The 57,671-nt window shown below is 51.2% G+C and carries 49 protein-coding genes and 3 pseudogenes (2 of these 52 only partly in view); 35 read left to right on the top strand and 17 right to left on the bottom strand.

Translation table 11 applies throughout. The features are described 5' to 3' along the window. Positions 1–254 carry the 5' portion of a Ni(II)/Co(II)-binding transcriptional repressor RcnR gene (gene rcnR, locus K7R23_RS11970; protein ID WP_012907043.1) on the bottom strand. Its footprint begins 19 nt before the window's first position, so 254 of the gene's 273 nt are visible here — the first part of the coding sequence; the start codon lies at positions 252–254; its stop codon lies off the left edge, out of view. A gap of 120 nt (positions 255–374) precedes the next feature. Here rcnR and K7R23_RS11965 point away from each other — a divergent pair, with 120 nt between their 5' ends. After that, entirely contained in the window at positions 375–1,229 is an 855-nt protein-coding gene (locus tag K7R23_RS11965; protein WP_012907044.1) for a nickel/cobalt efflux protein RcnA, read from the top strand. 43 nt (positions 1,230–1,272) lie between these two features. Here K7R23_RS11965 and K7R23_RS11960 read toward each other — a convergent pair whose 3' ends face one another. Together K7R23_RS11960 and yjdI are read right to left on the bottom strand one after the other, a co-directional pair. Continuing rightward, positions 1,273–1,545 (bottom strand): GNAT family N-acetyltransferase, encoded by a 273-nt coding sequence (locus tag K7R23_RS11960; protein WP_012907045.1) that lies wholly within the window; start codon positions 1,543–1,545, stop codon positions 1,273–1,275. A gap of 11 nt (positions 1,546–1,556) precedes the next feature. After that, positions 1,557–1,787, bottom strand: coding sequence for a 4Fe-4S mono-cluster protein YjdI (gene yjdI, locus K7R23_RS11955; protein WP_012907046.1), 231 nt, complete (start codon positions 1,785–1,787; stop codon positions 1,557–1,559). 587 nt (positions 1,788–2,374) lie between these two features. Between yjdI and K7R23_RS11950 the strand changes: the two genes are divergently transcribed. After that, positions 2,375–3,217, top strand: coding sequence for a winged helix-turn-helix domain-containing protein (locus K7R23_RS11950; RefSeq protein WP_024132832.1), 843 nt, complete (start codon positions 2,375–2,377; stop codon positions 3,215–3,217). After that, a complete protein-coding gene (locus tag K7R23_RS11945) occupies positions 3,210–3,692 on the top strand; it encodes a membrane protein (protein ID WP_012907048.1) in 483 nt (160 codons plus the stop codon). The genes K7R23_RS11950 and K7R23_RS11945 overlap by 8 nt, the downstream gene beginning before the upstream one ends. 37 nt (positions 3,693–3,729) lie before the next feature. Here the strand turns inward: K7R23_RS11945 and K7R23_RS11940 are convergent, their stop codons facing one another. Beyond that, positions 3,730–4,179 (bottom strand): hypothetical protein, encoded by a 450-nt coding sequence (locus K7R23_RS11940; protein WP_232796121.1) that lies wholly within the window; start codon positions 4,177–4,179, stop codon positions 3,730–3,732. 384 nt (positions 4,180–4,563) lie between these two features. On the opposite strand from K7R23_RS11940, the gene K7R23_RS11935 reads away from it, so the two are divergent. Then, positions 4,564–5,187: an ECs1377 family protein gene (locus tag K7R23_RS11935; RefSeq protein ID WP_012907050.1), complete on the top strand. Its 624-nt coding sequence runs from the start codon at positions 4,564–4,566 to the stop codon at positions 5,185–5,187. A gap of 165 nt (positions 5,188–5,352) precedes the next feature. Here K7R23_RS11935 and K7R23_RS11930 read toward each other — a convergent pair whose 3' ends face one another. Continuing rightward, positions 5,353–5,685, bottom strand: a complete 333-nt coding sequence (locus tag K7R23_RS11930; protein WP_024132834.1) for a hypothetical protein — start codon at positions 5,683–5,685, stop codon at positions 5,353–5,355. Positions 5,686–6,134: 449 nt separating this feature from the next. Between K7R23_RS11930 and K7R23_RS11925 the strand changes: the two genes are divergently transcribed. From K7R23_RS11925 to K7R23_RS11850, 16 genes are all read left to right on the top strand, one after another. Continuing rightward, positions 6,135–6,740, top strand: coding sequence for a tyrosine-type DNA invertase (locus K7R23_RS11925; protein ID WP_012907052.1), 606 nt, complete (start codon positions 6,135–6,137; stop codon positions 6,738–6,740). A 466-nt stretch (positions 6,741–7,206) separates the two neighbouring features. Beyond that, on the top strand, positions 7,207–7,803 hold the full coding sequence (locus K7R23_RS11920; protein ID WP_012907053.1) for a tyrosine-type DNA invertase: 597 nt from the start codon (positions 7,207–7,209) through the stop codon (positions 7,801–7,803). A 494-nt stretch (positions 7,804–8,297) separates the two neighbouring features. Beyond that, on the top strand, positions 8,298–8,846 hold the full coding sequence (fimA, locus tag K7R23_RS11915; RefSeq protein ID WP_012907054.1) for a type 1 fimbrial major subunit FimA: 549 nt from the start codon (positions 8,298–8,300) through the stop codon (positions 8,844–8,846). A gap of 68 nt (positions 8,847–8,914) precedes the next feature. Beyond that, positions 8,915–9,454 carry a type 1 fimbrial minor subunit FimI gene (fimI, locus tag K7R23_RS11910; protein WP_012907055.1) on the top strand — a complete coding sequence of 180 codons (540 nt, stop codon included), beginning with the start codon at positions 8,915–8,917 and terminating at the stop codon, positions 9,452–9,454. 56 nt (positions 9,455–9,510) lie between these two features. After that, on the top strand, positions 9,511–10,215 hold the full coding sequence (locus K7R23_RS11905; RefSeq protein WP_042622873.1) for a fimbria/pilus periplasmic chaperone: 705 nt from the start codon (positions 9,511–9,513) through the stop codon (positions 10,213–10,215). Positions 10,216–10,288: 73 nt separating this feature from the next. Next, positions 10,289–12,925 (top strand): fimbrial biogenesis usher protein, encoded by a 2,637-nt coding sequence (locus K7R23_RS11900; protein ID WP_012907057.1) that lies wholly within the window; start codon positions 10,289–10,291, stop codon positions 12,923–12,925. Positions 12,926–12,935: 10 nt separating this feature from the next. Then, positions 12,936–13,463: a type 1 fimbrial adaptor subunit FimF gene (fimF, locus tag K7R23_RS11895; protein WP_012907058.1), complete on the top strand. Its 528-nt coding sequence runs from the start codon at positions 12,936–12,938 to the stop codon at positions 13,461–13,463. Between the two features lie 12 nt (positions 13,464–13,475). Further along, entirely contained in the window at positions 13,476–13,976 is a 501-nt protein-coding gene (gene fimG, locus K7R23_RS11890; RefSeq protein WP_012907059.1) for a type 1 fimbrial minor subunit FimG, read from the top strand. Between the two features lie 16 nt (positions 13,977–13,992). Further along, positions 13,993–14,892, top strand: a complete 900-nt coding sequence (locus K7R23_RS11885; RefSeq protein WP_024132836.1) for a fimbrial protein — start codon at positions 13,993–13,995, stop codon at positions 14,890–14,892. A gap of 181 nt (positions 14,893–15,073) precedes the next feature. Continuing rightward, the gene (locus tag K7R23_RS11880; protein WP_012907061.1) at positions 15,074–16,333 is read left to right on the top strand and encodes an EAL domain-containing protein; all 1,260 of its coding nucleotides are present in this window, start codon (positions 15,074–15,076) and stop codon (positions 16,331–16,333) included. 504 nt (positions 16,334–16,837) lie between these two features. Then, complete coding sequence (ecpA, locus tag K7R23_RS11875; RefSeq protein WP_012907062.1) at positions 16,838–17,431, top strand: common pilus major fimbrillin subunit EcpA; 594 nt, start codon at positions 16,838–16,840, stop codon at positions 17,429–17,431. Between the two features lie 55 nt (positions 17,432–17,486). Next, positions 17,487–18,164 carry an EcpB family pilus assembly chaperone gene (locus K7R23_RS11870; protein WP_012907063.1) on the top strand — a complete coding sequence of 226 codons (678 nt, stop codon included), beginning with the start codon at positions 17,487–17,489 and terminating at the stop codon, positions 18,162–18,164. A gap of 63 nt (positions 18,165–18,227) precedes the next feature. Beyond that, positions 18,228–20,714, top strand: a complete 2,487-nt coding sequence (locus tag K7R23_RS11865; RefSeq protein WP_012907064.1) for a CS1-pili formation C-terminal domain-containing protein — start codon at positions 18,228–18,230, stop codon at positions 20,712–20,714. A gap of 3 nt (positions 20,715–20,717) precedes the next feature. After that, positions 20,718–22,334 (top strand): hypothetical protein, encoded by a 1,617-nt coding sequence (locus K7R23_RS11860; RefSeq protein WP_012907065.1) that lies wholly within the window; start codon positions 20,718–20,720, stop codon positions 22,332–22,334. Beyond that, the gene (locus tag K7R23_RS11855; protein ID WP_012907066.1) at positions 22,331–23,032 is read left to right on the top strand and encodes a fimbrial biogenesis chaperone; all 702 of its coding nucleotides are present in this window, start codon (positions 22,331–22,333) and stop codon (positions 23,030–23,032) included. Before K7R23_RS11860 ends, K7R23_RS11855 begins: the two co-directional genes overlap by 4 nt. 376 nt (positions 23,033–23,408) lie before the next feature. Beyond that, positions 23,409–24,839 (top strand): EAL domain-containing protein, encoded by a 1,431-nt coding sequence (locus K7R23_RS11850; protein WP_024132838.1) that lies wholly within the window; start codon positions 23,409–23,411, stop codon positions 24,837–24,839. Between the two features lie 66 nt (positions 24,840–24,905). Here K7R23_RS11850 and K7R23_RS11845 read toward each other — a convergent pair whose 3' ends face one another. Continuing rightward, positions 24,906–25,541: a LuxR C-terminal-related transcriptional regulator gene (locus K7R23_RS11845; protein WP_012907068.1), complete on the bottom strand. Its 636-nt coding sequence runs from the start codon at positions 25,539–25,541 to the stop codon at positions 24,906–24,908. Between the two features lie 95 nt (positions 25,542–25,636). Then, the gene (locus K7R23_RS11840) at positions 25,637–25,993 is read right to left on the bottom strand and encodes a DUF4156 domain-containing protein (protein ID WP_012907069.1); all 357 of its coding nucleotides are present in this window, start codon (positions 25,991–25,993) and stop codon (positions 25,637–25,639) included. Positions 25,994–26,034: 41 nt separating this feature from the next. Here K7R23_RS11840 and K7R23_RS11835 point away from each other — a divergent pair, with 41 nt between their 5' ends. Then, positions 26,035–27,003, top strand: a complete 969-nt coding sequence (locus K7R23_RS11835) for an IS5 family transposase (protein WP_012904651.1) — start codon at positions 26,035–26,037, stop codon at positions 27,001–27,003. 87 nt (positions 27,004–27,090) lie between these two features. On the opposite strand, the gene K7R23_RS11830 is transcribed toward K7R23_RS11835, so the two are convergent. From K7R23_RS11830 to K7R23_RS11805, 6 genes are all read right to left on the bottom strand, one after another. Beyond that, positions 27,091–27,630 carry an Ail/Lom family outer membrane beta-barrel protein gene (locus tag K7R23_RS11830; protein WP_012907070.1) on the bottom strand — a complete coding sequence of 180 codons (540 nt, stop codon included), beginning with the start codon at positions 27,628–27,630 and terminating at the stop codon, positions 27,091–27,093. A 236-nt stretch (positions 27,631–27,866) separates the two neighbouring features. Then, positions 27,867–28,355 (bottom strand): hypothetical protein, encoded by a 489-nt coding sequence (locus K7R23_RS11825; protein ID WP_012907071.1) that lies wholly within the window; start codon positions 28,353–28,355, stop codon positions 27,867–27,869. After that, positions 28,328–29,068 (bottom strand): winged helix-turn-helix domain-containing protein, encoded by a 741-nt coding sequence (locus K7R23_RS11820; protein ID WP_012907072.1) that lies wholly within the window; start codon positions 29,066–29,068, stop codon positions 28,328–28,330. Before K7R23_RS11820 ends, K7R23_RS11825 begins: the two co-directional genes overlap by 28 nt. A 15-nt stretch (positions 29,069–29,083) precedes the next feature. Then, positions 29,084–30,625 (bottom strand): EAL domain-containing protein, encoded by a 1,542-nt coding sequence (locus K7R23_RS11815; RefSeq protein WP_012907073.1) that lies wholly within the window; start codon positions 30,623–30,625, stop codon positions 29,084–29,086. A 180-nt stretch (positions 30,626–30,805) separates the two neighbouring features. Beyond that, entirely contained in the window at positions 30,806–31,312 is a 507-nt protein-coding gene (locus K7R23_RS11810) for a hypothetical protein (RefSeq protein ID WP_012907074.1), read from the bottom strand. Next, positions 31,285–32,034 (bottom strand): winged helix-turn-helix domain-containing protein, encoded by a 750-nt coding sequence (locus K7R23_RS11805; RefSeq protein WP_012907075.1) that lies wholly within the window; start codon positions 32,032–32,034, stop codon positions 31,285–31,287. Before K7R23_RS11805 ends, K7R23_RS11810 begins: the two co-directional genes overlap by 28 nt. A 469-nt stretch (positions 32,035–32,503) precedes the next feature. Between K7R23_RS11805 and K7R23_RS11800 the strand changes: the two are divergent. From K7R23_RS11800 to stbD, 4 genes and pseudogenes are all read left to right on the top strand, one after another. Continuing rightward, positions 32,504–33,040: pseudogene (locus tag K7R23_RS11800) on the top strand (fimbrial protein). Positions 33,041–33,097: 57 nt separating this feature from the next. Further along, the gene (locus K7R23_RS11795) at positions 33,098–33,859 is read left to right on the top strand and encodes a fimbria/pilus periplasmic chaperone (RefSeq protein ID WP_012907076.1); all 762 of its coding nucleotides are present in this window, start codon (positions 33,098–33,100) and stop codon (positions 33,857–33,859) included. Then, positions 33,840–36,398, top strand: a complete 2,559-nt coding sequence (locus tag K7R23_RS11790) for a fimbrial outer membrane usher protein (RefSeq protein WP_012907077.1) — start codon at positions 33,840–33,842, stop codon at positions 36,396–36,398. The genes K7R23_RS11795 and K7R23_RS11790 overlap by 20 nt, the downstream gene beginning before the upstream one ends. 3 nt (positions 36,399–36,401) lie before the next feature. After that, complete coding sequence (gene stbD / locus K7R23_RS11785) at positions 36,402–47,918, top strand: fimbrial usher protein StbD (protein ID WP_012907078.1); 11,517 nt, start codon at positions 36,402–36,404, stop codon at positions 47,916–47,918. A 250-nt stretch (positions 47,919–48,168) separates the two neighbouring features. Here stbD and K7R23_RS11780 read toward each other — a convergent pair whose 3' ends face one another. Further along, a complete protein-coding gene (locus K7R23_RS11780) occupies positions 48,169–48,387 on the bottom strand; it encodes a SymE family type I addiction module toxin (RefSeq protein WP_321029321.1) in 219 nt (72 codons plus the stop codon). A gap of 90 nt (positions 48,388–48,477) precedes the next feature. Here K7R23_RS11780 and K7R23_RS11775 point away from each other — a divergent pair. The 3 genes and pseudogenes from K7R23_RS11775 to K7R23_RS11765 all read left to right on the top strand — a co-directional run. Then, positions 48,478–48,773, top strand: a pseudogene (locus K7R23_RS11775) (site-specific tyrosine recombinase XerC); the annotation flags it as partial. 724 nt (positions 48,774–49,497) lie between these two features. Further along, positions 49,498–49,896: pseudogene (locus K7R23_RS26045) on the top strand (hypothetical protein); the annotation flags it as partial. Positions 49,897–49,900: 4 nt separating this feature from the next. After that, entirely contained in the window at positions 49,901–50,275 is a 375-nt protein-coding gene (locus K7R23_RS11765; RefSeq protein ID WP_012907083.1) for a CDI toxin immunity protein, read from the top strand. Positions 50,276–50,320: 45 nt separating this feature from the next. On the opposite strand, the gene K7R23_RS11760 is transcribed toward K7R23_RS11765, so the two are convergent. Further along, positions 50,321–50,407, bottom strand: a complete 87-nt coding sequence (locus K7R23_RS11760; RefSeq protein ID WP_071820592.1) for a SymE family type I addiction module toxin — start codon at positions 50,405–50,407, stop codon at positions 50,321–50,323. A 177-nt stretch (positions 50,408–50,584) separates the two neighbouring features. Between K7R23_RS11760 and K7R23_RS11755 the strand changes: the two genes are divergently transcribed. From K7R23_RS11755 to K7R23_RS11735, 5 genes are all read left to right on the top strand, one after another. Then, the gene (locus K7R23_RS11755) at positions 50,585–51,046 is read left to right on the top strand and encodes a hypothetical protein (protein WP_024132841.1); all 462 of its coding nucleotides are present in this window, start codon (positions 50,585–50,587) and stop codon (positions 51,044–51,046) included. Positions 51,047–51,067: 21 nt separating this feature from the next. Beyond that, on the top strand, positions 51,068–52,036 hold the full coding sequence (locus K7R23_RS11750) for an IS5 family transposase (protein WP_012904651.1): 969 nt from the start codon (positions 51,068–51,070) through the stop codon (positions 52,034–52,036). 378 nt (positions 52,037–52,414) lie between these two features. Further along, positions 52,415–52,672: a hypothetical protein gene (locus K7R23_RS11745; RefSeq protein ID WP_043013344.1), complete on the top strand. Its 258-nt coding sequence runs from the start codon at positions 52,415–52,417 to the stop codon at positions 52,670–52,672. Between the two features lie 438 nt (positions 52,673–53,110). Next, complete coding sequence (locus K7R23_RS11740) at positions 53,111–53,311, top strand: hypothetical protein (RefSeq protein ID WP_012907087.1); 201 nt, start codon at positions 53,111–53,113, stop codon at positions 53,309–53,311. 249 nt (positions 53,312–53,560) lie between these two features. Further along, entirely contained in the window at positions 53,561–54,331 is a 771-nt protein-coding gene (locus K7R23_RS11735; RefSeq protein WP_232796120.1) for a LuxR C-terminal-related transcriptional regulator, read from the top strand. 15 nt (positions 54,332–54,346) lie between these two features. Here the strand turns inward: K7R23_RS11735 and K7R23_RS11730 are convergent, their stop codons facing one another. Together K7R23_RS11730 and K7R23_RS11725 are read right to left on the bottom strand one after the other, a co-directional pair. Further along, positions 54,347–54,982 carry an acyl-homoserine-lactone synthase gene (locus K7R23_RS11730; protein WP_012907089.1) on the bottom strand — a complete coding sequence of 212 codons (636 nt, stop codon included), beginning with the start codon at positions 54,980–54,982 and terminating at the stop codon, positions 54,347–54,349. 372 nt (positions 54,983–55,354) lie between these two features. After that, positions 55,355–55,636, bottom strand: a complete 282-nt coding sequence (locus tag K7R23_RS11725; protein ID WP_148222095.1) for a hypothetical protein — start codon at positions 55,634–55,636, stop codon at positions 55,355–55,357. Between the two features lie 86 nt (positions 55,637–55,722). On the opposite strand from K7R23_RS11725, the gene K7R23_RS11720 reads away from it, so the two are divergent. Together K7R23_RS11720 and K7R23_RS11715 are read left to right on the top strand one after the other, a co-directional pair. Continuing rightward, positions 55,723–56,493 (top strand): tyrosine-protein phosphatase, encoded by a 771-nt coding sequence (locus tag K7R23_RS11720; RefSeq protein WP_012907092.1) that lies wholly within the window; start codon positions 55,723–55,725, stop codon positions 56,491–56,493. 887 nt (positions 56,494–57,380) lie between these two features. Then, positions 57,381–57,671, top strand: the 5' portion of a protein-coding gene (locus K7R23_RS11715; protein WP_024132842.1) for a phage tail assembly chaperone. 168 nt of this gene lie beyond the right edge of the window; only the first 291 of its 459 coding nucleotides appear in the window; its start codon is at positions 57,381–57,383; the stop codon falls past the right edge of the window.

Genomic DNA, 57,671 nt, shown 5'->3' with positions numbered 1-57,671 from the left:
AGCACCTTCAGGATAACGTCCAGATCGTCCTCACGCTTCACCTCATCGCTCTGATGGACAATATGCTCAGTCAGATGCCCTTTGATCACTTCCCGCATCAAGCCGTTCACCGCGCCGCGAATCGCCGCGATCTGCTGTAAAACCGCTGCGCATTCATGCGGCTCATCAAGCATTTTTTTCAGCGCCACGACCTGTCCCTGAATCTTACTGGTGCGGGCTTTGAGCTTTTGTTTATCGCGGATTGTGTGCGACATGACAACACCTCTTTAACGTAAATCTTTAGGGATTATAGCATTACCACTCTACTGGGGGGTAGTATTCGGTACTGGGGGGGAGTAGAATCGGCGCCAGGTAAACCACTAAGAATGATTATCATGAATGAGTTCTCAACGCTTCTTCAGCAAGGCAATGCATGGTTTTTTATTCCCAGCGCCATACTGCTCGGCATTCTGCACGGGCTGGAACCGGGGCACTCCAAGACAATGATGGCGGCATTTATCATCGCCATTAAGGGGACGGTAAAACAGGCCGTCATGCTGGGTCTGGCGGCCACCCTTTCTCATACAGCCGTCGTCTGGCTGATCGCTCTGGGCGGGATGTACCTCAGCCGCGCTTTTACGGCGCAGTCGGTTGAACCCTGGCTACAGCTTATTTCCGCCGTCATTATTCTGGCGACGGCGGGCTGGATGTTCTGGCGGACATGGTCGGGAGAGCGCGGCTGGCTGGCGGAGATGCAGCATGGCGAAGACGAACATCACCACCACGATCATGATCATGAGCACCACCATCACGACCATCACCACGAACACTCTCTGCACGGACTCACAGAGGGCTCGCAGGAGTATCAGGACGCGCATCAGCGCGCGCATGCCAGCGACATTCAGCGCCGGTTTCAGGGCAGGGCGGTGACCAACGGGCAAATCGTACTCTTTGGCCTGAGCGGTGGATTAATTCCGTGCCCGGCGGCAATTACGGTGCTGCTGATTTGTATTCAGCTTAAAGCCTTGACCCTCGGCGCGACGCTGGTGCTCAGCTTCAGTCTCGGTCTGGCCTTAACGCTGGTAACGGTAGGCGTGGGGGCGGCAATTAGCGTCCAGCAGGTTGCCAGACGCTGGAGCGGATTTTCAACGCTGGCAGGCAAAGCGCCTTATTTGTCCAGCGCGCTGATCGCGCTGGTGGGTCTGTATATGGGGATCCACGGCTATCTTGGCATCGTTCAAGCCGCCTGAAGCCGCTTAGTACGCCGCCGGACGCGCGCGCCCGGCGGCGCCATCAGGCGCGGATATCATCATATTCGCGCGTTTTATCAAATTCGTGCTTTGCAAACGGGCAGAGCGGAATAATTTTACGCTTCTCGCCGCGCATCTTCTCCACCACTTTTGCGACCAGCAGCCTGCCGACGCCCTGCCCCTTCAGGCTGGCATCCACGTCGGTATGCTCAATAATGCTTAAATGTTCCCCGGTGGGCACAAAGACAATTTCGGCAACCTGATTACCCTGCGCATCATTCACATAAAATTTATTCTGACCTTCAAGGATTTCCACTTTAGCCTCGCTTATTTATGACGGTATTGCAGCGCGCCGCTCGGACAGCTGTCGATAACCTTTACCACCGTGGCAACCTCCACTTCATCCGGCATAATCCACGGCTTACGCTGCAGATTAAACAGCTGCGCGCTGCCACGCACACAATTACCGGAGTGCTGGCAGATAGCGGTATTAAAATAGACGTCGATATTATCGCCGGTATAGACGCGGTAGCCGGCTTGCTCAAGTTGCTTATCCATCACTCTGCCTCATCATGTATCGCCTGGCTAAGCATAGCGCTGAAGCAGGATTATTCGCCATTGCAACACAATTTTAATGCGTAAGTCCTCACGGCAAAAAGAATGTCAGCAGAAAAATCTAAATATAAGAGTCTTTAAGATGTTTTATTGGATAGTTAATGGCAAATAAGAAATTTTGCCCTGGCGCGATAAATGACGGCGCTCATTATGCCGGGATCGTTCAAAAAACTGGAGTCTGTGGATAAAGTTCAGTCAAAATAATTCACTAAAAAACGCCAGATTACGCCAGGCGATGACTGTCGGCTTTTAACTTATCTTAAATCGAGCGTCTGAAACAGAATTGCAATTTCACCAGTAAAACGCTGTTGATAATCTGTCAGGCAAAAGACGATCTATAAGTGAACGGATGCTGTCATTGTTAATAAAATGCTTTATTTAATAGAAACATATGTAAAACCGTGGGCGAAAACATTAGTTTCATAAATGATGTAGCCTACTGTATTCGCATATTTTATATGTAATACTATGTTCAGACTTATCTACACTTAAGTATCAATCGTTATAACCTTCCCTCACCGTGAACATATATGTACTGGATAATCAACGATAATATTGAATTCAGACCAGACAGTAAAAAGTTAATTTCAGTGACTAACCCTGAACTTAACGTGGTTTTGACAACCCCAGCCAGTCGTTGTCTGCTCCTGCTGCTTGAGGCTTCCCCGGACGTGGTAACTCAGCAGGAGTTCTTCAAAAAAGTGTGGGAAGATGAAGGAATGCTGGTACCGGCGAATACCCTGTACCAGAACATTTCTATTGTTCGTCGTGGCTTGCGCGCGGTTGGCGAAACGGATCGCATTCTGGTGGCGACGGTGCCGCGCAAAGGCTTCCAGATCGATAAAAGCGTCAAAATTACCCGCATCGCGGCAAATCAGATCCCGGAAACGGCGCCGGAAACGCTGGCTGGCGAAGATGAACTGGACGTTGAATATAAAGCGGATGCCAGCCCGGAATTTGCTCCGGCTTCCGAGCCCGATCCCGCGCTGAAAACGCCACAGGCCGCGAAACTTCCGCGTATGACGAGCATACTGATCATGGCGGCGGCTTTTCTTATTGGCGCAATGGCCGTCCATTTTTTCTGGCATCTTACCGATACAAAACCGTTTTTCAGGGACTATGACTTTGTAGAACAGGATCAGGGCTGCCGTTTTTATACCAAAGACGACAGTCATGACAACAACAGCAACTTTACGCGCTTTAAGACGCTGATCCTCAATTCAGGCCTCGACTGTAAAAAGTTTCCCTGGGTTTACTTTCCGGTGTCCAGGACCTCTCCCGGCCTGTCGGTTTTTGTCTGCCGTAAGGACTACGTCAAAAACCCGGTTGCGGGTTGTATCACCCTCTCTTTCAGAGGAGTAGAAAGTGAATAAAAAAACAATAATAACGATGAGCGCGGTATTTTTAGCTGCCGGAGCGCTTATTGGCGCTTTATATAACGTGTTTATGTACAAATACCACGATAAGCAGGAGTGTACCTCTTCATTTGTGGTATTTTATAAAAATGCCCGCGCCAATATCACCCTGAACTTTATGTACTCGCTGAGCAACAAAAATGGCATCGTGGCCGTGAGCGGGACTTACCTGGAAGATAACAAGCTCAAAGGCCGGATCCGCCGGGACGTGGCTTACGACTGGAACGAAAACCAGGATTCGTATCACCTGCATTCCACCAGAATCAACAAGATTGAAATTATCGAAACCCTGCCGGACGAACTGCTGGCCAATATTCTTCCGGATTTTTATGTCTATCCTGATGAAAACATAAGCTATTCGATTCTCAATCAGGGCGTGCATGGCTTCTTATTTACTATTGGTCAACGCCCGTTATTTTATTGCGCGCGCTAAAGCACACAGACTCAGCCCTGATCAACAGGGCTGTCTGTCAGGATAATGCATTCTCTTCAAATATATTCTCTTTGATTAATAACAGATCGTGAATTTTATTACCGCCCAGCTTTTTACAGGCGATATTACGATAGGTATAGACCCTTTTCGGCGGCAGCGATAATGATTTGGCGATCAGGTTAATATCTTTACCTTCCAGTGACTCACGGATAATGATCTTCTCAACCCGGTTAAGCAAATGATTTTTAACCGCTTTATTCTTCTTCATCTTTACCAGGCTGGTAATCGCCTGGATCACCGCCGATAGCGGTTCACGGGCATTGATGATCAGATCCGCATCACAAATTAAGGCGCTTTTCTGCGCGTTCTGGATGATCAGCAGCTTGCACTTCTTGTTAAGCCGTGGGATATCCCTGGCGCAGCACTTATTATTCAGATGGAGATGTAAAATAACCGTATCGTCAAACGTTAATTTTTCAATTGGCAAATGATGTATGGTCTCTATTATGATTTCCATGCCAGCATCTTTTGCTAATAAGACGATCCCTTCCTGCAAATAATTATCGTTGCTTATGATATATATAGCCATATTTTTATTGCCGTAGTAATAATTAGATTTCAAATACTATTTGCCTTGTTAAAATCACCTTTAGCGAGACACAGGGAAATTGTATGCGGCGGCTAATGAATGGCGTAATTAAATAGTCTTAACTGGCATGATATAACTAAGCAACTGAAAAACCACAACTTAATTAATAACCTTTAAGCTTTTTAAGCAAATTATCAGGCCCTTGCCTCTGTTTACTCATTCTTTTTCTGTGCTATGTTGTGCAGCGAGTGGACATGCGCAGCGGAAGGAAAGGAACGAGAGATGGCCTGGCGTATCGATTACCTGATTGAGAAATATCACTTCACCGAAATCAATGAGTCGCCACGCATCGCCAGCCAATGGAAGGATGTTCTGAACGAATGCCACCAGGAACGGGCGGGCGTTGAGGAGCGACTGCGTATTGCGCTACTCAATGTTGATTACGTCACCAGTTTTGAGCTGCCTTTTCGTTTACTTCTCACCCGCGCCCCGCAGCTTATCGATAAGCTGCGCAAAGAGTTTTCCCTCACCCAGAAAAATGTCGTCATCAATGAAAAGCGTCGCGGCCAGGTGTACAGCATTAGCGCCGATCTCAGTCATGTACCGGACGCTTTTCGCTATCGCTTATCTTCGCGCGTTCGCCGGATGGACGATCACACCCTCACCACCGCCCCGTATCAGCAGGTCGCCAGCCAGACAAAACTGCCCGAGGAGCGTCTGCGCCTGGCGCTGGAGAGTGGGTTAGCAGTGAATGCTCTCGACGGGCTTTTCTGGTTAGGGATCCAGCGCATCGCCGCCGATATTCAGCGACTGCGTGCCGGCGGCATGGCAATTCAGACTGCAGATGTTGAAGTGTTTGATACCCTGACGGGAACGCTGAGAACCATAACCGCCTATTATCTGTAGCCGCGCCGTTTACCCTGTTTTAAGGATGAATATCGCCGCTTAACATCACCGACTAACGCCGGTAGTTTCCCCTGTTATTATTAACACTCTCTCCGTTTAATTTGTTGCAAAACATTTCGAAGCCTCAGCAATCTAATTTCAGGTTCAAACGTCTTGGGTAAAAAATTATTCCCTCTTTACCTTCCCCGCCTGCCTTAAAGCACATTGATGAATCTTCTCTTGTTTCGTGCAATTTTTTGAACAAACCTTGCCTGGTACCGACATATGGCTTAGAAATCGCTTCCAAAGCAGCATCTCCCTTCCCTCACTGATGATGAAATATATCCTTATCGAAGCGATTTTTACCAGTGAAACGAGAATCTTCTTATGCGTCGCAAAATAGGTTTTTCGTCTGCATATACTGCCGACATACTTATTATCACTATTCTCCGTAAGCTTTTTGCAGTATGGTTTACTCATTGTTGCAGTTTTACCGGGAATGGCGGCCAGACCGTCCATATTGTTCCAGGCACCCGGCGAATATCTCCTGAGCAATATTCGCCAGGCGTTCGGACTGTTCATCCACATTCATTGCGCAACATACCGTTACCGATAATGGATTCGCACCCCAGCACCCTATCGGTTTGTTTATATCGCCCCAGGCGTTTTTGGTTCATCATCCGGAGGAGTACGAATGAGCAGGACATGGAAACCACCAGAAAAAATACATTATTTCAAAGACATACATGAATTGACTACCAGACTCGCCGCCAGCTACGGCCATACGTCATGATGCAAATAACGACTACCGTTTTTACTATCCGGTTCAGCCATGCAGGGGGAAACAGACCTTGCCTGCGTTAAACGCCCCTGTCGCGCTGATGATAAATAACCTATACAAACCGGATAAGCCATTGGATTGATGGTGAGCAGCAGAACACCTGCATGCCTGCAAAAAAGGGAACCTGATGAAAAACAGCGCCGATAACAAAAAAAGGAACTTCCTGACTCAAAATGAGATAGAGTCACTTCTTAAAGCCGCAAATACAGGACCACATGCCGCACGGAATTATTGTCTGACATTATTGTGTTTCATCCACGGATTTCGCGCCAGCGAAATTTGTCGTCTGCAAATTTCCGATATCGATCTCAAAGCAAAATGTATTTATATTCGTCGGCTGAAAAAAGGGTTTTCAACCACGCATCCTTTATTAGGTGAAGAAATTAAGACGCTACGAAACTGGCTGAATATTCGCATCAGCTGGCCCTGTTCCGACAGCGAATGGTTATTTTTATCGCGTAAAGGTAATCCTCTTTCACGCCAACAGTTTTATCAAATCATTTCTGCTGCCGGCGATCAGGCCGGGCTACCGCTGGAGATTCACCCACACATGCTGCGTCATTCATGTGGTTTCGCTTTGGCAAACAGGGGAGTCGATACCCGTCTGATTCAGGACTATCTCGGACACCGCAACATCCGTCACACCGTCTGGTATACCGCCAGCAATGCCGGGCGCTTTTACGGCATCTGGGATGACGTGAAGCGCAGACAGCCCGGCGCGGCTTCGCTGTAACATACGCAACGCCACGGATGGTGTTAAAAATAACGTTCCGCTTACGAAGCATTCATCAAAATTAACCTTGCGTTAATTAAGATTATTGTTCAGATATGCTCTTAAGAGTAAATAATTGCTTCCTCTAATTATATCCTTGTCGCCACTCTGGCTAACAGATTGTTATTTATCAAGCGGCTAAACCATTCAGCATGGCTGCCTCCGACATCCGCCTTCTGCCCGCATTTTCTTTTTACTTTCTTTATTTACTTAGCCGATATGCGCTATTGTGACAACCGGTAAAATCACCAAAAATAAGATTTATCATGTGGTAATTATTTAGCCATGTGTAAAAATAATGTAATCACAAACAGGTGATAAATCCCCGACTATTTTTGTGCCTTTCCTCCCTGCGGTTTATTCTTTAATCGCCACGCGGTTTATTGACGGCGCGGGAAGGTAAAACCTTATTTCAGGAGTAAGTATTGTGAATCGACGTCGTTATCTTACCGGTAAAGAAGTACAGGCTATGATGCTGGCCGCCCGGCATGGCCCCACCGGCGAGCGGGATTATTGTCTTATTCTGCTGGCCTTCCGTCACGGCATGCGCATCAGCGAGCTTCTCGATCTGCATTACCGGGATCTGGATCTTAACGAAGGACGGATCAATATCCGCCGCCTGAAAAATGGCTTTTCAACCATTCATCCGCTGCGCTTTGATGAGCGGGAAGCGGTTGAACGCTGGAGCCGCGAACGCGCAGCCTGGCGGGGCGCAAATCGTACCGATGCGGTATTTATTTCCCGTCGCGGCACGCCGCTTTCCCGTCAACAGGCTTACCGCATCATCCGCGCCGCCGGAATCGATGCCGGAACCGTCACCCATACGCACCCGCATATGCTACGCCACGCCTGCGGTTATGAGCTGGCGGAAAGAGGAACGGACACGCGGCTTATCCAGGATTATCTCGGCCACCGTAATATTCGTCACACCGTGCGCTACACCGCCAGCAACGCCGCCCGCTTTGCCGGATTATGGGAAAAAAACAGTCTGCTGGATGAGATTTTTCAGGAAAAGAAAAAATAGATTAATCTATTGATAATAAAGAGGAAATATAAATCTGAACAAGTCAATTGGGGCCAAACTGTTTATATCATAAAAAAATTTAGTAAAGCATTGCAACTAACAAGTTAAGATTTATCCACAAATACTCCCTATCTCATTGATTCATAGCTATTACTTCTCCACCTTTTTTCGCTTTCCAGCCTCAGTCCGCGCCAGTGCATCCCATTTGCTTTTGCCATTAAACGCAGCATCTGCCCCCTTGTCCAAAGAAAAATAATAGTTTTTTATTTTTCGATACAAGAAACAAAAAAGATAAAAACCCAAAACGGAAATAAAAACCCCTCACAGGAAGCCATTTATCCCAATGAGACAAAATGGCCCCAATTGTCTCATTAATTGGCTAAAAACTGCGCATAAACCGGCAGTCGCCCCAACAGTCGCAACGGGAAACACCCGCAAGGCGTCATGACTGCCATCTTCAGTTTGTGAATTGAATGTGTTTAAAGGAAAACAATATGAAAATTAAGGCGTTGGCAATTGTTGCTATGTCTGCCCTGTCCCTGACCTCCGCGGCGGCGTTCGCCGATACCACTACGGTAAACGGCGGCACAGTGCATTTTAAAGGGGAAGTTGTTAACGCAGCCTGCGCAGTCGATGCGGATTCAGCCGATCAAACCGTTCGTCTCGGCCAGGTTCGGGCGGCAAAACTGGCGACCGCGGGCAGCACCAGCTCCGCAGTCGGCTTCAATATTCAGCTGAATGATTGCGATACCAGCGTCTCTACAAAAGCCTCCGTCGCCTTCTCCGGCGCGGCGGTGGACGCCGACAACAGCACCGTTCTGGCGCTGCAGAGTTCTGCCGCAGGCGGCGCGACCAACGTTGGCGTACAGATCCTTGACCGTACCGGTACACCGCTGGCGCTGGATGGCGCAACGTTTAGCGCGGCAACCACCCTGAACGACGGCACTAGTTTCATTCCGCTCCAGGCGCGCTACTACGCCACCGGCGCGGCGACGGCCGGTATCGCCAACGCTGACGCCACCTTCAAAGTGCAATACCAGTAATTCATCAGACAGGGAGTGACTCAGGGCCAGGATAGCCCGTTATCCATAATGGGACTGAGGTGATAACGATGCAAAGGATGAAAGCATGTCTGCTGTTACTGCTGTCACCGGCCTGTGCGCTGGCCGGAAACAAATGGAACGTCACGCTGCCCGGAGGAAACATGCGTTTTCAGGGCGTTATTATTGCTGAATCCTGCCGCATCGAAGCGGGCGATCGCCAGATGACGGTACAGATGGGGCAAATCAGCAGTCAGCGATTTCATGCGCCGGGGGAAGACGCCAGCCCTGTTCCTTTCGATATCCATCTTCAGGAGTGCAGCACCGCGGTGAGTCAGCGCGTCGGAATCGCCTTTCACGGCGTGGCCGACGGGAAGAATCCCGACGTTCTCTCAGTGGGGGAAGGTCCGGGGATCGCCACAGGCGTTGGCATCGCGCTGTTTGATAAAGATGGCGATCTGCTGCCGCTGAATCATCCGCCGGTCAGCTGGACGCGGCTTTACGCCGGGCCGACCACGCTGCATTTCGTCGCCAAATACCGCGCTACCGGGCATCAGGTCACCGGCGGGCTGGCTAACGCCCAGGCCTGGTTCTCTTTGACCTATCAGTAACTAACCAGCAGAGATAGCGAATACAGGAAATGACGGTGAAAACATCAGGGGTAATCATGAAAAAAACACGGGCAATCACCAGCTGCCTGCTGACAGGCGTGCTGATGCTGGCCGCCAGCGGACTGATCTCGCAGGCAAAAGCGGGCGTGGCGCTGGGCGCAACCCGGGTGATTTACCCGGCTGGACAAAAACAGGTGCAACTGGCGGTGACAAATAATGATGACAACAGCACTTACCTGATCCAGTCATGGGTGGAAAACGCCGACGGCGTGAAAGATAACCGCTTTGTGGTGACCCCGCCGCTGTTCGCCATGCAGGGGAAAAAAGAGAACACCTTACGTATTCTCGACGCCACCAATAACCAGCTGCCGCAGGACCGGGAAAGCCTGTTCTGGATGAACGTCAAAGCGATCCCGTCGATGGATAAATCAAAGCTCAGCGAAAATACCCTGCAGCTGGCCATCATCAGCCGCATCAAGCTCTATTACCGTCCGGCCGGGCTGCCAATACCGCCAGATAGTGCGGCAGAAAAGCTTAAATTCCGCCGCAGCACGGACGCGCTGACGCTAATTAACCCCACGCCGTACTACCTGACGGTCACCGAACTCACCGCGGGCAACCGCTCTCTGGAAAATGCGCTGGTCCCTCCGCTGGGCGAAGCCCGGGTGAAATTACCGGCCGGCGCGAGCGGCGAGATTACCTATAAGACCATTAACGACTACGGCGCGCTGACTCCGCGTATGAAAGGCGCAATGGAATAACGAACGGGAAATACACGCTTTCCTGTAAATAAAAAAAGTACTGACAGCCGGGCGATTTCGAACCGGAGGGACTATGTCATATCTGAAATCAGGGCTCGACCGTTTGGGATCCCGGCGTATGCGGCACAACGCGCCATGTCCGGCTGGCGTACTTACGCAGCTCCCCTTTGCCCTTTTGCTTGCCGTACAGGCTTTTTCCACGCAGGCGGAACTCTACTTTAACCCGCGCTTTCTGGCGGACGATCCGGCCGCCGTTGCCGACCTTTCCGGTTTCGAAAAGGGACTGGAGTTGCCGCCGGGAACCTATCGCGTGGATATCTACCTCAATGACGGGTATATGACCACCCGCGATGTCACTTTTAGCGCCGGAGAAAATCACCACGGGCTGACGCCGTGCCTGACGCGCGGCGATCTCGCCGGTATGGGCGTGGATATTGCCGCCGTCAGCGGGATGAACGCCCTGGCGACTGACGCCTGCGTGCCGTTAACGCAGATGATCAAAGAGGCCACCCTCCGTTTAGACGTCAGCCAGCAGCGGCTGTATCTGACTATCCCCCAGGCGTTTATGGGGAATCAGGCGCGCGGCTATATTCCGCCTGAACTGTGGGATGACGGCATTAACGCCGGGCTGCTGAACTACAACTTCACCGGCAACAGCGCGCGCAACGATACCAGCGGCAACAGTCATTACGCCTATCTGAATCTGCAAAGCGGGCTGAATCTGGGCGCCTGGCGTCTGCGTGATAACACCACCTGGAGCTACAGCAGCAGTAGCGGCTCCTCGGGCAATGAAAATAAATGGCAACACGTTAACACCTGGCTGGAGCGGGATATTAAACCCTTACGCTCGCGGCTGACGCTCGGCGACAGCTACACCAACGGCGATATCTTCGATGGGATTAACTTCCGCGGCGCTCAGCTGGCCACGGACGATAATATGCTGCCGGACAGTCAGAAAGGCTTTGCGCCGGTTATTCACGGCATCGCCCGCGGCACGGCGCAGGTTTCCATCAAACAAAACGGCTATGAGATCTACCACAGCACGGTGCCGCCCGGCCCTTTCGCCATTAACGATCTCTACGCCGCCGGCAACGGCGGCGATCTGCAGGTGACCATTAAGGAGGCCGACGGCAGCAGCCAGAACTTTAGCGTCCCGTACGCCTCGGTGCCGGTACTGCAACGCGAAGGCCACACCCGCTATGCGCTTACCGCTGGCGAATACCGCAGCGGCAATGACCGGCAGGAGGAACCCGGCTTCTTCCAGAGCACGTTACTGCACGGGCTACCGGCTGGCTGGACGCTGTACGGCGGCGCGCAGCTGGCGGATCGCTATCGCGCCTTTAACCTGGGGATGGGGAAGAACATGGGCGAGTTCGGCGCCCTGTCGCTGGACGTGACGCAGGCCGATGCCACCCTGCCCGATGGCAGCAGCCATCAGGGTCAGTCGATACGTTTTCTCTATAACAAATCGCTTAACGAACTGGGCACCAACGTGCAGTTGGTCGGCTACCGCTACTCCACGCGCGGTTATTTCAGCTTTTCCGACACCACTTACAAACGCATGAGCGGCTACGACGTGGTCACCCAGGACGGAGTGATTCAGGTGAAGCCGAAATTCACCGACTATTACAACCTCGCCTACAGCAAACGCGGCAAGGTGCAGCTCAGCGTCACCCAGCAGGTCGGCCGCACCGCCACGCTCTATCTGAGCGGCAGCCATCAGACCTACTGGGGCGCCGACGGCGCTGACGAACAGCTACAGGCCGGACTGAATACCACCGTCAACGACATTAACTGGACGCTAAGCTACAGCCTGACCAAAAACGCCTGGCAGGGCTCACGCGATCGGATGCTGGCCGTCAACGTCAACATCCCCTTCAGCCACTGGCTGCGCTCCGACACGCAATCCGTCTGGCGGCACGCCAGCGCCAGCTACAGCCTCTCTGACGACCTGAACGGTCGGATGAGCAACCTGGCGGGGCTGTACGGCACCCTGCTGGAAGACAACAACCTCAGCTACAGCATGCAGACCGGCTACGCGGGCGGCGGCGAAGGCAGCAGCGGCAGTACCGGCTATGCGACGCTGAACTACCGCGGCGGCTACGGCAACGCCAACGTCGGCTACAGCCGCAGCGACGGGATTAAGCAGCTCTATTACGGCATGAGCGGCGGCGTGCTGGCCCACGCCAACGGCGTCACGCTGAGCCAGCCGCTGAATGATACGGTCGTGCTGATCAAAGCGCCGGGGGCGGAAGGCGTAAAAGTAGAGAATCAGACCGGCGTGCGCACCGACTGGCGCGGTTATGCCGTGCTGCCTTACGCCACCGAATACCGGGAAAACCGCGTGGCGCTCGACACCAACTCCCTCGCGGACAATGTCGATCTGGATGATGCCGTCGCCTCCGTCGTCCCTACCCACGGGGCGATTGTCCGCGCAGAGTTTAAAGCCCGCGTCGGGATAAAACTGCTGATGACGCTGACCCATAACGGCAGGCCGGTGCCGTTCGGCGCGATGGTCACCAGCGACAGCAACCAGAACGGCAGCATCGTCGCCGATAACGGCCAGGTTTATCTGAGCGGTATGCCGCTGGCGGGAAAAGTGCGGGTGAAATGGGGCGATGGCGTCGGCGCCAGCTGCGTCGCCGAGTACCGCCTGCCCGCGCAGAGCCAGCAGCAGATGCTGAGCCAGCTAACGGCCGTGTGCCGCTAAGGAGATAACGATGAGTAAAACCCTTTTTCTGCTGGGCGCGCTCCTGCCGCTGATCGCTGCTGACGCGTTTGCCGCCGACAGCACCATTACCATCAGCGGCTACGTCAGGGATAACGCCTGCGCCGTGGCGGGAGAATCGAAAGATTTTTCCGTCGATCTGCTCAACAACGCCGCAAAGCAGTTCAGCACCGTCGGCGCGACCTCACCCACCGTGCCGTTCCGGATTGTGCTGTCACCCTGCGGTAGCGCGGTCACAGCGGTAAAGGTCAGCTTCGTCGGCACCGCCGACAACGACAACAGCCATTTATTAAAACTCGACGGCGGCGCGTTGGCCGCCTCAGGAATGGGAGTTCAGATCCTCAACGATCGGCAGACGGCGCTGCCGCTCAATGCCGCCGCGTCCACCCTCCCGTGGACCACGCTGACGCCCGGCAAGGGCAACACGCTGAACTTTTACGCCCGTCTGATGGCCACGCGGGTGCCGGTCACGCCGGGACACGTTAACGCAACGGCGACATTCACCCTTGAATTTCAGTAAGCGGAGGCTCTGATGAAATGGTTTCAATCCGGATGGCTGCTGGCGACAATGCTGGCAGCCTCCCCAACGCTACAGGCCGCCGACGTGACGATCACCGTCAACGGCAAAGTCGTGGCGAAACCGTGTACGGTTTCCACCACTAACGCCACCGTCGATCTGGGCGATCTTTACACCTTCAGCCTGCTCACCGCCGGATCCTCTTCCCCGTGGCATTCGGTGACGCTCGATCTGAGCAACTGTCCGATCGGCACCTCGCGGGTCACCGCTGGCTTCAGCGGTACGGCAGACAGCACGGGCTATTACAAAAACCAGGGCACTGCCGGCAATATCCAGCTCGAACTTCAGGACAACCGCGGCAATACGCTCAACACCGGCGCAACGACATCCGTACAGGTAGATGAAGCCTCACAGTCCGCCCGTTTCCCTTTGCAGGTCAGAGCGCTGACGGTAAACGGCGGCGCAACCCAGGGAACGATTCAGGCAGTGATTAACGTGACCTATACCTACGCCTGAGGGGGAGAAAAAAGTGATAAAAAAAGTGATAACCCTGCTGACCACCCTGCTGCTGGGCTGGTCGATCAACGCCTGGTCCTTCTCTTGTACAACCACGGGTGGAGACATTGGTATTGGCGGCGGCGATGCTCATATCTATGTTGACCTTACACCGCAAGTGAACGTCGGGCAAAACCTGCTGATCGATCTCTCGACGCAGATTTTTTGTCATAACGACTACCCGGACAGTATGACTGACTTTGTGACGTTGACTGTCCAGTCGGTCTATGACGGAGTGCTGAAGAGTTTTACCGGTACTCTCAGATACGACGGCACCACTTATCCGTTTCCGCTCCAAAATGAAACCAGGGAAATAAGATACACCTCGAAAAAACCGACCCCCTGGCCCGTCGCGCTCTATCTGACGCCAGTGAGTACCGCTGGCGGCGTGGTGATCTCCGCCGGAACGCAGATTGCCACACTGGATCTTCGTCAGACCAACAACGTTAACAGCGACAACTTCACTTTCAAATTTTATATCCATGCCAGAAACGAGGTGGTGGTGCCTACCGGCGGCTGCGACGTCTCCGCCCGCGACGTGACGGTGACCCTGCCGGACTACCCCGGCTCCACGCCGATCCCGCTGACGGTCTACTGCGCGCAGAACCAGAATCTGGCCTATTACCTCTCGGGCACGACTGTTGACGCCGCGAATTCTATCTTCAGCAATACCGCATCGGCGTCTCCGGCAAAGGGCGTTGGCGTTCAGCTGACGCGCAACGGCGGCATTGTGCCCGCCAACAGCCCCGTCTCATTAGGCACGGTAGGCACTTCTCCCGTCAGCCTCGGCTTAACCGCTAACTATGCGCGCACCAGCGGGCAGGTGACGGCAGGCAACGTGCAGTCGATTATCGGGGTGACCTTTGTTTACCAGTAATCCCGGCGGGCGGAGAAAGGACTGTATTCTGTCGCCCTGCACCTGGGCTGCCCAGGGCATAGCGAGAATCGTGTCGCCAGACAGCCGGCAACTGACATTCCTGCACCCGCAGGCGCTGGATCTGCGGGCGCTGGCGTCGGCTCGTCGGCTGATCGTCTTTTTGCCCGACGACCCTCTCTGGCTGCTGGAAACCCTGCAACAGACGGCCCTTGTGCTGGAATCCGCCGCCATGCCGCTGCCCGTACTGATCCTCAGCCGTTGCCCTCACGGCTGGCTGTGGCACACCTTAACTCACCTGGTCACCAACCGCCGCCTGCTGACCGAAGTGCGGGCCGCCGCCGCAGACCTGCCAACCCGCAGTATCGCATCGCTGCTGCGCGGTCATGCGTTACAGGCGTATCCGCCGCTGTCACAGCTGGCTGAACAGGCGTGCTTCTTGTACGGTCCCCCCGGCGGCGGCCTGAGCAAACCGGAGCTGAACGCCATCCTCGATTTACTGCACGGATACAGCATCGCCGAGCGGGCGAAACACCGCGGCATTAGTCAGAAAACGCTTTATAATCAAAGAACAACAGGAATCAAAAAAATGGCGGAACAGTACCCGCAGCTCGCGGCCCATTTTCCCGGCCACCCGCCGACAACGAGTAAGAGAGCGGGCGCTGACGCGCTTACCGCTTTAGAGCGCGAATTTGTCCATGCCATCCATTGCCATCACATCTTTCCGCTCTTTCAGCCCATTATTGATACAAAGCACCGGCTGCGCGGCCTGGAAATTCTCGTCCGCTGGCGCCGCGACGGGCATATTCTGCAGCCCGGCGACTTTTTGCCCGCAATAAGCGCTGAGTACGCCTGGCTGGTACTGACCGCCTTTGTCCTGCAGGAAGCCGTCCGGCGCATCAATCAGTTTCCGGGAGAGGTCTATTTCTCCGTCAATATTCCCCCGGCTATCGCCGGTCATGCCCATCTTCTTCGCATGATGGAAACCGCGCGCCGCCAGCTGCATCATCCCCGGCGCGCGGGTCGGCTGGTACTGGAATTTGCTGAAACTATCGACTGCCACCGGAACAGTAAAATTGCTGACAACATTGCCGCACTACGTCAGCGCGGCTTTCGTGTTCTGCTGGATGATTGCTTCTCCCGGGGCAGCGTCATGTTTCCGGTCCGGCAGGTGCAGTTTAATGGCTATAAGCTCGATAAAAGCATTATCGATGATATGCAGCACGATCCCGGAGCGCTGGCGCTGATAAAAAGCCTGCACTATTACTGTAAGCTCACCAACAGTTGCTGCATCGCCGAAGGGGTCGACAGTGAAGAAAAACTGTCGATTCTGAAAGCGTTAGGTATCGATCGTTTTCAGGGATATCTCATCTCACCGCCGGAAGAGGCCGCGAAACTGGAGCAATTTTTTGGACAACAGGAGGCAGAGGCCAGCAATAAATGAGTTAAAACCGACGGATAGCGCGACATTTTATCGCGCGGAAAATTAAGAATATCCCTGAAATTAGCCTTTTATTATAGGATTATTCCCCAACAACATAAAATAAAACAAATTCACAACAAAAACAAAACATTTAAATATGTTAGCATTCTGGTTTAGTATCGTTATGTTTTGTAAGAATTTTCCACAAAAGTTGTGAGATTAATCTTAGAGTTTTTATCAAAAAGAAAAAAAACAGACAAAAGAACACGCCAGCATCCTTTTCCAGTCAAAAGCACCAAATCCACAATCACAACCAAACAAACATGCTGAATAATAGATTCATTCCTTTTTCGCTGACGGGCAAACGCCCGTTTTTTACTATTCCATACTTTTAACGAGAGTTGAGCGCTCCGATTTTTCAAAAGATAATTTTTACTGCGGCAATTATTGCTTGCAATAAAAAAGGATCTGCGCGCGACGTATATTAAACCGCCGCAGAGGATTTGTTCTCAGGAGAAGACAAAAGTGAAAAAAATATTACTGGCCGCATCTCTGGCTTCTGTTTTTGCGACAGCAAATGCGACCGCGGACGTCTCTATTGAATCAACCGCAACATGGGACGCAACGGCAATAAAAGACACCAGAAGCGAGCTGGTTATTACCCCGCTGAATTCCCTGTCATTCCAGTATGCCCAGGGTTTAAACGTATTTAATACCCAGAATGGCGCATTTGACATTACTATTCCGGGCAAAGAAGGGGCGACCGATTTTGAACTGACGGCAAAGCTCATTAGCAATACCCTGATCAACTCCAGCGGCGATGCCTCGACGCTGAATGTAGGCGTCATATGGAATGGCACTGCCCTCTCCAGCGCCAGCGAAACCGTACTGGTGAATAAAACAAAAACCTCCGGTCTGGAAAATCTGCTGGCGGAAGGTGCATATAACGGCACCGAGCGCGTCAGCGATCGATCTGATTTCACATTCTCCATCGCCTCTGCAACGACGGATGGCGCCACGCCAGTGACCGACTTCGCCTCCCTGCCGGATGGCTACTGGACAGGTGATGTCAAGGTTCAGTTTACCGCTACATGGACCACGCCGGCAGCAACGCCGTAAACGTGATGATAATGATTCGGGAGGCATTTCTCCCGAATTTTCAGGGAGAATTATCATGAAAAAAGGGTTAATAGCGCTCATTCTGGCGGAACTTTTTATCCCGCTATCCGGCCAGGCAATTAACGTCGGGGATATCACCTCGATAATGACTTCCGGTGAACGTACATTATCGAAAGAGGTCACCAATACGACCGATTCCGCGCGATTTGTCAGCGTGTCGGTAAAACAGCTGTCGTCACCGCTGGCGGATGGCGTCGAGATTAAATCGGCCAATAATGGCGAGTTACTCTCCACGCCAGCCAATCTCATTCTGCCGGGCCAGGCGACAGATGTGTTTCGCTTTTTTTATAACGGCCCGGAAGACGGCACCGAACGTTATTACCGTCTGCAATGGATTGACGAACCGATCGGTGAAAACGCGGCAACCAAAGCCAGCAAAATGGCGGTAGCGACGGCCTCTGCTGAGATAGGCACCCTTCTTGTCGTCGCGCCGCGCAAAGAACGTTTTGATTACAGCCACCAGAGAGAGGTCATCAGCAATACCGGCAATGTGTCATTCCGCGTCATCGCCTATGGCGCGTGTAAGGATAAAACGCAGGATAAGGGCAAAGGTTGCCGCGAACGTTATTACGTTATGCCGGGCACCAAAATAACGCTGCAGTTAACCGACGTGAACAGCAACCGCTCTCATATTGGCATCTGGCATGGTAAGCGATTTATCACGGTCAAATAATAATTATTAAACGTATTCGCACGGACAACGACCAAATACCGGGAAGAAAGGAAGCGGACGACAATGAAATATTTTGTCCAGGGAAGTATTACCCTTTTACTTGTGCTGGCTCCGATAGTTGTACATTCAGCACCGACAAAAGTGGGTAAATATATTATCCCAGGCGCTTTCTCTCGCTCCCTTGAGCAGGGGATGAGCGTTCCGGTTTATATTCGTTACCACGAAACTGACGAAAAAAGCCAGCAACGAATTGCCGATGCGATCGTTTCGCTCTCCGAAGGGCATATTACGGTGAAAGCGATCGCCATTGCAGAATTGCCTGGCAATGCGGTGTTATCCAGCAAAACCCGGCAAATGGTGGAGAACATTCGCGATGTAAAACTTCGCGATAATACCTTTATCGAACTCTCCGCGGATGCTCGCCTGAAGTTGAATATCGCCTCGTTCCATCTGGAACTGATTGTCAGTAAGGATGCGCTGACGGAAGCCATTGTTGCACGAAGCAGCCTGCTGGGGCCGTCCAGCGTGGACACGCTTTCAAACGTTCTGAACTATAACCTGGGCACGTATTACAACAGTTATCGTACCGGCAGCAGTTCACGCAGCTATGTGACCCTGGACAACACCATCTCGTTACGTGAGCACCATCTGAACATCAATGGCTCTTTCTATGGAATTGGCGACAGTAATAATACCAGCAAGCTCTATCGCGCGATGTATGAACGGGATTATGAAGGACACCGGCTGGCGTTGGGGATGCTCGATACCTGGAACGTGCAAACTATTGCCAGCCTCAATGCGCTGAACGGCGGAAAAATCTATGGCGTCAGCTATGGCAATAAAGGAAGTACCGTGATTGAAAAAAATTCGCTCACATTAACTCCGATAACCGTATTTCTACCGGCGACAGGTGAAGTCCACGTATTAAGAGACGGGCGTCTGCTTAGCGTGCAAAACTTTAATATGGGCAGTTATGAAATTGATACCAGCCGCTTTCCCTACGGCGTCTATGATGTCACCGTTAACGTTGTGATAAATGGCCGCACGGTGAACAGTCGGGTGAGCCGGGTGAATAAAATCTTTGCCCGCCAGCAGCCAGCGGGCATTCAGGGCCTGTACTGGCAACTGTTCGGCGGTTCACTGGACTACGATCGGGTAAGTTATAAACTTCATCACTACTCTGATGCAGGCAGCGAGCAAACGTGGATCGCCGGCGGCGCCGCATCGATAACGCTGGCGATATTGTCAGGGTTAAACGTGAAAACCACGTTATATGGTTTTGGCGATAACATGGTCAATGAAACGGACCTGAGGCTGAACGTCAACGAATATATTAGCCTGGGCAATCAGACGCTGGCGGCCAATGATTCCTCCTGGCGAAACGTCAGTAATATCAGTCTGAACGCGCCCGGTGGATATGGTTCACTCTGGGCCTCACGCGAAGACAGTCACATTGGCGACAGATTGCCCGTTCAGGAACGCGATAACTATTCTGTCGGCGGTACGATTAACCTCGGGAAATTTATTCCCCACGCCGGTTCCTTAACGCTAAGCCAGACGGAAAACCGCTATTCAGGCAATAAATACCGCAACCTGGATTACAGCACAACGCTGTACTCCGGCCGCTACGCCACCATCGGACTACGCGACGGGCTCCAGCGTTATTACCATAACAACCGCAATGATGACGGTCGCCAGGAGCGTTACGTCAGCCTGGACTTTTCTTTGCCTCTGGCATCCTGGCTGAGTATGGGCGTGTCCCGCGATCGTTACGGCAGTACGCAGGGTAACCTCAGCGCGCGTAAACAATTTAGCGAAGGCGCCATCAGGTCGGTTGGCGTGTCTGCCTCTACGCGCCTGAATGGCGAACAGCATTATGACAATAATTATTCGGTGAATGGCAATATCAATTACGCCACGAAGTATAACGCCGGAGTCGTCTCGGCTACGCGTTCGGCGGACAATTCGACCAATATGAACTTTACATCGCAGGGTTCCGTGGCGTGGAGCGGTAAAAACGTTGCTCTGAGTGAAGAACGACAGCGTGCGGGAATCATTGTGAACACCGGTTTAGTCGGCGAAGGAAAGCTGGCGGCAAAAATCAACGGCCGCAATTACCTGCTCGGCGGTAAATCAAACTTTATCGCCCTGCCGCCTTACGCGCAGTACCGAATGGAAATACTCAATGATAAAAATTCGGAAGACAGCTTCGATATCGTCTCGGGCCGTACCCATGAGCTGACGCTCTATCCCGGCAACGTCGGGGTAATCAATCCGGAAGTGAAAAGTATGGTCACCGTGTTTGGTCGCATCCGCTACCCGAACGGCCAGCTGGCGACCAATACCGAAATTCATAACCATATTGGGAAAACGCGCACCGATGCGAAAGGCGAATTCGCTATTGATATAGACAAGAAATATCCCGTCATCACCCTGATTTCCGCGAATGGCGGCCGGTGCGAAGCCGATCTCGACCTCGAAAAGGCCCGCGGCGCGGCATGGGTGGGCGAGGTGAAATGTAGGGCGCAAACCTCAATGGCACAAAGATAACGTATGAAAAATTTTAAAAATATTCTCCTGTCGGCACTGGTGCTGATAAACGGACTGCCTTTACCGGCGATGGCTTTAAATGCGCGTACATCCGGTTCTGTCAGCAATAACTTCTTATTTATTGAAAACGCCGTGGACAAGGAATACTTAATTACGCCATCATTACTTGATCCGCGATTCAGCGGTTCAAATACATGGGTAAAATACGGTACGACTCAGGTCAGTCTGGGGTATTTTGGTTATGTCGGCTGGCTTACACCCGCCAACTATTATCAGGATTTGTGGATCGATAACTCCCCTATCGACGGTCCGTTTCGGGGCAGCCGTTGTTACAAGGGAACGCAATGCCCTGAAAGCGGTTTTATCGCCGGGCAAGGCACTGATAAAAATGGTGTTTATCATGTTCAGGTCGCCCCCGTAGCCGGTGTGGTTGGCGGCGCTTACGGCTTCGCATCGTTAACTGACTCGGCCTATGAGTATTTTCGTAACATGCCAACGGGTAGCAGCGAAACTTACGTATTTAACCGCTGTTATACCTCGGTAAATTACGATTACTCTTCAGGCGAACGTTGTAAAGACCAGAATTCAGGATTATGGAATTATATTAATTATACCCTGACCAAGCGTGGTCATTTATCACTCGAATCAACCAATGCCTTTCAGGAGTTATGGGTAGCCAGCGATGGTACGCCTGGGATTGCCAAAGATTCAGGCTACTGCGAACTCGGCATTGTAGATAATAACGATGGCATTATTTGCAAGATGGTCAAATATAACCTGCAACAGTCGACTAACCTCACTGCATCACTGACGTTCAGAGCCTATATTGATACGGATATGCTGGGTTTTACCCCGACGGCCACATCGGTAAAATACTCTGGCGACGGTTCAACATGGTATAATTACAACGCATCAACGATTTATTATAATGTATTCAAGACCTCAGGCGAATATATCCATATTTTTCTGTCGAAAAATTTTCTGAAAAAACTTGTCGAGGCTGGCGTCAGCATTACCAATAGCCAACCCTTTACCTTTGGTTTTTATAATGGCTTAACGCCGGAATCCGGCCATTATCAGTTTACGCCATCGTTACAGCTTAACATTGTGCCAAAGGAATATGGCATCAGCATCCTCTCTTCTGATAACACAACCTCCGCAAGCGGCAGCGGTACGATTGGCGACAGCAATCCTATAGAGATGAGCTACAGAGTTACCGTTTCCGGACCGCGCCAGGCCGATACGATCACCGCGCAGGTCATCGGCGACAGCGCCACGGTAGATGGCGTGCCGTATTGTCTTTTTCAGTCCGCGCAGGATGGAATTTCCGTTCCGGTGCCAGCCTACCTGCAATATAACAGCCGGTCAGGTGGCGTAATACAAAAGCGTAACAGCTGTAGCGAAGCGGCAATAGAGATGGGCGATGCCCAGTGGCAACAAACGCCCTGGGATATGAATAATACCGATGATGGTAGCTATTTTATGACCGATCTGAAGCTCTTGTTTCCAATGAACGATCCGCGTTCATTATTTACCGTCACCGGGAACAACTGGGAGGGCGTCGTGAGCGCGACCGGCGAAATTAAAGTCACGGCCAACTGGATGGGTGTGACGCAATGAAATGTCAACCAGGCTGGTTAAAAGGCGTGTTTTTGATGGCGTCAATGGCGGTATTTTCGTCCCATGCGGTCTATCTGGAATCAACAATATTTGAGATACCTGTGGGTAAGTCGTTTATTAGCAAACGAATTTATAACGACAGTAAACAGCGCAACCTGTACAGCATGGCTGCGGTAAAAATTGATAAACCGGGGCCAGGAGGTGAGAAACGCAGCGCGATATCGGAAGGCGAACTGCTTTTTACACCGTTGAATTTCTCTCTCGCTCCGGGACAGGGTGAATACTTTAAGATTTTTTATCGTGGGCCTGCGGATGCCACCGAGCGATATTATCGGATACTGTTTCGTGAAATCCCCATCACCCTGTTTACCGATCGCAGGCACGGCAAGAAAGGAGAAGCAATGCCAGCCATCGCCATTGATACCATCCTGATCGTCAGACCGAGGAAAACCAACCTGAATTTTAACGTTGATGAACAAAAGGGGGTGCTGAAAAATACGGGCAACACCTTTTTTAAAGTTATTGTGCATAAGGGATGTCATTCATCGGACGATGAGGCGCAAATACGCTATCTCCTGCCCGGAGAAAGCTGGAGCAGTCCGGCGCTAAAAGCCAACAATAAGAAATTTATCGTCGCGTTACAAAAATACATTCCCGTCGGCAAGGGATGCCTGACGGACAGAGAAAGCGATCGCTAAGGATAACCTGTTAAAATGATTGATTCTATCGTTACGAGCATCCATAAGCGCAACGTTCCTGGCTCAGGAATAAACGCCATGTAGATTCATCCTATAGCCATCTTCATCTCCTGCACCATTGGTATGATCTTTTTCACCTCTGGTGAAGGTGTTAAAACGGACTAAAATTAAGAGGTTTTATTTCTTATACTCATTCAGATTTATATTCTTGTGTTATCTTATTTTTGGCATTATATGCTACAACCTCTGAATTTGGCTTTGTGCGAGCAAATTCACGCACTGTTTATATTTGCCTTAAAGACAAAATGTGCGCTACAACCGATTCATATTGCCGCCAGGGTTGGCGCGATACAATAAACTTACGCTGGGACTCGCTATGAATACGAAAAAAATCATCTTGTTAAGCTATGACGTCTATCTTTTTTCAGGGCTCAAAGCCTGGTTACCGGATTTGCTATTGGTTGATGCTCAGGCAGACATTACTCAAAGGCCACAATTACCCCCGCAGTACCCAGCCTGTCTGCTAATCATTGATAACCGGTTGCCCATTTTTTGGGTCAAAAAGTGGCTGGAACATAACAGTTCTTTATTTGTGAACATGAACAGCATTGTCATTCGCATGAACGACACGCCATGCCTCAATCGCGGCTATGAAACTTTTGTCTGCATCAATGCGAAACTGAGTGCCAAAAAAATCATAAAAGTTTTACGCCAAAAAGTGCTGAACGTTGAACAGAACAAAAGTCATCCCGAAAACAACTTTCTGGATGCCTTTTACTTAACCACCTTCGAAAAGGAACTGCTCAATGCCTCATTCACTAAAGAGAGTCTCCACCACTTTTGCCGTGCTAATGCTGTAGCGCTGAAAACCATTTATCGCTATCGGGAGAAAATTAACCATCGGTTTGGTTTTAACTCATTCAATGACTCGATTATCTTTTTGATCCGCAATGATTTATTGATCGATGCATCAGTATCGGACGATGCCTACTCTCCAGACTATGATGAGCTCAATGCCAGCAGGTTAAGCATGGCGATGCTTTGCCAAGAAATCGTTCCCTATTATCAGCCCATACTTAATGTCCAGGGAGAAGTCTGTGGTGTAGAGATCCTGGCTCGCTGGCCTCAGGGACATCATTATGCGATTTCTCAAAGAGAATTTATCCCTTTAGCAATAAACAGTGGCCTGATGTGCGAGCTGACCAATTATTTAATGACTCGCGTAGCGAAAGATTTCCAGTCAGTACAGTTCAATAGTAACGACGCGCTGTTCGTTTCCTTCAATATTGGTCCAGCCGGATTACGCAATCCGGTGATTTACTGGCAATGCCTGCACTTCATGGAGTTAACGCAGGAGCTACCCATTAAGCTAATGATTGAGATTACCGAAGACCAGGCGTTAAATTTTACCCCCGCGATAAAAGAATTGATCCGCTCTCTGCGTAATCGCGGTGTACTGTTTGCGCTTGATGATTTTGGCACTGGCTATGCCAATCTCAATTATCTGCACGAACTGGAGCTGGATATGATAAAAATTGATAAGACATTTATTAATGTCATTAAGGATAGTGAAACGCCAGTCCCTATGCTGGAATCGATTATTCATCTGGCTAACATTCTGGGTTTGCGTACCGTCGCAGAAGGCGTTGAACATGCCTGTCAACAGCAATGGTTAGTCAAAAATAATATCCATTTTCTCCAGGGCTATTACTTCTTACCGCCAGTTCCCTTTGCTGACTTTATGCACTATCAACATGTCCCTGACAGATTACCTTTACACGCTACCGGACTGGCTCAGGTTAAGTAAGGCTAATATCAACGGCATCGAAATCCCGCTTTCGATGTCGATGCAAACAGGTCAGAAAACGTTGCGTCAGCATCGGCTATGGAAGTGCTCAATAATGAGTTTTTCAAGCCGCGCGGGTGCACCAAGTTTTCGGCATAATGAGTACTGGCAGCTGTAGACGGTTTTTAATGAGCAGTTAAGAACTGCGGCAACACGTTGCGCCGACAGGCCCGTAATGCGCTTACGCAGAACCGAAATTTCATTGTTCGTTATTGCGGTAACGCCGTCCGGCATAATGCTTTGCCCGTTAAGGACGTTTTCCAGGTCGCGTAAAAACTGGCTTCCCCCGTCGCCGGTAACGGGAAGCAGAGTGAGAGCCGGATGTTTTTTATGCCAGTAGTGGGCTAACGCCTGCATAAAACGGTCAACGACCAGCACAATGCGCGCCCCTGTTTTTTTCCACCCTTCAAGCCAGTCATCATCAATAAAAAATGCAATATTATCGAGACAAAAATCAATCAGCAGAAGGTCTTCATGCAGCGCTGGCTTATCGTTTTCGGAGAGAATATAGAAAAGTGAGTCAGTGAATAAAGGGTTATCACCCGGCCAGATCGCCACTTTTATCGTCCCGCACGATGTTGTTTTTAACAGGGTATTAATCGCATGCGGGCAACGTAACTGACAATCTGCACACAGTGTATTCATCGGTAATGTAAAATTCATCAGCCGCCCCCTTTGCCGACTGTCTTTCAGGATTAACCGGTCTGAATTAAGGCAGGCACAAGCGTCTGCCTTAATTCGCCTTGCGGGTATTCAGGTTACGGACACCGGTAAACCGATCCGCTTAAGGTCACATTGGTTTGTTGGCTTGAGCCGCTCCCCTGATAAGCGCTGCCGGTCTGCCCCGCCCGCTGGGTCAACAGCACGACAAGGTTACCGCCCATTTCCCAGGCCTGATTTTTTAAATCGTTACGCGCCCCGGTTTCCAGATTACTGTTTGACGTCCAGCCGCCGGTAAAGAAATTCCCCTGGCTACCGGTAACGTCGCCTAACCATGAACAGGCTTTTCCCGGCTCATTATGCGTAATACGCACCTGTCCGGCGCCAGCCTTCAGTGAATTAGCGCTACAGGCGCTCAGAAGCAGCGCAGAGAACACCACGATAATAAATTTCATTATTCACCTGGCTTTGTTGAATAAATCGAACTTTTGCTGAGTTGAAGGATCAGATCACGCATCCTCCCGACAACACAGACCATTCCGTGGCAAAGCAAAAGTTCAGAATCACCAACTGGTCCACCTACAACAAAGCTCTCATCAACCGTGGCTCCCTCACTTTCTGGCTGGATGATGAGGCGATTCAGGCCTGGTATGAGTCGGCAACACCTTCATCACGAGGAAGGCCCCAGCGCTATTCTGATCTCGCCATCACCACCGTTCTGGTGATTAAACGCGTATTCCGGCTGACCCTGCGGGCTGCGCAGGGTTTTATTGATTCCATTTTTGCCCTGATGAACGTTCCGTTGCGCTGCCCGGATTACACCAGTGTCAGTAAGCGGGCAAAGTCGGTTAATGTCAGTTTCAAAACGTCCACCCGGGGTGAAATCGCACACCTGGTGATTGATTCCACCGGGCTGAAGGTCTTTGGTGAAGGCGAATGGAAAGTCAGAAAGCACGGCAAAGAGCGCCGTCGTATCTGGCGAAAGTTGCATCTTGCTGTTGACAGCAACACACATGAAGTTGTCTGTGCAGACCTGTCGCTGAATAACGTCACGGACTCAGAAGCCTTCCCGGGCCTTATCCGGCAGACTCACAGAAAAATCAGGGCAGCCGCGGCAGACGGGGCTTACGATACCCGGCTCTGTCACGATGAACTGCGCCGCAAAAAAATCAGCGCGCTTATTCCTCCCCGAAAAGGTGCGGGTTACTGGCCCGGTGAATATGCAGACCGTAACCGTGCAGTGGCTAATCAGCGAATGACCGGGAGTAATGCGCGGTGGAAATGGACAACAGATTACAACCGTCGCTCGATAGCGGAAACGGCGATGTACCGGGTAAAACAGCTGTTCGGGGGTTCACTGACGCTGCGTGACTACGATGGTCAGGTTGCGGAGGCTATGGCCCTGGTACGAGCGCTGAACAAAATGACGAAAGCAGGTATGCCTGAAAGCGTGCGTATTGCCTGAAAACACAACCCGCTACGGGGGAGACTTACCCGAAATCTGATTTATTCAACAAAGCCTATTCACCTTAAAGAAACATGAAAATGGTAATCAGAAGCGATAGCCGACGCTTACGCCAAACGTATCCGCATCAACGGAAAAAAACCGTGCCGCTTCCCATGACAGATCCAGCGTTAAGCTGGCTAACGGATTGAAAATGACGCCCGCGCCGTAGGCAAATGAATCATCGGTAGATGCGTTGGCATGATTATTTTTGATCTTCATTCTGCCCATGCCGACATTACCGTAAAGGCTCAGGTAGTCATTAAAACGATAAGCTGGACCAAACATTATTGATTCATAATCAACGGTATCTGAACCCGCCTTTTTCAATTTCGCGGACTGCCAGGTATAATGTTCCACTTCTTCCTGAGCGGCGGTAAATGCGCCAATAAATCCCCAGCGTTCATTTACTTCATAGCGATATTTAATGTTAAAGCCGTGGAGGTCTTTACTTTGCGAATTTTTCAGCGCGCTTAAATGCGTTTGCGCATAACCTAACGATATCGTATGACTACCTGCGGCAAAACTCTGATGCGTTGTAAAAAGCGTTAAACCAATAACGGCTGCGCCACAAACTCGCGATAACATTTAAAATACTCCCACTTATCCTGGATCAGAAAGAAAATAAACCAATGATATTAAGCTTATGCGCGTTTTCCATCGCGTCTGAAGCGGCGGTAATGTAGCGTACCAGGCATGGATAAGTATGGAATAATCTCTTACAAAACTTATAATTTCACATTCAGAAAAAATTCATACGTTGCGGCGACACTTTTCAGCATTGACCGTGACGCCAGAAGAATAACAGTAGTTTTTTCAGCGACTTAGCTGGCGATACAGACGTTATAAATCTGTCGGTTAAGCGAAAAAAGGTAGGTTTTCTCACCGATGGGCTGGATACGCAATTCGTTTTTGGCATCCGGATGGAGTAAGCGGAAATAAGAAAACAGATTGCCAGCATTATCATTAGGGAACGTTGTCACTGAAGCGACGGCAAAGGTAAAGAGGTCGTCTCCGACGCGACGCAGATCTTTTAAATAAATGTCGCGATAGAACATAGTATGTTTATTGCTTTGCTGACGAACATCATATTGCAGAGTAATACGCTGCATTTTAAAATCAATCACAATATCGCCAGTGACCGTTATCCCCTTCGGTACGATGTTGCTAATGGTTTTCGTTGTACACAAAAAATCGCCCACGTCAGGCTGGTAATCAGCATATTTCTTTAGCGCCTGTAGCCAGAACAGAGCGGAAACGAGTAGCAAGAATACGGTTAATATTCTTAATAACGTTCTTTGAGAGTAATACATTTAGGCTCCGCGGCGTTTAATTGATTAAGACATTGTACGAAGATATGAACGTCAGGGACTCTGATGTAATAGATATGACGGCCATTTTGCTTATAAACCGGCGTGGTCAACTCGGCGTATGCTTCAATAACATCATCATAGGAGGTTTTATCATCGCGAAGGGTATAAAAACGGTAGCCATCATGGGTAATCGGCTCTGCAAAATAGCGCTGGCGTTCCTGCCGGGATGCTAGTATCGCAGCCACCAAAAGTAACCCGGCCATGGCGAAAAAAAACCAGTCTTTAACACCCGCCTTCAACGGCGCGTTTGATGACGCCGCTGGCTGAGTTGCGTCAGGCGTTACCGGCTGACTTTCCGCCGCCAGGTCGTCTGTTTTTTGGCCACTATCAGGTTCAATCAGCGTGATGGGAACCACCAGCTCAACGCCGACCTTAGGGCGAGTAACCAGCGAGGAAGATTCTAAGCCGATTCTGGTGAATGAGTTGCGTAGCTGATTAAGCAATTTATAGTAACTGGCATCTGACACCACGACGCCCTTGCGCCCCCAGACCCAGGCAATCAGCTCATCTTTTTTGAATAATCCCTGATAAAAAGCCAGCAGCAAATTTCTTTCGGCTTCTGAAAGCGTCACCGTTTCTTCCGACCGCGACAGGGTCATACGCTCGCAATCAAAAATCACGCGATCATCGATAAGATACTTTTTTCCGCTCATAAATGATTGTGCCGTTTACTCACTGACGATCCTGTTCTGTTGCTGAACATCTTTATCAAGCCATACCATAAAATCGGCTGAACTCATCGGCCTGGCATACAGATATCCCTGAATATAATTCACCCCCTGATCCAGGATATAGCGCAGCTGGTGTTTCGAACTGACTCCTTCAGCAACAACCTGTAGCCCCAGATTTTGACTCAACGTGATAATGGTATCGAGGATCGGAACATCGCTGCCGCTGGTATCAATGGTGTTAATAAACGTGCGGTCGATTTTAAGGTAATCCGCAGGTAACTGTTGCAGATACGAGAGCGAACAGTAGCCGGTGCCAAAGTCATCAATGGCGATTTCTACTTGCTGACTCCGCAACAGCTCCAGTTTTGCCGACACCTTAGCCGGTTCAGCAATTAAACTCCGCTCAGTTAATTCCAGGATCAGCCCCAGTTTAGCCAGCCGTTCCTTTAGCGCCATCACATCGCTGACGAAATCGTCGCTAATAAGGTGCTCGGGCGCAATGTTGACGCTGATATAAAAGCCCTCCGGCACCTTCCAGCGACTGACATCCTTTGCAATTAAGTCAAAGAGATGACGGGTAAGCGCGACAATTTTGCCTTCATTTTCCGCAGCGGTGATAAAGATATCGGGAGAAATAAAACGGCCATGGGGCTGCGGCCAGCGTAATAATGCTTCTGCGCCGCCGCAGGCGCTGCGACCGACGTTAAAGACGGGCTGATAATGGACCTGAAATTCGTTGTTAGCGATCCCACGCTCAATTTCACGTCCCAACGATAAGCTCTTTTGACGCCAACGGCGGTACAGCAAAACAAACAAAAAAGAGAAGCAGAGCGAGAGCAGAATGAAGATTAACAAATTTTGCAGCCACCAGGCGGATAGCGTGGAAAAAGAGGTTTCTACCCGCAGATGAATATCACCGTTGGCCGAAGTAAAGCGCTGCGTCAGGAATGGCTTTTCACCGCTATCGACGCCGCTGACGATGGCATTACCGTTCCCCATCGTCAGCCTGAACACGGAGGATCTTTCCGCCGCCAGAATATCCATAAGTTCCTGGATATATTGTGAATCGACGATTGTAAAAACGGCTTTTTGCGCCGAGATTTTTTCCGCGTAGAGAATAACAGGCCGATCGGGTCCCTCTGCCATTCTTTTCGCAACAAGTATCATACGTTCAGGCAAAAGCGCAGGCAGCGTCAGACCGCTCAGTTGCGAAAAGGGCTGCCTTTTTTCCCCCGACACAAATGAACAGGTCATCTCTCCGTTTTCCAGAACGCCGATATCGCGAATATAGGGGGTAAAAGCCCGTGTTCGCGTCAGCGCATCCAGCATATCGGGACAGCGGCGGTTAACCAGCAGCGCGGCTTTCTTCGTCGCGCGCCAGGAAACGGCGGACATATCGGAACTGAAACGTAATAACGTTTTACCGCTGATGGAAATATCCTGCTTTAAAATCAGCGTACTGACGACAAAAGCAAGGGAAATCATAATTCCTAAAGGAATAAAGATGGACAACATTAGAAAGGATTTCTTTATTTTCAAAATGTTACCCTCTCATTACGCGCCTTTTACTTAATATGCCTTCCATCTTACCTTATTTATACTAACACAGGTCAGACATAGACAAAATTCAACGCGCAATAATACCCTTCAGTAACAATATATACAGCAACATTTATTCAATGATGACATTCCTGACCAGCCATTACTGTACGCGGCTAACTACGTCGCCCCCAGCGAGCCGGAACTAGTGGTACAGATATTATAGATACGGCGATTGAGGGAATACATATAGGTATTCTTGCCAATTTTAACCAGCTTAAGCTCATTCACCGTTCCGGGCTGTAGCAGACGCAGCCAGGAAAACATCCCTTCGGTGGTGTCTGCCGGGTATTTTTTGACCGAGTTTACTTTAAAAGTGAACGTCCTGACGCTGGTCCTGAGGAGTTTGGTGATATTAATATCCTGAAAAAACAATCTTTTCGGTCGCCCTTCCTTTTCCACCTTATAATGAATCGCCAGCCGTTCTGATTTCAGATTAAGGACAAACGTACCGCTCAGCTTCGTCTGCATTGGCGCAAGATAAACGATTGATTTCGATGTGCAGATGAAATCATCAACGACGACAGTATTGCGCCGGTTTTCCCATCGTAGCGCTATCGTCAATAAAATAAGCAACAGGATAAAGATAATGCTTATCGTCAGTATCGTTCTTTTATGGTCAGACATTTTGGCACCGCTGTTTCCACTGGATTTAAACATTGAAAGAAAATATTGATGTCAGGCTCCCGGACGTAGTAGATGTAGCGCCCGTTTCGTCGGTAAATTTTGAGCGTCATCGTCGTATATGCGTTAATCACTTCATTAAATGTGACTTTGTCTCCCTTCATTTTATAAAAGTGATAGCCATCAAACTCGCCGAGAGAGATAAACACCCCTTCCGCTTCATGTCGGGGTAAGGTGTGATAAAGACAGACCGCGACAGAAACAAGAAGCAAAAACAAGATACTGGCGGTCAGATACAGATATCTTCTGTCGGCATTTTTTAATGTCTGCGGCTCAGGCGAAAGATTAACGGGTTCAGCATCCGCAGTCGTATTATCCGGTGTTATCCGGGGCGCAGGCGTTTCATCAACCGGAGTCATTGGCACCGACAGCGATATGCCAACCCGCGGCCGGGTAACAATATCGGAAGCGAGCAGCCCGACGTTGCTGAAGCTATTTCGCAACTGATTAATCAGTTTGTAATAACTGGACTCAGAGACGCAGCCACCGCGACTTTTCCAGACGAAATGAATAATTTCTTCTTTTTTATAAAGCCCCTGCCAGAAAGCCAGCAGCAAATGGCATTCTGATTCCGAGAGTCTGACGACTTTATCTTCCTGAGTTAATGTCATTTTAACGCTATCAAATAGCACACGTTGATCTAACAGAAATTTCTTTGCGTTCATTGCCACCCTGTTCTGACTACATTATTCCATCGCTGACAATATTAACACGCTCTGAACAAAATTCATCCCCGCTGTAAAAGTGATTTCCCTCAGGAAGTTGCCAATAATAAACTCCGTTAAATTGCGTAAAAATTCAATTGCAGAATCAACAAGTTAAACACCTTACTTTTTCTGAATCGTCTAAACCATACTGGCGGAATATGCCAATGTCAAAGGGGTAAGAAAAAAGTAAGAGTTATTCAGATCGGCAGTCAATACTTTTCAGAATGTTTTCCCTAGACTCGCTCTTGTCACATTGACCGTGTGAACCATTTGCGTCAAACGGAGCAACATCACGCAGGAAAAGTGAACCTTCTGCACAGCTGCCCCGCCAACCAAATAAGCTGTAGACATTAACGTTATCAACCGTATTTCAGGGCAATAATGATTTGCGCCTGAATAAAAACGTAACTAAAGGACTAAATTAATCATGTTCAAAAAAAATGCCGTAACCCTGCTCGCCGCATCGCTTTTTATTTCAACCAGCGCGCTGGCGGCATCTGATAATACCATCACCTTCCAGGGCGAAGTGACCGATGAAACGTGCTCCGTAGCAATTAATGGCAATCAGGCGAAACCCGTCGTGTTATTACCTACCGTCAGTAGCAAAGATTTAACCCAAGACGGTGAAACCGCAGGCTAGGTTACTTTTGATATTGGCGTATCGGGTTGTATGGGCGACGTGGCGAAAACAACCAAAATTTCTACCGTTTTCGTCGGCAATCAGGTGACCAGTAATGGCAACCTGGGCAATACCGGTAGCGCTAAAAATGTTGAAGTCCAGCTTCTGGATACCTCTGATGCGGTTATTAATCTGACCAACGGTTTTACCGGTAATGGCGATCTGCAACTGGAAGCTGGCGCATCTGAAGCCAGCGCGACCTACACCGCGCAATATTATTCAACCGGTAAAGCAACGGCGGGCTCTGTGAAAGCGACGCTGCAATATTCCGTTTCATATCAATAACTGATGCTGAGCCTGGCGTAATGCCAGGCTATTTTAGGTTCTGATGGAGCTTTTGAGATGAAAAAGGATGTCCGGCTTTCAGGAATACGATGGCTGTTCGCTTTCTTATTTCTGTTTATCCCTCTCTCCTCGCTTTATGCCAGCGTGACAATCATCGGCAGCAGAATTATCTATCCCTCTGACGTCTCATCCGTCGATGTACAGCTAAAAAATAATGATGCGTTTCCGTATATCGTGGAAACGTGGTTTGACGATGGCGATATTAACGTTCGTCCGCAGGATCCCCGCTTAACGCCATTTATTACAACACCGCCGGTATTCAGAATACAGCCAAAGGCGGGCCAGGTTGTTCGCGTTGTTTTTACGGGTAAGAAACCCCTGCCGGAAGATCGTGAATCGGTATTCTGGTTCAATGCGCTACAGGTTCCGCCTTCAAATCTCGAGGGCACCTCGCAGCAAAATAAAATGCTGGTCATGCTGCGTACGCGTATAAAACTTTTTTATCGCCCCACGAATCTGGGCAGTCCGCGCGACCTGGGGAAAAAGTTACAGGTAAACGCGGTACATGACGCCAGGCATGGATATGGCATTCGCCTGACCAACCCCACGCCCTGGTTCGCCTCTGTCAGCAATATACAGGCTACGGTCAATCACGCCCCGGTTGAACTCGAAGCGGATATGGTTGCGCCCTTTTCCAGCCACTCTTTTTGGGCGCCGGGAAAAAAGATAAGTAAACCTCTCTCAGGAAAAGTCACCGTGACGTTGGTCAACGATCAGGGCGCAAGGATAAGCGAAGACTATGAAGTTACGCACAATTAATGCCGCACATTGCGGACTGGCTATTCTGCCTGCGCTGCTGTGTCCTGCCTCAGCGCTGGGCGAAGAGTACTATTTTGATTCGGCGCTCTTTCAGGGCTCGGCTTACGGCCAGAATATCGCCCGCTTTAATGAAAAAAATATCCTTGAAGGCGATTATCTGGTCGACGTGTATGTTAATGGCGAACTGGTTAAGTCTGGCGCCAACATTCGTTTTTCTCCTGCGCCTGACGGGCGGCAGACGCAACCCTGCCTGCCGCTTTCGGTCATGCAGGCGGCAAAGGTGAAAAACCTGCCCGACGACGACGCCAGTGTACCGTGCCGCGCTCTGAAACAGTGGCTCCCCCATGCCGACTGGCAGTTTGATAGCGCAACCCTGCAATTACGCTTAACCATTCCCATGACGGAACTGGTGCGTCAGCCACACGGTTATATTCCGCCATCGCAATGGGATAGCGGCGCGCTGGCGTTATTTCTGCGCCATAACACGAACTGGTCGGCAACCCACAACAGCGACAGCCATTCACATTACCAGTACCTCTGGAGCGGCATCAATGCGGGCACCAACCTCGGACTCTGGCAGTTACGTCACCAGGGAAACCTGCGCTATGCGAAAAGCGATTACAGCGGTAGCGCCTACCGCTACAACAGTGTCCGTACCTGGGTACAGCGACCTTTCGCCTCCACCAACGCACTGATGACGCTGGGCGACGCGTACACTGACTCCAGCCTGTTTGGCAGCCTCTCTTTTAACGGCATTAAATTTGCAACGGACGAACGGATGTGGCCGCAGGGTAAACGCGGATATGCCCCGGTAGTGCAAGGCGTTGCGGCCAGCAGCGCGCATGTGGTGGTGAAACAGCTGGGGAAAGTCATCTATGAAACCAACGTCCCCCCAGGACCTTTCCTGATAGACGACCTTAATAACACCCGTTATCAGGGCGATCTGGACGTTGAGGTCATTGAAGCAAGCGGCAAAAGCGCGCGCTTTACCGTGCCCTACTCCTCTATACCCGATTCAATCAGGCCAGGAAACTGGCGCTATTCCGTTGCGCTCGGCAGAGTGCGACAGTATTACGACATTGAAAATCATTTCCTGGAAGGGACGTTACAGCGTGGCGTAAATAACAATCTGACCGTTAATGTCGGCTCACGCATCGCAAAAGATTACCAGGCATGGCTGGCTGGCGGCGTCTGGGCGACGAGCTGGGGGGCGTTCGGTATGAATTCCACCTGGTCGAACGCGCGGGTGGAAAACCAGCAACGGCAGCAGGGCTGGCGGGCAGAGCTGAGTTACAGTAAGACCTTCACCACCGGCACCAACCTGGTGCTGGCGGCCTACCGCTATTCCACCAGCGGCTTTCGCGATTTGCAGGACGTTCTCGGCGTGCGCCGACAGGAAGAGACGGGCATCCATTACTACTCTGATTCCCTGCATCAGCGAAACCGTTTATCCGCCACCGTCAGCCAGCCGTTAGACCGTTTTGGCAGCCTCAATCTCAGCGCCAGTACCGCTGACTATTACAATAATCAGTCGCGTATCAGCCAGTTACAGTTAGGCTACAGCAACCAGTGGCGCGGGATCAGCTACGGTCTGAATCTCGCCCGACAGCGCTCAAGCTGGGATTATGACCGCTTCTACCACAGCGTTTATGAACCGCACGATGCCAGCAGGCATGAAAAATATACCGAGACCACGCTAGCGTTTAACGTCTCGGTGCCGTTTGACTGGGGGCAGAACCGTTCAACCGTCGCCATGAACTATAACCAGTCCCGGCAAAACCGTTCGACAACCCTTTCCATGACCGGAACCAGTGGCAAAAACAGCGATCTGTCCTGGTCGGTGTATGGCGGCTATGAAGATTATCGCAACAGCGACGATGACGCGGCGGCGACCTTTGGCGGTAACCTTCAGCAGAACACTCGATTTGGCGCCGTTCGCGCCAGCTATGATCAGGGCGAAAACTACCGCCAGGCCGGACTTGGGGCGTCGGGTACGCTGGTTCTGCACGCTGGCGGCATCACGGCTGGCCCATACACCAGCGAGACTTTCGCGCTGATCCAGGCGGACGGCGCGCAGGGCGCAGTCGTGCAAAACGGTCAGGGGGCGGTGATTGACCACTTTGGCTACGCCATTCTGCCGTCATTATCCCCTTACCGCACCAATAACATCGCGCTTGATACGCGCAAAATGCGCGCCGACGCAGAGCTGGCGGGCGGCAGCAAGCAGGTTGTTCCTTACGCTGGCGCTATCGCCAAAATCACCTTCGCCACCATCAACGGTAAGGCCGTACTCATTAATGTAAAAATGCCGGACGGCGGCATTCCGCCGATGGGTGCGGAAGTGATCAACGGCGAAGGCGCGAACGTCGGCATGGTCGGACAGGGTGGGCAAATCTACGCCCGTCTCGCCAATCCTTCCGGTAGCCTGCTGGTACGCTGGGGCAAAGGGATTAACCAGCGCTGTCGGGTCGCGTATCAGATCGATCCTCATGCCGCAGCCAACGTTCTTCATTTAAATCAATTATGTGAGAAGGAATAGCAGATGCTTTATATTCCCCGGACGCTTTTGCTCATTTCCGGCCTGCTACTTAACGCGCCGTTATGGGCAAACTGCATTAAAGTGACCAGTAATGCCGACCTGTCCGCCGCGGCGATTAACGCCGGCTACACGGCCAAAAACTGGACCGGCGCCTACGACACCAACACCGGCAAGCTCGGCCTTCCTTCTGTTGTCAGCGTCAGCGGTAACGATAAGTTTCAACCTCCCGGAACCGTGCTCGCCAGCGCGGTGGGCAACTTTATGACCGCGGCGGTCCAGTCCCCCTATGGCAACCAGCAGGTCCTTTTTCGCTGCGATCTTGCGGATGCGGGAAAGTTATATGAACTTTATTCCACCAACGGTGATAACGCCTTTACAGGAGGTTTTGACGTACCGGAGCTTCCGGGCGCCTATTTTGACGTTGAGCGTAATGTTGCGGTACGGATGACCAATCTGAGCACCGGGGAATATTACAGCCGCTACTGGAAGCAGCGAAAGCTGACCGCGGACAGCTGGTTTCAGGATGAAAACTATATCTACATTCCCGCCAGCGCCTTCAGTAATGTGCTGTACGAAATGGTACGGATTAAGGCAATCACCTATTACGTCTATTCAGATGCAAGGAATCTGGACACCTATTCCCAGCCGCGCGGCTATATCGCCTTTAAAGGCCCCGGCCTGCTGACGGATAAAATCAGTGGCGGGATGGATCACCGCACTAACTATTACGGCTGGCCTGACGAGTGGCCCGGCGCGTGGAGCAGCTACATGGACGTGACGTATGTCAGAGGGGCGCTATGTAAGGTTAAAGATTATCCTGCGGTGGTAAAAATTCCGCCGATTACGGGACGTGCGCTGATGTCCGGCACCAGCAGCCAGGCCTCTTTCAGGCTGAGCCTTGAATGTGAAACCGGGGCGATATCCGGGACGGGCAACAGTGGCACAAACGTGGCGATGGGCTTTATGGTCAACCAGCCCATCGCTGTCGCCGCCGCGCAAAAGCTCGGTCTGACCACCTCAGGCGGTGGGCTGACCTGGCTGCTGGATAACCACTACGGCGCAGACGGCAGCATTAAACCGATTAAGGGCGAAGGCGCGGCGCCAGCGGTCGCTATCGACGCCTCCGCGCTCGGCGGCATGTATGCTAACCGTATTCGCCTGACCTCCACCGAGAGCGGCGTGGGGGTCAACCTGGGGAACCTGAATGCCCGCCAGGGGGACATCACCCTCAACGCGGCGGGTAAGCTGGTGCTGAAAAACAGTCTCGCCAGCGGCAACACCACCGTCACCGCAGCAAACGTCACGCTCAGCGGTGATAACAAGGCTGGCGGCTCTCTCGCGGTTAGCGGGAAAAACGCGCTGACGCTGGAGCAGTCACGCCTCGCGGCGGATAAAAATTTGTCTCTCGCCTCTTCCGGGCAGATTGTGCAGAATGGCGGTGAACTGACCGCCGGACAGAACGCCGCGCTTAGCGCGCAGCGTCTGACGCAAACGTCGGGCGCGGTGAACGCCGCCGGAAACGTGACCCTCTCAGCCCACGAGGACGCCACCCTGAACGGCAGCACCGTCGCCGGGCAATCTCTTGCCATCAGCAGCGGCAGTCTGCATAACAGCGGCACGCTGGCCGCCGGTACGGATGCCACGCTGAACACGGGGATATTCAGCAACACCGGCGCCGTCCAGGGTAACAGCCTGAAGGTCGCCGCCAGCGACCTCAGCAGCACAGGCAGCCTGAAAAGCGCCACTACCCTCGACATCTCGGCCCGCAACGCCACGCTCTCCGGTGAGACGAGCGCAAAAGGTAAAATTAACGTTTCCGCCACCGACAGTCTTAATCATCAGGGCAGGCTGATTGGCGACGATACGCTGACGCTAAAGGCGGCGCAGATTCACAACAGCGGCACGCTCTCGGCAAAACAGGGGCTTACCGCTCAGGCTGAGTCGCTGACCGCCAGCGAAAAATCGGTTATCCACAGCGACGGAAACCTGTCGCTGAACAGTACCGACATCACCCTTGCCGGCGAAACCAGCGCGAACGGCGCGGTTATGTTAAAAGGGAAAAGCCTGGCAACGACAGCCGCTGCACAGACGCAGGGCAACAGCGTCAGCGTGGAGGTACAGAACGCGCAGCTCGACGGTACGCAGGCAGCAAGGGAAAGCCTCACGCTGAAGGCTGGCGGTAGCCTGCGCCACGCCGGGAAATCCTCAGCGTCAGTGCTGAACGCTGAAAGTGAAAATTTCAGCAACAGCGGTACGCTCACGGCCTCCGCGCTTTCGCTCAACGGCCCCACGATCGTCAACAGCGGTCTGCTGCACGCTGAACAGACGCTTTCGCTGGTCACTCGTCTGCTGGATAACCGTAGCAGCGGCGTACTCTACAGCCCGGCGGCGTTGTCCCTGACGCTACCCGAACTGAAAAACGCAGGCATCATTACCAGCGATGCCGCCCTTACCCTCGCCGGTAACCAGTTGACGAACAGCGGGGAGATAAGCGCCGCGGCGCTGTCGCTGGATTACGCTACGCTGGATAACCACACCGGCGGCCTGCTGCTGGCGCAGAGCGACAGCCGCATTACGGCGCAATCGCTGTCCAGCGCAGGCACTATTGCCGGTAATACGCTGACGCTGACTGCGGATCATCTCACCAGCGCCGGTCTGTTACAGGGCGATGCTTCTCTGTCATTAACCACCGGGATGCTGGATTTACTCGCCGGATCGCGCACGCTGACGGGCGGAAATCTGGCGCTTTCCGGTAGTACGTTAGCCACCAGCGGCCAGCTTCAGGGGCAGAACGTCAGCGTTCACACCCACGACTGGCAGAATAGCGGTAGCCTGCTGGCAACGGATTCTCTTGATATTTCCGCAGCCGGAACCCTTGGCAACAGCGGCGAACTTATGAGCCAGCGCAACGCCACGCTGGCGACGGGGACAACCGACAACCGCGGCAGCCTGCTGACCGCAGGCGATCTTTCGCTTAGCGGGGAGACGCTTCGCAACAGCGGTACGATTCAGGGGAACCGTGTTACCGCTCATCAGAACAGTATTACCAACGGCGGAACGTTTACCGGGATCGCTGCGCTGACGCTCGCCGCCCGACTCGAGATGGCTGCGCCGCTACTTTCACTGGTGAATGAATCTTCGGGCTCGCTGCTGACGGCTGGCGATTTAACAGTTACTGCCGGCGATCTGCGCAACGCGGGGCAATGGCAAGGGAAACAAGTCGTTGTCCATGCGCAGGCGCTCGCCAACAGCGGCGCGATCCAGGCGGCAGAGTTGCTGGATGCGCAGATCGGCAGCACTCTTACCGGCACATCCGGCAGCAAAATCACCTCAAACGGTGAGCTGGCGTTGTCTGCTTTGACGCTTGCGAACAGCGGGCAGTGGATAGCGAAAAACCTGACATTACATTCTGATACGCTGACCAACAGCGGCGAAATCACCGGCGTTGACGGGCTTGCGGTCACGCTGAATCAGGATCTGAATAATCAGTCTGGCGGTAAACTGTTGAGCGCAGGCGCTCTGACACTCAGCGCGGGCAGCGTCGCCAACGCCGGACAACTACAGGGTAAAACGACCTCCGTCACCGCAGGGCAACTGACCAACAGCGGTCGTGTCCAGGGCGAAGCGCTGACGCTGAACGTCGCCAGCGGATTGAGCAACCGCGCCAATGGCGTACTGCTGAGCCAGGATACGCTACAGGTTTCAGCAGCGACGCTAAATAATCAGGGCACCGTCCAGGGCGGCGGTGAATCCACGTTGAAGTCCGGCACCCGCCTGGAAAACGACGGCAAAATTCTCTCGGGCAGTAAACTCACGCTGACCACGCAGGAACTGAAGAACAATAGCGGCGGGCTGATCCAGGCCGTCGCCCTACTGCTGGATGCGGCGAACGCGGTGAACAGCGGACGCCTGCTGGCGGCCGGTAATGCAGAGCTGCGCGGCGCTTCGCTTAATAACAGCGGCACGCTTCAGGGCACGGATTTGCTGGTGAATTACCGCAACGTCACCCACAGCGGAACGGCGCTGGGAACGACCGCTCTCACCGTTAATGGCGACACGCTGGCACAGAGCGACGCGGGTCGTCTGTACAGCGCGGGGAGTTTGCTGCTGGATATGCGCGACTTCAGCGGGCGCGGCCAGGTAGTGGCGCTGGGGGATGCCACCCTGAAACTGGTTAACGCGCTCACCAACAGCGGCACGCTGGCCGCTGGTAAAACGCTTTCCATTACGTCGCAAAATGCGATCGCCAACAGCAAAGTCATACAGGGCAATAGCGTTAATCTCAGTGCGGGCGGAGCGTTCACTAATAACGGAACGCTCACCACCGGAAACGGCAGCAGCGCCTTCAGCGCGCAGAGCCTGCTGCTCAACGCGTCCGGCTCGCTGCAGGCAGGCGGCGATGTGAGCCTGACCAGCCGGAGCAATATCACCGTCAACGGTTTTACCGGGACGGCAGGCAACCTGACGATGAACGCCGCAGGCACGCTGCTTAATAGCGCGCTGATTTACGCCGGAAACAATATGAAGCTGTTTGCCGACCGGCTGCACAACCTTCACGGCGATATCCTGGCGGGTAATAGCCTGTGGATGCAGAAGAATGCGGCGGGAGGGGCGAATACGGAAGTTATTAACCGTTCGGGCAATATTGAGACTACGCGTGGCGATATTGTCATTAACACGGGGCATTTGCTGAATACCCGTGAAGGTTTATCCGCCAGTACCACCACTACCACTCAACCAGTCATTGCGGGTATTGGACAGCCCACTCTCAGTCTTCATTATTTACAGCTTCCTGACGGAAGTTACGGATATTACACCACCAAAGAGTACAAAGAAGCGGGCGGTGGATGTGCCGGGGCAGATGGCGGATGCAGCGTATGGACAGAAACAACCTATCACTATGCGCCCTTTGAGGCGTATGCGACACAAAAGTTTGTTTTGAATGAAACCCGCACAGAGGTTTCCAGTCACGGTGATAGTGCCCGTATCGCGTCAGGCAGAAATATGTCTGTCACGGCCAGCCTGCTTGAGAACCAGGCCAGTAACATGCTGAGTGCAAACAACCTCTCACTTCAGGGAGGGGAACTGAACAATCAAAGTTGGCAAAATAGTGTCACCTCTGATGTTTTGGTTTACCGGTATGAAGGGAAATATGCTCAGTACGCTATTCCTGAGGGGGGATTAAGTAACTCTGAGAACAAGTATCAGAAATATGCCCAGGGTATTCGCTTTACTCTTCAGGGACATGAGACACAGACAGAGCAGGGAGCACTGTACCGTGCCGTTATTCAGGCGGGCGGTAATGTTACTGCTGATTTTACCCGGAATATCAGCAATACCACGACGATCTCTGATGCAGGGCAAATCAGCAACACCATAACTGCCCCGTCGCTGAATACGTTAAGTCAGCAGAACATTAGCGGTGGCCTCACTCAGACAGCATTGCAGGACGCAAGCACTGTGATGGTCGGTTCCCCGCAATGGATTGATGAAGTCTCCGGTGCACTGAAGAATATTGCCGACGGTTCGTCACTTTCCAATCAGAACGGCAACAGCGGCAGCTACCCCCTGCCCTCCGGAAACAATGGTTTCTTTGTTCCGTCAACCGATCCCGATAGCCCCTATCTGATTACTGTAAACCCGAAGCTGGATGGTCTTGGCGATCTGGACGGCACTCTGTTTAACGGCCTGTATGATCTGCTCGGGGTGAAGCCGGGTCAACCGCCCCGTGAAACGGATAGCCGCTGGACCGATGAACAGCAGTTTCTCGGCTCATCCTATTTTCTTGACCGTCTTGGCCTGAAGCCAGAGAAAGAATACCGCTTCCTCGGCGATGCGGCGTTCGATACACGATATGTATCAAATGCGATGCTGAATCAGACCGGTTCACGTTATATCAACGGGCTCGGTTCAGACCTCGAACAGATGGAGTACCTGATGGACAGCGCGGCATCTCAGCAAAAAGGTCTTGGACTCACCTTCGGCGTGGCGCTGACCGCGGAGCAGGTTGCCGGTCTGTCCGGCAGTATTCTGTGGTGGGAAGCGGCGACCATTAATGGCCAGACCGTGATGGTGCCGAAGCTGTATCTCTCGCCGCAGGATGTAACTATCCATAACGGCAGCGTAATCAGCGGCGATAACGTGCAGCTTGCCGCTGGCGCTATCACCAACAGCGGCGGCACGCTGACCGCACAGAACGACCTTTATCTGGATGCGGCCAACAGCATCAGCAACCTGAACGCGGGGCTGATCAACGCGGGCGGCAATCTGAACCTGAGCGCCATAAGCGATATCAACAATATCGGCTCTGCTATCAGTGGCAAAAGCGTCGCGCTGGAAAGTGTCACCGGCAGCATCAATAACATTACCCGTACGCAGCAGTGGAATGCGGGCAGTAATGGCCGCTATGGTAGCGTGCATATCAGCGGCACGGACACCGGTCCGGTGGCGAACATCAGCGCCACAGACTCACTCTCACTGGATGCCAGGAAGAACATTAATATCACCGGGGCGGAAGTCTCGTCTGGTAATTCTCTGGGAATGTCCGCGGGGAATGATATCAACATTGCGGCGAATCAGATAAGCGAGAGCAAAAGTCGCTCCGGTTTCTGGTATACCAGTGATAACAGCTCATCATCAGTCTCCACGAAGGGCAGCACTGTCAGCACAGGCGGAGATCTGGTGATGGTTGCAGACAATAATATGAACGTCACCGCCTCTTCTGTCTCCGCAGGTAACAGCGCCCTACTCTCTGCGGGCAACGACCTGAACCTGAACGCGGCGCGTGAAGCTGAAAACCATCGTAACGGCAGGTCTGAGCGCCACGAAAGTCATGCCGCCGTTTCCACGGTCGCTGCCGGGGAAAATCTCACTCTTGCCGCTGGTCATGACGTTAACAGCCAGGCCGCGGGGATTGCCGCAGAAAACAATGTCGTCGTTCAGGCCGGACGGGATATAAACCTGCTGGCGGAGGCGGCAACGGAAGGCAATAGCTACACGGCGAAGAAGAAAAAAGAGATCAATGAGTCCGTTCGTCAGCAAAGCACCGACATCACCGCTGGCGGTAACGTCACCGTCGTTGCCGGACGGGATGTGAATGCCCAGGCTACCGATATGTATGCTTCTGGCGACGCCGCGGTGGTGGCCGGACGGGATATCACCCTGACGACCGCTACCGAAAGCGACTACGAGTACCGGGAGAAGAAAAAAACCTCCGGCGGTATGTTCAGTAAGAAAACCACCCACACCATCCATGAGGAAAGCCATACCCGCGAGAAAGGCACGCAGCTTTCCGGTGAAAACGTGACGCTCAGTGCAGGCAACAATCTGATGGTGCAGGGTTCATCCGTCGCCGCTGAACGCGATGTAGTACTGAAAGCCGGCAACGACGTAACGGTGGAGGCTGCCACCAACACCGACACCCACTACGATATGAAGAAGACGAAAAAATCCGGCATCTTCAGCAGTGGTTCGGGCCTCGGCGTCACTATTGGTTCGCAGTCGACAAAAACGATCCGCCAGGGCGCGGAAACCACCCAGAGTGACGCGCGCAGTATGGTGGGTACTTCCGGCGGTAACGTCATCATCAGCGCCGGAAATCAGGTCACGCTGAGCGCCGCCGACGTGATTGCCGGACGGGCACAGGACGATACCACCCGTACCACCGGGCATATCGATATCACCGGCAGCGATATTGCCGTGATCCCCGGACGGGACACCGTGACTGAATCAGTGAAGCACGAAAGTCAATCTTCCGGCATTACGGTCAGCGTGAAGACGCCGTTTGAAGATACCGTGCGTAACGTGCGTGACACTGTTCGTGGAAAAGACGGCAGCGGCAACAGCACCGTGAATAAGGTGAAATCGCTGAGTGCGGAAGGCGCCGCCGTTGCCCTTGATGGTCCCGGGCAGATGGTTGCCGTGTCCGCAAGCCGCAGCAAGTCATCCTCCGAATCACACTACGAGGGCGAGTTTAACAGTGGCAGCAGCCTTGCCGCCGCAGGCAATATCCAGATGACCGCCACCGGCAAACAGGGTGACGGCAGCGGGGATATTCTCATCGCCGGGAGCCAGGTTAATGCCGGAGAAGCGGCTATCCTGGATGCGAAGCGCGACGTTAACATCACCACCTCGACCGACAGCGAGCGCTACAGTAACAGCAGTAAATCCAGCGGCTGGAACATCACCAATGAGATGCCGACCGCCGGTAGCGCCACTCGCGCCACCCAGGGAAGTGGTAAGCACGGCAACCAGCTGCTGCCGGGCGGGATGAACCACTCGCAGGATAACAGCAGCGGAACGCGCACCACAGAAAATGCGTCGGTCATTCAGGGTTCTGATATTTATATCAACAGCCGTGAAGGCAGCGTAAAAATCAGCGGTAGCCAGCTCACCACCACGGATGATCTGATACTGTCGGCGACTAAAGGTAACATCAACGTTACTGCCGGACGCGATACCTCCCACAATGAGAGCAGCGGCAGCAGTAAAACCCTCGGTACGCTGGGTGGCGATGGTTACAGCGCCACGGCCGGTTACAGCCGGGAGCAACACAGCAGTCGTGATGATGCCGCTACTGAAAGCGGGCAGCGCAGCCAGTTAACGAGTACAAGCGGCAATATTATTGCGCAGGCCGGGGGCGATCTCTCCCTGTCAGGAACCGATGTCAGCGCCGGTAAATCGGTGTCACTCAGCGGCGAGAGCGTGCTGTTTGACGTAAGCCGCGATACCCGTGACGGGGAAGCGCACAGCAACAGTTCACAGTACGGCGTGACCGCTGCGGCTGGCGGCTGGGCGGTTGATGCCGCTAAAGCGACGGAAACGGCTGCCCGCAGCGCTGAAAACGGCGATGACCCACGGCTGACCGCGATCAGAACGGGACAGGCTGGCGCCACCGCAGCGCAGGGCGCGCTGTCTGACAACTCCGTCATCAAAGGCAAGGTATCTGTTACGGCGGGCTCTTCCTCGCAGGAGAGTGCATACCACAGCACTGTTACGCAGGGCACCACCATTCGCGCGGGTGAGAATGTCACCGTTAGCGCCGGTAACGATATTGTCGGTCAGGGCGTACAGATTGACGGCAAACAGGTAACGCTTGATGCGGGGCGCGATATTCTGCTCACAGCCTCGAAGAACACGAACAGTCAGGAGAGCAAAAACAGCGGCAATCAGTTCAGCGTCGGCGCTGGTGTAAGCCTGATCGGCTCGCAGAACGGCATCAGCGTTGAGCTGGGGGCCTCGCAGCAAAAGGGGAAAGAAAACAGCCGCTCGCAAAGCAACGCGAACAGCGTCATCCATGCTGAAGAACAGCTTACGGTGAACAGCGGACGTGACACCACCCTGCAAGGCGCTGAACTGGAAGGCAATCGCGTGGTGGCAAACATCGGACGGGATCTGACCATCAGCAGCGTTCAGGATACCGCATCTTACGACAGCAAACAGTCGTCGTCCGGCGCGGGCCTCAGCCTGTGCATTCCGCCGCTGTGCTATGGCGCCTCCTCTGGCAGCCTGAACGCCTCAGGTGAAAATGTCACCCAGCGTGGCAAAAGCGTGACCGACCAGAGCGGTATTTACGCCGGTAACGATGGCTTCGATATCACAGTTGGTAACCACACCCAGCTTGATGGCGCAGTTATCGCTTCCACTGCGGACAGCGATAAAAACAGGCTGGATACGGGAACGCTCGGCTGGACGGATATCCGTAACGAAAGCCATACCTCCGGTGACAGCTACGCTGTGGCGATTTCAGGCAGCGCCGGAGGCAGTGGAAACGCTGAAAACCGTAACGTGGTTCCGGCTATCGGTACCGGCCACGCTGAAGAGAACAGCAGCGGAACCACCTCATCCGCTGTCAGCGACGGCACCATCATCATCCGTGACCCGGCCAGCCAGAAACAGGATATCGCCAGCCTGAGCCGGGATACGGACAACGCTCACCACGGCGTGGACGTGAACGGCGACGTGCAGAAGGTGCAGGATAACCTTGCGGTACAGAGCGAAGGCGCCGCGCTGGCGACCTCCGCACTGGACGCATACGGCAGGTATGCGGAGACGAAGGCCCGGGAAGCCAATGCGGCGCTGGAAGCGAAACTCACCGCAGAAGGTAAGCTTACCGGCAGCATGACCGCCGCAGAGCGTGAAGCCACGCTGAAGGCACATCCTGATTATCAGGGGACCGACTACGGTCCGGGGAGTGAATACTGGACGAAGGGCAGCGCGGCTGCCGGACTGCTGGCTGGTGCGCTCGGCGGCAACCTGAAGGCGGGCGCTGCCGCAGGCGCGGCTCCCCTGCTCGCCACGCTGGTGAAAGAGCAGAAAGACCCGGCCATCCGCGCGGCACTTCACGGGATTGTGGCCGCCGCGCTGACGCAGCTGAGCGGCGGCAGCGGTTCTGATGGCATGAAGGCCGGCGCTGTTGGCGCCATCACCGCATCGACAATGACCGACCGTCTGGTCAGCGCACTGTATGGCAATAAAGATATCAGCGAACTGACGGCGGATGAAAAACGTCTGGTCAGCAGTCTGGTCACGATAGCGGGCGGACTGGCAGGCGCAGCGGTGACGGATGGCGAACTGTCCATGGCGGCGCTGGCGTCAAACTCGGCGAAGGTGGAGGTGGAGAATAACTCGCTGGCCGGGGATAAGGCCAGGGAGTCAGTAAAAGAAAGCGCCGAATGGTGGAAAAAGCAAATCAGGGACAAGCTGGGTGAAAACACTGCTTCCCAACTCGCCAATGGTCTGGTTAATCTGGCCAGTGAAACCGGCGATCTGGCGATGCTGGGCGGCGATACAGCGTTTGATGTTGTGGCGGCGTTAGCAGCCTGTGCCACCGGAGACAGTTACTGTAGTCAGGCGAAAAGTGATATCGCCAAGAAGGATGCAGCAGCGGCGAATGTGCTGAATGGCATCATGAATGGCGATGCGTGGGAGGGTATTAAATCCACAGCCGTTAAGGCGGCCAATGGCGATCAAAAGGCGCTGGAGAATGTTGCAGGAATAATATCTGGTGCTTTTATACCAGCGAAGCTTCTCCCTTCCGGAAGCTCAACGGCAAAAGTTATTGTTAAGCCCGTTGAGCCTAAGGGCGGAGCCGGTGGAAACTGGAATGTGCTGGATGAAATAGTTGATCCAAATGTGGTGAAACAATCAACACCAACAGGTTGTGGCGGTGCTTGCGGTGAAATGATGCTGAAAGACAGGAATATCTTTGTTGATCAAACTCAAATAGGCACTGGACTGAAAAGCCCTGAACAGTTAGCTAGAGATTTGGCCAAAAATAGTGGAAGTAGCTGGAGTGGAGGATTTGTTGGTTTTGAAGCCTATGATGCTTTGAATAAAACCGGTTCATGGAGTGCAATGATGTGGGATCAAGGTAGCAAAATTGGACATTGGGTTGTTGTTAAGGGCACTGATAGTAAAGGAAATGTATCTATCTATGATCCGTGGAAAGGAACCAGTTATAAAATGACAGATAAAGAATTTAAGGGAACCTGGAATGGAAATGCCGTCTTCAACCAGTAACTCATTATATATAAATGATATTTTATATTCAGAAGAGGATAGGAAAGTCATTTTGTATTTTAGCTGTATTGATAATAAAGAAATTTTCTCGGCTGAAGTGAAAAAAGTTGGGGAGATAAAGTTGGTCAGTTCTGACGAGTTGTACTCGTTCTTAATGAAGTTCATGCCTTATGAACCTTCAATTTTTAATAAGTTGCATAAAATAATATGGGATTATATTGAAGGTCGGGAAGTAATCTTCCCGATCCAGTTAGTTCCCTGAATAGCAGTAAGATCCGGCACATCGCCGGTATCGTTCAGCGCCCCCCGGAAATGCCTTGATCCACTGGATCATCTTGGGCCGGTTGACGCCGGCAACGCTTAAGCCCTCGGCGCAGCCGTACAGCTCGCGGGTGTTCTGGGTGGTGATAATGATGCAGTCCGGCATCACCCTAATCTTAATCGGCATGCCGTCGGTAAATCCCGCCAGCGGTATCCACTCGCCGCGTAAAAATATCGCGTTATGTACGGCCCGGCTGTAGAACTCGCAGCGGGTGGTCGGTTGCGGCGCTTCAGTTGCTACCGCTTTATCCTGTGGGCCTCAGAGCGCGGGGTGAACTACGCCGCTGAAGTGACGCGCCGGTGCTGGAGCGCTACCAGCGTTATCTGTTCCAGTATCGTAAGGCGAACGGGAAGCCGTTAAGCACGCGGACGCAGCGCACTGCGTTGCAGCCGCTTCAGGTGTGGTTCCGCTGGATGACGAAGCAGAATCTTATCCTGGCGAACCCGGCGGCGGACCTTGAGTTGCCGAGGCTGGAGAAGCGGTTGCCGCATCATATCCTGAGCGTGGAGGAGGTGGAGCAAGTGCTGGCGCTAAGGGCTTCACCTCGCCCCCGCCCCAACCCCGCTGCATCTGGCTTCGGCGGTTCGACACCGGCGCTTCCTGTGAGGATGGAGAGCCGCCTTCCATGCGCCTGAGGGCGCATCGGGGAGCGAGTCAAAAACTCCAGTGCGGTTAGTGAGATAAGCAATGGCAGCGGGTGACGCCGCTGCTATGATGCGGGGTGTGCAGGCCGGAAGGCCAAGGCGGGGCGGTAGCGTGTCGTGGTCGAAAAGTGCGTATCGGGGCATCGGGCATCGGTGGTCGGTCATCAAAACGCACAGGGAAAAAGTCGTTGTAACTTGCTGAACACGCTGGAAAAATCTCTCTTCGTCGCCGGACTTCGTAACGGATAAAGTTGTTGTGGAGAATAACTCGCTGAGTGGTGACCAGGCCCGTGAAGCGGCGGAACAGGCTACTGAATCCCTGAAAAATCAGGTAAGAGACAAACTGGGTGAAGGTACAACCTCGTCCATCGCAAACGGTATTATCAATGCCCTTGCTGATACCGGTGATGCAGCGTTAGGCTCAGCAGATTACGTAGCGGATGCGGCAATGGCGCTGGCATCATGCGCTGTGGGTGACAGCTATTGCAGCAAAGCGATAAGCGACCTGGCCGGGAAAAATCAGGCGGTGGCGGATACCGTTACCGCGCTGATGCAGGGTGAAACCTGGTCTACAGTTGCGGACACAGTTAAACAGGCTGCCGGAGGAAATCAGGCAGCGCCGGAAGCCACAGGCGGGTTACTGGCAGGCATTATGTTGCCAGGGAAGAAAGTACCAAGTCCAGCGACTCGAATTGAAACAATGTTAAAAACTGAGAAAAACTGGGAAAGTGCTCGAAATAAGGCGTTAAATATTGTGGGTAATTTAGGTGCTGACTCTAAGCCTGTAATTGGGCGGTTAGAAGTGAGTGCTGGGAATGGAAAAATAATTGGACGTCAATCTAATGATGATAAGGTTGGTTGGCGTGTTGATTATGATCCTGAAAAGGGAACGCACATCAACGTATGGGATTACTCTCAAGGGAAAGGGCCGGGCAAAGCAGTCAAGCAGGTTATACCATTTGAAGGTAATGAAAAAGCGTTTGAAACCATATTAAAACAGTTGAATAGGTAGAAAAATGACTTTATTTGATGAGTGTAAAGAGGCCCTTAGTGCTGATTTCGAAGTGCTTGAAGGTCAGAAAGAGAAGGATGCGCTTAATATTTTGCATAAATTCCCATTTATTAATGGGAATTTATTATGGGATAATTTTAACTATTCAGATTACGAAGATATAAATCATCTCATATCCGATTATTATAATAAAAATCATGATGTTTTCGTTTTTGTGGATAACATTAACATTCCTATTTTTAGAACTAACCTAGTATTGGTTGCTGAAAATATTTATGACGTTACAGCTTTATCTCCTAAATTGTTCATTTTTAACAATGAGTTGATATTACAACCTCTATTTCCAACAGACATAATTCGTCTAGGTATAAAGAATTAGAGATATATTAAATTCCGGCGTTAACACCGAGATTTTTTTTACCCGTCAGCCCCTGACCGGCTCGATCACAAGTCGTCCCAGTTCCACGCTGACCATAACCGGCGTGTCGGTACTGAATCCCGCCTCCGCCAACCAGTTCCCCCTTCAGGCGTAGGCCAGGGCTGATGGGATAACAAGTGGTTATGCGGGTACATGATCTTTAACAGCGTCGGGGAAAAGGGAAAACAGGGAGCAAAAACGCGTATCGGGGCGTTGTGTCCGGTTCAGCGAAATGTACCGGGAAAAGTGGTTATAACCTGCTGAGAGGACATGGAAAACCCTAGTCCGGCGGCCGGGTTCGCAACGGAAGACGTTGTTGTTGAGAATAACTCGCTGAGTCCTGGAGCAGGAGATATCGGTTTCTGGTTAGGTAAAACATCAGACTGTGACGTCACTTGTAAAGCTAACATTGCAAAAGGAGTTGCAGAGGGAAACTTGATTGTCGCAGGTGGTGTAACCATCGTTGCTGCTACCACTGAGGTTGCTATTTTAGCAAGGGCAACTCTTGCAGGATGCCAATCCGCGCCTGTAGTTTGTCTGAACGAAGCAGGTATAATGGTAGCGGAATCGGCAGTACCGGGCGGTGTTGGTGCCGGTGGTGCAATAGGGATAGGCAAGACTGCATCAGAAGCAGCGGCTGCCAAAGCCGAGGCTCTGGCTGTTAATGCACTGAAAAATACAGGAAAGTCGACAACTCTTGTTAAAAGCTTAGGAAATGTCAGGCTTTGTTGAATAAATCGAACTTTTGCTGAGTTGAAGGATCAGATCACGCATCCTCCCGACAACACAGACCATTCCGTGGCAAAGCAAAAGTTCAGAATCACCAACTGGTCCACCTACAACAAAGCTCTCATCAACCGTGGCTCCCTCACTTTCTGGCTGGATGATGAGGCGATTCAGGCCTGGTATGAGTCGGCAACACCTTCATCACGAGGAAGGCCCCAGCGCTATTCTGATCTCGCCATCACCACCGTTCTGGTGATTAAACGCGTATTCCGGCTGACCCTGCGGGCTGCGCAGGGTTTTATTGATTCCATTTTTGCCCTGATGAACGTTCCGTTGCGCTGCCCGGATTACACCAGTGTCAGTAAGCGGGCAAAGTCGGTTAATGTCAGTTTCAAAACGTCCACCCGGGGTGAAATCGCACACCTGGTGATTGATTCCACCGGGCTGAAGGTCTTTGGTGAAGGCGAATGGAAAGTCAGAAAGCACGGCAAAGAGCGCCGTCGTATCTGGCGAAAGTTGCATCTTGCTGTTGACAGCAACACACATGAAGTTGTCTGTGCAGACCTGTCGCTGAATAACGTCACGGACTCAGAAGCCTTCCCGGGCCTTATCCGGCAGACTCACAGAAAAATCAGGGCAGCCGCGGCAGACGGGGCTTACGATACCCGGCTCTGTCACGATGAACTGCGCCGCAAAAAAATCAGCGCGCTTATTCCTCCCCGAAAAGGTGCGGGTTACTGGCCCGGTGAATATGCAGACCGTAACCGTGCAGTGGCTAATCAGCGAATGACCGGGAGTAATGCGCGGTGGAAATGGACAACAGATTACAACCGTCGCTCGATAGCGGAAACGGCGATGTACCGGGTAAAACAGCTGTTCGGGGGTTCACTGACGCTGCGTGACTACGATGGTCAGGTTGCGGAGGCTATGGCCCTGGTACGAGCGCTGAACAAAATGACGAAAGCAGGTATGCCTGAAAGCGTGCGTATTGCCTGAAAACACAACCCGCTACGGGGGAGACTTACCCGAAATCTGATTTATTCAACAAAGCCGAAATGTCAATGAATTCCTTTCCTCTCAATCAATAAATATTAATAAGAAATTAGGTACAAAAATAGGACAAGGTCGTTTACCTTATGCCGCTGGTAAAGAGGGGATTGAACAAGCGAAGTTGACTATAAAAGAAACTTTAGAAAATGCAACACAAATTAGCCCAGTAATCCCAAGTTCTTCTGTTCGCGGAGATTACGACCTAATTCATGTGTATAGTTCAAAAACTAATAGCACAGTTAGCTTGAGAATTTTATCTAATGGTAAGTATGAGTTTGATACATTAATACCTGAAAAATCATCAAAATTTTAAAAGGAGTGAAGATGCTTGTTAGTGAACATATTAAAGATTTTCGAGGGCGTTCATTTTTTATAAATAATGAATTAGTTTGCGAAATACTAATGTTATTTTTTCGAACATCTATTTCAGGCTGGGTATCATTAAGTATCAATGAAGGTATCGCGATTTTTTCGCAGGTAGAATCAGAACCATTTTTATTAGATCTTAATGAAATAAACGATGAGTTCGCCTATCCTATAAAAAATATACCGCAACTAACTGATTATATTGAAAAAAAATAGTGTCATTATATGAATATAGAATTAAAGAAGTAGAAAATGGATGCATAGGTATATATGTAGAATGTAACATAGGTGGGTTTAGCATACTGGAAGATGATGGGAATTTATCCATTATTAATGATGTATATGAGGGTTTTAAGGAAGAGGTTTTTTTATATAAACTAGAAGATCATCATTAATGAATAACTCGCCAGCACTGGTTGCAAAACACAGTGAAGTTGTAGCCCTGAGCAAAAAAATCCCTGGTCTGAGTATAATAATAAGGGTCAAGTTTATACAATAAATTAAAGTCCCTCTTAGAAAGAGGCCATTTAAAAAAATCTAAGCAATAATTATTCGAGTTATTGGGATCAGCTACAGGTTATTTCGTAGTCCGAAAGCACTTGATGTCGTAAACCAGTAAACGGTAGAGCATACTTCATTAATTTGATAGGATGAATGGACGTAATATCTGTTTCAGGGAAACAAGCCCAATTAACTATTCGTGAGAATGGGTTAATAATCCTGAATACAGCTTTGAATGAAATTTGTAATGGCATTTCTGTTCCAGAGTCTAAAACAAGAATCGGGATTTCTAAAGAAGAAGTTTGTACATTGATTAATGATATAAGCCTTGTTTTAGACAATATGATTGTTTAAAAGATCCCGACCACCGAACCGGGATCGTTCCTCCCGATCTTACTAAAAACGCCCGTTCACGCGATTGCTCACTGGCAGATTACTCACGTCTATTCTGCCCCCTTCCCCCTTACTGAATAGCTCAATGCAATGTATACGACTAACACATCCCTCCTTCTCAAACGAAAAATCAGCGGGTAGCGGAGACACTATGACCTTACAGTAACAAGTAACAGGTTTGGCGCCGTTCGCTTCGCTTTGACATTGTCATTGCAAACCCTATCTTTTTACAGGCTAACGACGCAGACTATACATCTTCAACCATTCATCCAAGAGGCTGTAACTGACGTGAAGGATACGTACTACAATGACAAAGGAATCAATGCGTTAATCCAGAATGAGCTGAATAAGGTCTTTGAGGTCTACAAAGATACGACCTATGCCTACGCGATAGTAAACAAGAAAGACCCCTCGCAAATGCGGATAATCAATAATAATCCGCAGTGGTTCGATATCTATCTGGAAAGAAAATACCAGTTTATCGATCCGGTTATTATCCGGGCGTTGAGCAGCGTAGAAGATTTTTACTGGGAGAACAAAGTTCTCTTGTCAGGCGGTTACAACCTGACGCGCATTTTCAATGAAAGTTCTGAACATAACATCTACCAGGGGCATACGTTTCCGCTGCATGATTATCTGAACAATCTGGTTGTACTGTCCATTATCAGCCACAAAGACTCGGGCATTGATATGACAGCGAATCGTTCATATTTTATGCACTTTCTCGTTCAGCTACATCAGAAAACACTCAATCTTTACAGTAAAGTGCATCAGAAAAAGAATGTTTTCTTATCGCCGCGGGAACGGCAAATTCTGAAATGGGTCAGCGCCGGGAAAACCTACGCAGAAGTTTCGCTGATTTTATCTATTACCGAACGAACGGTGAAATTTCATATGAGCAATGCGATGAAGAAGCTCGGGGTAAATAACGCCAGACATGCGGTAAAACTCGGCATGGAGCTCAGATTACTGGATAACTGAGCCCCGGATACCTGCTTACATACGGCGCAGTTGTTGAAGCATCTCACGCAGCCAGTCACCAGCTTTGTCTTTGCTGATGATGTCTTCGACAGCGCTTGTGCTGGCAGGCATGAAGATATAGTAGATAGTTTCGCCCTTCTCAGAAAGCCCCTTCTGAATGACCTCCACCTTCCAGTTCGCATGACGAAAGATGGCATACATGCCGCGGCTGGCGACAGCGTACATTCCCCGATACTGCCGTTTCATACAATAGATTATCATCGCGAGAAAAAGCGCTTTACTCACAGGCATACCACGCAAATTACCGGAGTCGCGTCTTTCTTTATCCAGGAACAGGCGGCTGATTTCACAGCAGGGAATATCGGTGGGAAGCTTTATATCATCAAAGTAAGCATGGAATATTTCGCTGATCATCGTAGGATGCGTCGCATCGATAAAGCGCGCGCCGCAAAGCAGCTGACCGTCATGCATACCTAACAGGTAGGTCGTGTTTTCGTTGTCAAATTGATCTTTCTCCTGGTCGTCGATGCATTCAACCTTCCAGTCGAGTCGTTCACGAAATGTTCTTTTTCTGAGCCGGTAGAGTTCTCGGGCAAAACCTGGCGGCAATTCATCGTAATCATGCAAAAAAAACTCAACAACAGAGTTCATTGTTATTCCTGATAATCACACACTGAAATTATTATCCCCTGTCTTTTAGGACAGCTTTTTTTTATGTCGGGTCTTACCTATACTTAAAAAATACCTGACCAACAGCACTCGCAATGCATACTGGTCAGGGGGTCAAAGACCAACGCAACACCAGGGATAAATCCGCACGGGATTATCTTACATTTGTACTCTCGGGTACAGAATGCAATAAGCACTTGAAGCATAAAAAACGATTAAAGTACGATAAATATCAAATAACTATAATTAATCTGTTGCCCCTTGGGTTTTCAAGGGGTAATATTTTCGATCGCGTCAGATTCATATAATCCACTCTGCAACACCCCTCCTTAATATCCTGTTACACATGCTTAATCACATCCCTCTATACCACTGCCGCAGGACGGCTCGGATAGCTCTGGTTAAAGGTCTGCGTTGCATAATACTGGCTTTTGTTATAAGAGTACAAAGCTCATAAAATGTACCGTTTTCTTTTTCGGTATAACGTGGCAATGGCGCAAGAGCTTCCAGCGTGATGCCACGCAACCGAAAAGTGCCAGCGGAGAAAGATAACGAAACATGATACTCTCCGTTTAATGATGCCTGAGATGTATGGGTCATCGCAGTGAGCAATACCGTGAATCGATCGGTAGCCATTGCCGGCATTATCCGGGCAGACAACAAAATGTAAGGCCCGACATTCGGGCCTGAGACTGGAACCAGAATGTTTACAGGGAGGAAATATGGTAACCAGCCAGAGATACCATCCGGCTTTTTTAACGCTGCAGGGCGGTATCAACTTTCGTGACATGGGCGGTCAGCGTACCGTCGATGGTCGCCGCGTACGCACGGGAAAATTACTCCGTTCCGGTTCGCTACACATGATAACGACAGATGACGTAAAACATCTGGACTCAATCCCGCTTAGTCGGGTGATAGATTATCGTGACCCGGACGAAGTGAATCGCTGCCCCGATAACCTGAATAAACAAGCCCACTACCTTAACGCCCCTGCCAATCCGCTCATTCACGACGTGAATGCAAAAGTAACCCATTTTAACGCCGCCACGCTTAATGACCTCAATGGCGAACAGTTTATGCTGGAGCTTTATCGCCAGCTGCCGTTCAATAATGCTGCCTATCGCCAGCTTGCCGGATGGCTGATGGAGCCTTTCGACGGCGCGCTGTTACAGCATTGCGCGGTGGGTAAAGATCGTACCGGCGTTGGCTGCGCTCTGACGCTGTTCGCCCTCGGCTGCGATCGCCACACGGTGATGGAAGAATATCTGCTCACCCAGGTTGAAGATGAGTTGCTCAATATGCTGGGTGAAAGCCTCAGCGCGCAGGGAAGACAGACCCTTGCCGACATCCTGACGGTAAAAGAGTCATATCTTGCGTCGGCGCTTACAGCCATTCACGACCGTTATGGCAACATTGCCGCATGGCTAAACGAGGAGTTTCAGCTGACGCCGCAGGCCTGCGCTTTGATGCAGGAGAGACTGCTTGAAGGGTAGCGCCAGGTCAATCGTATAAGGATCGCCAGATGGTATTAAACAGTTGGCAGGCTCTTGTAACGGATTCACTATGACTTAATAAACTGTGTTTTGATATCTACACGCCCCCCATTCGGCGCTCTCCGGGCGCCGTTCAGCAAGTTCACGCCCTCCCTTTTCTGCAACAAATATCCGTTGTCGGCTACCGGAATCCAGATATTTGCGCTCCCTATTACATGTCGTCAAATTCACGACTCTCTTTATCAAATCAATTCTGGAATTAAACGCGTTCTTCACAAACAAATTCCTTACCGCTCACGGCGAAATTAGGAATACACTTTGAGCATTTTTCTTAAATTCATCACGCTATTCTGCTTAAGGGTTTTTCTTATTTACCAAGATGTTTAGTATTGAGCAGGAGTCGCCTGTTGTCGCCTCTTTGAGTGGTTTTTAAGATATAAATGGAGATATTGACTGGAGTGTAAGCTAAAAAGTGGTAAATTTTTTCAATTAAACAAATTCATTACCATGACATTCAAGTTAATTCAATTGTTTCTTGTTTACCAGTAAAGGGAGGATGTATAGAAAAAAGAAAAGTGCCTGAAAACAAATCCCACTACAAAAATACAACTGGTGGTGTATCCAGATAACATTAACGAGAAATCTGGATACTGATAGTAAGCCACATGCCCCCCTGGATAAACGGCCAAACGGGAGGTTGCACTGCGCTAACAACTTCTCAGGCTGATATCTGACGGTGTGTGGTTCATTCACTGGTGCTGTGGAAATGATTTTCGAACGGGTAGTAACCACTCCAACTGTCTGGGGGTAACCAAATATTCTTTCAGGAGGAGAGACGGCGGCCTTCTCCTGAGAAACCCACAACCCCGCCAGAGAACACATTAATTATGGAAAATAAAGAAATTATCTTAAACGACAAGAAGTTTATGTTAGTTAAATTACAAGCGTGGAATCGCCTGATGTTCGTCGCTGATTTACAAAAAGATATTCTGGCGCCTCTGTTGGATAACCTGGGAGAAAAATCTCTTGATGGCCTTTTTTCAGCCGTATCAGACCAGGACAACAAGCCAGATGTAATGAAGTTATTAAAGTCACTCTCAACGGTTATTGATAGTCGTAATTTAGAAAAGTGGGTAAAGAGAGTACTTTCAGAGGGGATGATTGTTTACATCAAAGAG

Source organism: Citrobacter rodentium NBRC 105723 = DSM 16636 (genome assembly GCF_021278985.1).
GTDB lineage: Bacteria > Pseudomonadota > Gammaproteobacteria > Enterobacterales > Enterobacteriaceae > Citrobacter_A > Citrobacter_A rodentium.
The sequence above is the reverse complement of the archived record's forward strand: the minus strand, read 5'-3'. Positions and strand labels throughout refer to the sequence as shown.

Coding starts and splice junctions, on each gene's coding strand:
- K7R23_RS11965 (WP_012907044.1), top strand. CDS start 375: ATGAATGAGTTCTCAACGCTTCTTCAGCAAGGCAATGCATGGTTTTTT.
- yjdI (WP_012907046.1), bottom strand. CDS start 1,787: ATGGATAAGCAACTTGAGCAAGCCGGCTACCGCGTCTATACCGGCGAT.
- K7R23_RS11950 (WP_024132832.1), top strand. CDS start 2,375: ATGTACTGGATAATCAACGATAATATTGAATTCAGACCAGACAGTAAA.
- K7R23_RS11935 (WP_012907050.1), top strand. CDS start 4,564: ATGGCCTGGCGTATCGATTACCTGATTGAGAAATATCACTTCACCGAA.
- K7R23_RS11930 (WP_024132834.1), bottom strand. CDS start 5,685: ATGGACGGTCTGGCCGCCATTCCCGGTAAAACTGCAACAATGAGTAAA.
- K7R23_RS11925 (WP_012907052.1), top strand. CDS start 6,135: ATGAAAAACAGCGCCGATAACAAAAAAAGGAACTTCCTGACTCAAAAT.
- fimA (WP_012907054.1), top strand. CDS start 8,298: ATGAAAATTAAGGCGTTGGCAATTGTTGCTATGTCTGCCCTGTCCCTG.
- fimI (WP_012907055.1), top strand. CDS start 8,915: ATGCAAAGGATGAAAGCATGTCTGCTGTTACTGCTGTCACCGGCCTGT.
- K7R23_RS11905 (WP_042622873.1), top strand. CDS start 9,511: ATGAAAAAAACACGGGCAATCACCAGCTGCCTGCTGACAGGCGTGCTG.
- K7R23_RS11900 (WP_012907057.1), top strand. CDS start 10,289: ATGTCATATCTGAAATCAGGGCTCGACCGTTTGGGATCCCGGCGTATG.
- fimF (WP_012907058.1), top strand. CDS start 12,936: ATGAGTAAAACCCTTTTTCTGCTGGGCGCGCTCCTGCCGCTGATCGCT.
- fimG (WP_012907059.1), top strand. CDS start 13,476: ATGAAATGGTTTCAATCCGGATGGCTGCTGGCGACAATGCTGGCAGCC.
- K7R23_RS11870 (WP_012907063.1), top strand. CDS start 17,487: ATGAAAAAAGGGTTAATAGCGCTCATTCTGGCGGAACTTTTTATCCCG.
- K7R23_RS11865 (WP_012907064.1), top strand. CDS start 18,228: ATGAAATATTTTGTCCAGGGAAGTATTACCCTTTTACTTGTGCTGGCT.
- K7R23_RS11860 (WP_012907065.1), top strand. CDS start 20,718: ATGAAAAATTTTAAAAATATTCTCCTGTCGGCACTGGTGCTGATAAAC.
- K7R23_RS11855 (WP_012907066.1), top strand. CDS start 22,331: ATGAAATGTCAACCAGGCTGGTTAAAAGGCGTGTTTTTGATGGCGTCA.
- K7R23_RS11850 (WP_024132838.1), top strand. CDS start 23,409: ATGAATACGAAAAAAATCATCTTGTTAAGCTATGACGTCTATCTTTTT.
- K7R23_RS11845 (WP_012907068.1), bottom strand. CDS start 25,541: ATGAATTTTACATTACCGATGAATACACTGTGTGCAGATTGTCAGTTA.
- K7R23_RS11840 (WP_012907069.1), bottom strand. CDS start 25,993: ATGAAATTTATTATCGTGGTGTTCTCTGCGCTGCTTCTGAGCGCCTGT.
- K7R23_RS11830 (WP_012907070.1), bottom strand. CDS start 27,630: ATGTTATCGCGAGTTTGTGGCGCAGCCGTTATTGGTTTAACGCTTTTT.
- K7R23_RS11825 (WP_012907071.1), bottom strand. CDS start 28,355: ATGTATTACTCTCAAAGAACGTTATTAAGAATATTAACCGTATTCTTG.
- K7R23_RS11820 (WP_012907072.1), bottom strand. CDS start 29,068: ATGAGCGGAAAAAAGTATCTTATCGATGATCGCGTGATTTTTGATTGC.
- K7R23_RS11810 (WP_012907074.1), bottom strand. CDS start 31,312: ATGTCTGACCATAAAAGAACGATACTGACGATAAGCATTATCTTTATC.
- K7R23_RS11805 (WP_012907075.1), bottom strand. CDS start 32,034: ATGAACGCAAAGAAATTTCTGTTAGATCAACGTGTGCTATTTGATAGC.
- K7R23_RS11795 (WP_012907076.1), top strand. CDS start 33,098: ATGAAAAAGGATGTCCGGCTTTCAGGAATACGATGGCTGTTCGCTTTC.
- K7R23_RS11790 (WP_012907077.1), top strand. CDS start 33,840: ATGAAGTTACGCACAATTAATGCCGCACATTGCGGACTGGCTATTCTG.
- stbD (WP_012907078.1), top strand. CDS start 36,402: ATGCTTTATATTCCCCGGACGCTTTTGCTCATTTCCGGCCTGCTACTT.
- K7R23_RS11765 (WP_012907083.1), top strand. CDS start 49,901: ATGACTTTATTTGATGAGTGTAAAGAGGCCCTTAGTGCTGATTTCGAA.
- K7R23_RS11755 (WP_024132841.1), top strand. CDS start 50,585: ATGGAAAACCCTAGTCCGGCGGCCGGGTTCGCAACGGAAGACGTTGTT.
- K7R23_RS11745 (WP_043013344.1), top strand. CDS start 52,415: ATGCTTGTTAGTGAACATATTAAAGATTTTCGAGGGCGTTCATTTTTT.
- K7R23_RS11740 (WP_012907087.1), top strand. CDS start 53,111: ATGGACGTAATATCTGTTTCAGGGAAACAAGCCCAATTAACTATTCGT.
- K7R23_RS11730 (WP_012907089.1), bottom strand. CDS start 54,982: ATGAACTCTGTTGTTGAGTTTTTTTTGCATGATTACGATGAATTGCCG.
- K7R23_RS11725 (WP_148222095.1), bottom strand. CDS start 55,636: ATGGCTACCGATCGATTCACGGTATTGCTCACTGCGATGACCCATACA.
- K7R23_RS11720 (WP_012907092.1), top strand. CDS start 55,723: ATGGTAACCAGCCAGAGATACCATCCGGCTTTTTTAACGCTGCAGGGC.